Origin of the sequence: Polaribacter glomeratus (genome assembly GCF_002954665.1) — a bacterium.
GTDB classification, from domain to species: domain Bacteria; phylum Bacteroidota; class Bacteroidia; order Flavobacteriales; family Flavobacteriaceae; genus Polaribacter; species Polaribacter glomeratus.
Genome location: NZ_MSCM01000001.1, coordinates 1,119,794 through 1,177,464, shown reverse-complemented (window position 1 = coordinate 1,177,464; position 57,671 = coordinate 1,119,794). Strand labels below are relative to the sequence as shown.

The following is a 57,671-nucleotide window of genomic DNA, read 5'->3' as shown; positions in this document are numbered from 1 at the left end:
CTTATTACGGGAGCTTGAATTCGATATAAATTTTTTGCCATATAGGTATCTAGATAATGTTCTTTTGTTTGAGGAATTTTATTATTCCAGTTGGCATCAGAGTTAAGTATTAATGGTTTGTTTAACACTAATCTTTCACGAACTTCCTGTATACTTAACATATTACCATTCTCATCCATTACATATGCTTCAAAAGTTGGGTCAATCCATAACCATTTTTTTAAGTCTTTTGAGTAAACCATGTTAATAACGTGACAATCTTCAAAAACTTCTTCTCTAGGCATACAAGTAATGTACTTTGATTTTATACCCATTGCCAAATAACATTCATTTAACACAATTGCCAACATTCTACAATTAACGCCTCTATCTTCTCTTTTACAAACAGAAATTATATTTTTTGCATTTTGTATTTCTGGATTCTCACTAGAACCATTGTGTTTTATGATATTGTGAACCCAGTGCATTAGGTTTAATATTTTTGAAATTTCATTACCATTACCAGCAATCGAATCTAAATTATATTCTTTGCGTAATTTTACTAAATTTTGATTATCCATTCGTTGATAAATAAATTTAGGGAGTTCTCTTTTATCTTCAAAATTATATTTTTTACCTTTTTTAAGAATTGATAAATAATATGTTTTTAACGGATTTACTAGTATTTTGAATTCTGCGTAATTACGAATATTATCTAAATCAGTATCATTTTTTAAATGTTCGTAATCTATAAATCCTTCATGTATTGCTTTTTTTAGGTATTTTAATGCGTTTTTTTTATCATTTTTTAAGGAGTACATGCATACTAAATTGTACAAATAATCTCGCTTATAAGTGTTAAATGATAAAAATGCCTTCTTGTATTTTGGTGTTAATTTTTTATATTTTTTAAAAACCTCATCCAAAAGTTTTTTATATGTTTTTACGTCATTATTTTTAGTACTGACCATTAATAAACTGTCATGTTCAATAAAAAATGTGTTTAATTCAGATTGTGTTTCTGCTTGTGCTAACAATGTTGTTACACAAAATAAAAATAGATAGCCGAATAATTTATGTAGTTTCATAATATTAAATTTTTATTCATTCTTTTAAATTGGTGTTGGAAAAAGGAATTACTCTAAAAGTTATATAAATATTTTTAATTAATTCTCCAAATTAATTTTATCGGTTTTATCTAAATAAATTATACCATCAAACGCTTTTCCAAGGTCATTTGTTTCAGTTTTACTATTTCTAACATTAGCACCTGCGCCACTCATAGTTGTAAAATCTGAATTTAAATACTCCATCATTTTATTTCCTTCTCTCGCTTTTCGGATATTTACAAAAACATTTGGTTTTCCAAGGGTTTTTAAACATTCGGTAAATGTGTTTTCTAAAACTTTTTTATAACCAAATGTTTCCATTTTCCCATCTTGTGAAAAAGCCAAAAATTCTCCAGTTCCAAAATCTGTTGCAATGTTAAAATATGAGTTTCTATATGTTTTTCTCAATTGATGCCCGGTAACATCTACAATTCCATTACTAACCCAATCTCCAACGTGAGCATTATGTGCCCAGTAAAGTGCTTTGGAAGTATCTCCGTGAAAATTTAAAATCCATTGAATATTTTCGCCCATATAAATATCTCGGAAATCGGCTTTTCGTTGTTCTACATTTTGATTAATAGCTGTTACGAATTGCCCTAAAACTACAATATGATGATATGCCATATTGAATTCTTTTTCAGATGTTTTACTTTTAAATGTATCATAATTGTCAGTAAAATATTTCTTTAATTTAACATAAGAAATATAATAATCTGTTTTTTCACTTTCTTCAATAGTTTGCCATAAGTGTTTTTCAAATCCAACTATTTTATATTCGGAATTAACTATTTCTAAATAATCTCTAATTCTATTTACGTCAGAAAGTACATACTGCATTTCGCAGCCATAAATATAAATTTTATCAGTATTATTCTTGTTATAGTCTCTTAACCAATTCATTAAACTCTTTAGTTCTGTATCTCCAAGTAGAATTATGCTCATTTAAAATGGTGCTTAAATCATCTCTTTTTCCTTGAATATAGTCGTTTAAGTACTGCCCTTCACCAAAACCAGTTTCAAGTACAAAAATCTTAAATCCATGTTTTTCTGACAGATATTTCATTAATTCACTTGCAAGCAATGTAAATTCAGCAGTTCCGTGTGTGTCTTCTCCGTAACCTACAATTCTGATATTATTTAGCGAACTGTCAAGAAAAGAAAAAGAACTGGCTTTGATTTCATTAAATCCAATTGCATATTGATTTAATTTAGAATTACATTGTGAATAACAAGAGAAACTGAATAACAGAAATAGAAAAAATATTAGTTTAAATTTCATGTGTATCGGTTTTTTAAATCTTTTTAAATGAATTTTTAGTACCTTGATAATTCATAATTTATGAAATCGAAATCTAAATAAAATTAAAAAATCATCGTTTTTATTATTCCATCAATACAGATTCTTCCAAATCTGTAAAAGGAAAAATTGTTTTTAATTTGTGATTTGTAACTGGCCAAGATTGTATAATTGTATCTACCTCAAGATTTAATTCTTTAATGATATTATATAATCCAACTTGTCTATTTCTTGCTTTTGTAATAGGACCTTCTCTAGGTATCCAGCATAAATCATCTTGAAACAACAACTTATCTTTGGGGAAATAATATATTAAATAGTCTTTTGTATGTGCAGATTTTTCTCCCATAAAATAAATTTTCATCTCTTTATTTTTTCCTAAAACCAAACTATCTAATATGATTTGCGTTTTTATTTTTTTAGGATTTAGTTGTAAGTTGTCTGGCGAAATGGTATGAGGCGCATTCGCGATATATTCAACATAATTTTTACTAATATCTGTGCATAAGATGGTAGCATCTTGGTAAACAAAAGCTCTTAATCCGCCCAAGTAATGTGGATGATGATGACCAAATACAAAGTATTTAATTGGTTTTAAAGGTGCTATTTTTTTTACTTCAGCAATAATTAATTCTCCGTTTTTTGAATTTATTGGAGCTTCTGCAACAAGAACAAAATCATCTATTTCAACTATCATTACTCTATCATCTGTATGAATTAAATCAATAAAATGTATGTTTTCGTTATATTTGGTAACTTTTATTTCGGGCTTACTTTCTTCTTTTCGTTCTGTTAATTTATAATCTTCTGGTTTTTCTAATAATTTAAAATCATCAGAAATAATTTCTGTTGCCAAAACAGTTACATTTTCTACAATTTTTCCGTTGATATTTTCTATCTCAATGGAAGTTGGGTATGTCAAAAATTCATCAGTAACATATTCCGAATAAATATAAGATGTGGTAACATCTCCATACAATTCATCATAACTCAAATAGCTAATTTTATCAACTAAATTCGTTTTTTTGTTTATGGAGAGTTTGGTTAAATATTTTCCGATTTTTAATGAATAAATAATATTCTCTTTTAATGTTACAATTTTAGTATCTATTTCTTTTTTTATAAAATAATTTAAAACAAATATTGGAGAGTAACGGGCGGTATTAATTATTTTTTCAAAATATAAATCGGTTGTCAAAGGTAACAGTTCCGCATCGCCATAATCTAGAAATAACAAAATCTCATTATTATAAGCTGTTTTTGAAGTATATTTTTGTCCTCTATTATTTATAAGAGTATCTTGTTTTAGAAACGTATTTTTGTTTATCCAAAATTCACCATTTACAGTAAAATTGGTGGTTTGCCAAGGTTCAAAATTATGACCAAGCATTTTATAATCTTCTTTAAAACTAAATTTCACCATCTTTTCAGCGTCTATTTTTGAAAGAATAGATTTGCTAATTTTCAAATCGTCTATGCTTGCACACGATTGAATTAAAACGATAAAAACTATTATACTGAATAGATGTTTCTTCATAATTACGGTTGATGTTTTAAATACTATTGTTGTGACTAGGCTTTATTGTTCTACTATTATTGACTGTCCTTTTGAATTGTCTGCTGAAGTCCATTTCCAACTTTTATGAAGACGGATTTTTCCATTTTCAAGAATTTCGGGTATTGATTTACAAATTCCCGTCATAATTTCGTTTTTATTATTTATGTATTATACTTATATAAGTTGACCTTTGTTAACGGTTTTGTGTATGATTATTTGCGTGGATATGTACATAATTTAGCAAATAGAAACCAAATAGAAAACTGCGAGGAATTTTGTAAGTCAGTTTGCATTTGCCATTAATTATACACGGTATTTTCTATTACTATATTTATTGTTTACTGCAAAATATTTTTTAAAAAATCCTTTTTTATTTAAGAATACAATTAAAAGTATAAATAAAAACTGAACAAACACATTAGCATAATTAAATATCCAGCTTGGGATAGTAGATAGTTCGGTATTGTAAAGTGCTCCTAATTTCCAGTTTGATGATGTACCCATAAATGTAAATCCTATCCAATTTATTCCACTGTGCATACCAATGACTAACCAAATAGAATCTGAGTAATAATAGACTAATGAAAAAATGTATGAAAACATAAAAAGGCTTAGGAAATAACCTATGTTAAAGTCGTTTAGAAATAAGTGTCCTCCAGCAAAAATAAGTCCCATTATTGTAAAAATAATATGTGGATTCATGTGCTTTTTGAGATTCTGAATAGGATAAGCTCTTGTAGCTAATTCCTCAATTAATGAATTCCAAACAACAAAACCAATGAAAAAATAGATATAATAGCCCACATAGGTAAGCAGTGGTACATCTTCTGGAAAAACATTGATAATCGTTACGCTTTCTGCATTTAGGATTAAAATAATATATGTTATAGATACTAAAACAGCGCCAACTAAAAAACCTATTAATGATGGTAACCCAATTTTGCCGCGGAAACCAAGTTCTGATAATCGTTTTTTATGGATGTATTTTTGAGCTAACCAAATAATTATAATTGAACACGCTCCATACAAGAAGAAAAAGAAGATGTTACCAAATGTTACTTTAAAATTTAGTCCTCCATTTCCTTTAAGGTTTATTCCAAATAATTCTGCAATCTTTACTAAAGGCATCATTATACCTACTGAAAATAGTACAACAAGTATTACCACTACAATTTTAACTGCTAAATATTTCTTATATTTTTTTCGAACTAATTTTATCATTTTATAAAATTTAACTTTAAGTATTACTAAAAAACAAAGGTTATCCGGCAATTGATAACCTTTGTTAAAACTAAACTAACTAATTTTAAAAACCTGCCCATGGAGCCCATGAACTTGATCCTTGAGCTTTTTGTGAACTAAAGTTGCAGGTGTACTTGTAATTGAACTTGTTGCAGTTGTGCTTACTTTTGGTGCCACTACGGCTGTTATAACTGCAACCCAATTGATATTGTTAATACCTAAATTACCAAGATTTGAAGAAGAAATAATAATTTTCTCAACATCATTAAAATTTGAATTTGAAGTGAAAATACTATTGATTCCTGTAACAGAAAATGTTTGTGTTTCTGTCGAAACATTGTTCTTAAAATCTTTAACTGATAAATCAAAGTTAAATACAAAACAAGCGAAAACATTGTCGAATCTCATTGATCCAAGATCAACCTCATTTCCACTTGCTGGCTCTATTGGCCATGTTGTCTGGGCAATACGTCTTGAATAAATATGGCTCAATCCTCCACCACCACAACTTCCTTCGGCAGTCCTATAAAAATGATTCGTTGTAGCTCCTCCAAAAAGAGTAAACCAAAATGTTTCACTGTTATTTACAATTCTACAGGGATTTGCAAGTGACTGACCATTAGTATGACCTTGAACATCAGATGTGATCGTTTGTCCTAAACCAGAAAAGACCAATAAAAATATTAAATGAAGGGTCAATAATATTTTTTTTACAATAAAGTAATTAGTTTTTACTTGTTTCATTGGTTTTGTTTTTAAACAAGAAGTAATTTCTTATATTTTTAACCTTTAGGCACTATTAAATATTAATTAACGTACATTTTTTTAATATAAGTCCCTTTATCAAAGTCCAATTTTAAAATATAAATACCCTGTGTTAAAGAAGCTATCGCTATTTTACCTTCTTTCCCTTTTGCAACTTTAACACCAGAAATGTTGTAAAGTGTGTAGTTTTGTAGTTTTACAGCATCAGAAAAAATTACATTGATGGCATTTTTTGTTGTGATTACTTTTATGCTATTGTCTAACTCAAAATTTGAAGTGCTTAAAGTTGATACTGAATTAAAACCTGTCCATAACGCACCAGTATTTGTAACATAAACTCCTTCTGTATTTGGTGGTATATTCAAATCTATACTACTTCGATTAATATTAAAACTATCATTATTACTACCAGTAGTGATACTAGCAGGAGTTATTCCTAATGCGGTAACACTAGTTAAAGGATTATTTTGAAAAGTTCTAACACCAATATTTGTTACGCTACTAGGTATGATAATGTCTGTTAATTGATTATTTTGAAAAGCATAAGAACCAATGTTGGTAAGATTGTCAGATAGTATAACACTTGTTAAATTATTATTTATAAAAGCTTGCGAACCAATATTTGTTACACTGTTTGGTAGAATTACGCTAATTAAATTATTACTTAAAAAAGCAGAATTACCAATACTAGTTACACCATCTGGAATGGTAATCGTTTCTAAATTATTGTCTCGAAAGGCATCATCACTAATTGTAGTAATATTATTGGAAAGAGCAACCGTTTCTAATAAGTTACTACTAAAAACCTGATTTCCAATACTTGTAACACTATTCGGTATTACTACCGTAGTTAATAGATTTCCTCTAAAAGCACTTTGCCCAAGTGTTGCAAGACTATTTGGGAAAGAAATTGATGCTATTTGATTATTCATAAATGCTTGTGAACCAATATCAGTAAGACTAGTACCAAGAGTAAGATTTGTAATTGCATTACCAAAAAAGGCATTAAAACTAATATCAATTACTCCATTTCCAATAACAACATCTGTTAATTGGTTACCACTAAAAGTACCAGCTTGAATACTAGTTACATTATCAGGAATAATAATACTGGTTAAGTTATTATTGGAAAAAATACCTTGTTTGATAATTGTTACATTATCAGGAATAATAACACTTGTTAAACTATTATTAGAAAAGGCATAATTTCCGATACTTGTTACATCTGCAGGAATAATAACACTTGTTAAATTATTATCTGAAAAAGCTAAATTACCAATGTTGGTTACACTAATTGGAATTGTAACATTTGTTAAATTTTTACTTAAAAAAGCACTACTTTGAATTTCTGTAACACTGTAAGTTGTAGCATTTGCATTTTTTGATTTTGATGACGATTTTCCTGAAGCTGCCACAGTTACTGATGTAGGTATTGTAACAACTGCTCCTCCTGCCATATTATAATCTGAAACTCGTACTTTATTTGGAGATGTAGAAGCAACAGTATAGGTTATGTTGTTTTGAACAAATGTTTGTGAATACCCAATTACAGATATGAATAATGCAGTTAAAATAAGTAGTTTTCTTTTCATGATTTTGAATTGATTTGTTTAATTATTTAAATCCAAAAATATTTAAAAACTGCCTTCAATAGGTTATTAAATAGGTTGTTTGTGACAAACACCCCATGAAATAGTGATGAATATTTTATTCAATAAAACAAAAAAATAAGGATAATAAAAAGTTGACTGCTATAATTAATTTAATGGAAAAAGAAGACCACATTCAATAACTGTGATTGTAAAAGAGGAATTATTAAAGGTATCATAATAAAGGAAAGTAAACTGATATAATAAGTTTGGTTAAAATTGAATATGATCTAATTGCTTTAAATAGGTTTCTCCTACAGGAATAATATGTTCTTTAATAGTTACCGTGTTTTTAGATTTACTTGTAACTTTATCAATACGAATAATATAAAAACGATGCACTCTTAAGTATTCAAAAGCATCTGGAGTAGTCGTAATAAAATCGCCAATTTTACAACGTATTGTGTAGCTTTTATCTAAAGTTATAATATCTAAATAATTACCAGAAGATTTTATATAACAAATCTCTTTAGTAAGGATTTTTACATCTTCGCCATTCATTCTAATTTCTATATAGGTTTCTCCATTTTTTAGTTTTTGTATTATCAAACGAATAAATTCTCTAATAATATCTTTATTGTAAGTTAACACACGTATTTTAAAAAAGAGATATATAAACCCACTAAAAACTAAAAAGCATAACGTATAAAACCACCAAGAAACCCAAAAAGGAGGTTTTATAATAAATGGATATTCTAATTGTTCTTCCGAATAGCATTTACTACCCAAACATGCTCTAATTTGAAAAGTATAATTACCATGCTTTAAATTTGGAAAACTAATCGTTCTATTTTTGGTAACACTCCATTTGTTGTCAATTTCTTTTAGTCGATAATGATATTCTAAATTAGAATTATTTCCAAATGAAATTCCTTCCACAAAAAAGGTTATTTTATTTTCAGTATAATTTAATTTTGGATACTCGCTATACGTATAAATTACATCATTAATTTTTACTTCTTTTATTTTTAAATAAATACTGTCAGACTTTTTAGCATCTAAAATACTTTTTGGCATATAACACAAACCATCTTTGGTAGCAACAAATAGTGTATCATTAATAACTTCTACATCTTCTACTTCATTGCTTAATAAACCACTGTTTTTATCAATATAAGTTATTGAAAACCCTTTATTATTAAAAACAATTCTATTTAAACCTTTATTGGTGCATGCTAAAATGGTGTTGTCATTTTCTATATATATTTCATTAACAATATCACTTGTTAATCCTTCTTTTGTAGTAATGTTATATATTTTTTCTCCATAAACGACAACGCCAGCGCCTTGTGTAGCAATAAACAATACATTACCGTCTGAAGTAACATCTATATCATCTGATCTAAAACCTAATAATTTTGATTCAGCTGATAATGCAACTAAACGACCTTTCATTTTTTTAAAAATGCCAGAATGTGTAGCTAATAAAGTATCTTTTTTCCATAAGCTTACATCTAGTATTCGTTTATCAAGAAAAAAATCTTTCTGTTTACTTATCTCGTAAAAACCAGATGAATAACTTTCAAAAACAGTTCCATTTAAAGTAGGTTCAGAGATTTTAAGGGCATAAAATTCTACGGAAAGTTTTTTATTTATTAAAAGTTGATTGTTAAAAATAGTATATGTTTTATCAAAAATAGAATCATATTCAACAATTGCAGGTGGAAATATAAGCTTTGCTTTTTTAAAATTAAATGATTTGTTTACTTGTAATTCGGCAAAATCGCCATTATAATATCCTATTAATAATTGGTTGTTTTTTTTAACTAAAGAGTTAATATGAAGAGAAACGTTAGTATTTTGTGGCTGTAGAAAAATTATTGAAGGTTTTTTTACATAATAAACTCCAGAGTTTAAGGTTGTAAACCAATAGCCACCCTCATTATCTATTAGAAAATTTGTAACCGATTTGTCTTTTAAATATTCTTGTTTAACATCACCTTTATTGTTTATTATTTTAGCTCCACCATAATGATATCCTACAAAGAAACGAGTACTATCTATTACTTTTAATCTTAAAGGTTCGCCGCTATTTTTAATAGCGATAACTGTTTTATCACTATTTATAATTTTAACGGAAACTCCATCCATAAAAACAGCTTTTTTATTTGGTATTAGATAAACAGCTTGGTGGTGATTTTTTTTTTGTTGAATAGTTGAGAAATTTTTCTCTATTGTATTTTTTCCTAAAGTTAAAAAATAAGAATCTCCATTTTTAAAGTTTTTATTTAAAACAATGTGTTTGTGCGGTGTTATTGAGTCATAAAAATTTTTATTGGTGTATTTTCGTTCAATGGTGCCATTATTTTTTATTAATAATTCACCATTTATGTTATCACCTCCAAGATAAATGGTTTTAAATTTATCAATACTTACACTTTTTACAATGGCTTTTATTTTTAACTCTTTAGCCATAATGTTGTTATGCTTATAAAGTTTAAAACCACTAAATTTTTCATTAAAATAAAAAAGTGCTCTACTATTGTTGCAATATCCCCAAATTTCTCCATTTTCTAGGGGATAAAAACGCAATACTACATTGCCTGGTAATCCGTCAGAAGTATCAAAATTTTCAAACTCATAGCCATTATATCGAGAGATACCTTTATCTGTAGCAAACCAGATATGTCCATTTTTAGTTTGACAAATATCATAAATTTGTGAACTTGGCAAGCCTTCATCTACACCAAAATGTTGGTAAATTGGTTCTTGTGAATAGCTTGTTTGATTTATAATCAATAAAATAAAATAAAAAGAAAATAGGGAAACTTCAATTTTGTTTTTTAACAAAAGTAGCATTATTTAAATTTTAATTGGTTTTAGTCCATATATATTCGTCACTATTATACATGCTTTCGTCACTAAATGTTTATTTATGTTGATTTTTATCTAATAAATTAATCAAAATTCTTAAAAAATATACAAAACGTTTTAAAAGTATTACAGCCGTAATTAGTACAATTTTAATAAATTATTACCTACTTTTTAAACACTTAAATTGTAAATTTAATTTTTTAGAGTCAATTTAAGTAATTGCTCGCTATAAAACTTAATAAAAGTATCTTTGCACAAAATTAAGAAACAATGTCAACATTTTCTGCATTAGGAATACGTAAAGAATATATACAGTCAATTAAGGAGTTAGGGATTTCTACACCTTCAGAAATTCAAGAAAAAACCATACCAATTTTATTGCAATCGGAAACCGATTTTATTGGTTTGGCGCAAACAGGAACAGGAAAAACAGCTGCTTTTGGTTTGCCAGTTTTACATCACATTGACACAAACGAAGCAAATATTCAAGCATTAATTTTATCGCCAACTAGAGAATTGGTGCAACAAATTAAGAAACAACTTTTTAAGTTTACGAAATATAATGAGGAGAAAATTTTTATTGAAGCTGTTTTTGGTGGAGAAAAAATTGATCGTCAAATAGGTAATTTAAAGAGAACAACCCATATCGTTGTTGCAACTCCAGGAAGATTAATTGATTTAATAGAGCGCGGTAGTATCGATATTAGCCATGTAAAAACAGTAATTTTAGATGAGGCTGACGAAATGCTTAGTATGGGATTCAAGCAAGATTTGAACAGAATTTTAAAATTCACTACAGAATCTAATAGAAAAACTTGGTTATTTTCGGCTACGATGCCAGAAGAAATTAAGAAAATTATTAAAACATACATGGATGCTAACGCACCAAGAGTTGAAATTAATAGAAATTCTTTGGTAAATGCAAACATCAGACATCAATTTGTAAAAACAACTATAAAGGAAAAAGCTGCCGATATTATTACGTATTTAGTAAAAAGAGAAGCAAGTAGGGGCATTATTTTTTGTAGAACAAAAGCAGGTGCGCAAAATTTAGCAGCGCACTTAATTGAAGAAGGCTTTTCTGCAGCGGCTTTAGAAGGCGATATGCAACAAAAAGAGCGCGATAAAGTAATGCGTGCCTTTAAAAATGAAAGTTTACAATATTTAATTTCTACGGATGTTTCTGCACGTGGAATTGATGTGAGCGGATTAGAATTTGTAATTCATCATCAATTACCAGAACAATTAGAATATTACACACACAGAAGTGGTAGAACTGCAAGAGCAGGTAAAACAGGAACTTCTTTAGCTTTTATTTTACCTTATGAATTAGAACGCATACAAGAAATTCAATCAGAATTAAATATTAAATTTACAGAAGTTACCGTTTAAAATGGATGTTATTTATGTTATTGATATTTTAGGAACCTTTGCGTTTGCCGTAAGTGGCGCTTTAGTTGCCTTAGATAAAAAATTTGATATGTTTGGTGTACTTATCATTGCCTTTGTTACAGCTGTTGGTGGCGGAATGTTGCGGGATGTTTTAATTGATGCACACCCTATAAACTGGATTGGAAATTTAAATTATTTGTACACAATTTTTACTGCGGTTGTTTTTACTTTTCTTTTTAAAAGCAAAATTGCTCATTTAAGTAAAACAATGTTTTTGTTTGATACCATTGGTATTAGTGTATTTACGTTATTAGGTTTAGAAAAAGGATTAGCTTTTGATTTACATCCTATTATTGCATTAATAATGGGGATGATATCTGCAGTTTTTGGTGGTGTTTTGCGCGACGTATTAACGAATAATGTTCCGTTAATTTTTGAAAAAGAAATTTATGCTTCTGCTTGTTTAGCGGGCGGAATTATATATTTAATTTTAAATTATTTTAAGGTAGACCAAAATATAAACTTTATTATCTCTGCATCGGTGGTTGTATCTATCAGAGTCGTTGTTGTTAGGTTTAAGTTAGAATTACCAAAAATTAAAGATGACATTTTTGGTAAAACATAAAAAAAGTGAAGCTAAGCTTCACTTTTTTTATGTTTATAATTAAAAAACTTAATTTACATCTTTCAATAATTCCTTTATAGACCTTAATAATTGTTGATCGATTCCTTTGTCTACTTGGCCTGGCATGTTTTTTACTCTAATCATTGGTTCTGTTTGATTGTTTTCCATCCATTCTCCTGCTTTATTTTTTGCGCTTATAGGCACAACTCCCCAATAAGAACCGTTAGGCAAACCTTCCCAACCAGCAAAACTACAAGTTCCAGGAACAGGCATTCCTACCGTTTTACCAATTTTTAAATCGGTATAACCAGAAGCATAACAATGTCCATCCGAATACATGCTTTCATTAAAAATAGAAAGTGTTGGTTTCGTATAACGAGAAGTAGGTTCGCCACCCACAACTTTTGCTTCTGTTGCATAGGTTATAAAAGGAATTCCGGTAAAAAACATCGCTAAATCAGCGACTAAATCACCACCGCCATTAAAACGCGTATCTACAATTACTCCTTTTTTTTCTGAATATTTGCCCATCATATCTTGATAGATACTTCTGTAAGGAGCATCACTCATTCCAGGAACATGCACATAACCTAATTGACCGTTACTTAAACTATCAACTTCTTTTTCGTTAATTTTTATCCATCTTGTATACAAAAGACGATTTTCTTCGCCTAAAGAAATCGGTTTAATTGTAATTGTTTGCTCTTTTTTAGTTTTTGGATTTACAATTTCTAGTAACATAAACGCATCCGTTTTTCTATTTAAGTAAGTAGCAACATCTTTATTTTTAGCTACAAGAACGCCATCAATTTTAGTGATGATACTTCCTGGTTTAATATCAAACTTTGCTTTATCTAAAGGTCCACCAGCAATAACTTCTTCAATTAAAATTCCGTCATCTTTAAAATTATAATCCATAAAAATAGCAAGGGAAGAAGTTTCATCTCCGTTTAAGACGTTTGTTCCTCTAAAGCCAGCACCAGCATGAGAAACATTTAATTCTCCTAACATTTCTGATAAAAGTTCAGAAAACTCATGACCATTTCCAATGTGTGGTATGTATTTTTGATATTCATTTTTCATGTTCTCCCAATTGATTCCATGAAAATCTGGATGATAAAAAATTGCATTTGTACGCAACCAAACGTGGTCGAACATTGCTTGAATTTCTGCATTTTCATCAAATTCAATCTCACTTTTAATTTCTACAGGCTTACTTTCGCTTTTATCAAGATTTAATTTTGTTATTTTTCCACTACTTAAAAGATACAGGTTTTCCATTTTTTGATCCCATTCTAAACTTCCTGAAGATGCATTTAACTTCATGACCATTTTAGTTTCTTTTGTTCTTAAATCGGTGCTCCATAAGTTTGATTTTTCTTCAAAACTTGCTAAATAATATAATAAATCACCTTTTTTAGAAAGTACTGCATCGCCTAAATCAGAAGAATGAATCGTTAACCTTTTTGTTCGGTCTTTCATATGCTCCCAATCAAATTCTAAAGGTTTCACTTTCTTTTCTTCGTCTTCTTTGTCTTTTTCATCCTCTTTTTTATCTTTTTTCTTTGAACTTTTGTTATCCTTTTTTTCTTTCTCTTTTTTCTTTTTTTCGTCTTCTTTAATGGCTTCCATTAATTTAAAATCTTCATCACTCAAATCAAATTCATCCCAAGCATCTTGTGTAAAAAACATAGCATATACATCATTTTGAGATTCTCCACTAGTTGCATAAGATTTTAAACCGTTTCTGTTACTAAACCAGATCATTTGTTTACCGTCATTTACCCATTTTGGTTGCCCGTCATAATAACCACTTTCATTTAAATTTACTCGTTTAGAACCATCTGCGGCCATTAATAAAACTTCGCTATTACTTAACGTTTTTCCCCAATCTACTAATAACCACTTACTATCTGGGCTCCATGTAAAGTATTTGTCTCCATCGCTCATGTGAAATAAATCATCAGGAGTTAACAGAATGGTTTCTTTTTTTGATGCTAAATCGATCACTTTTAGCGTTCTTCTACCTTCAATAAATGCTATTTTTTTTCCGTCAGGTGAATATTGCGCTAAATAATTATCAACCTTATTTTCTAGTATTGGTTCCTCTTTTAATAGGGTTGCTGCATAGAAGAAAGGTTCTTCTGCTCTAGCTTTTTCGGTTTTGTATACACTCCATTTTCCATTACGCTCACTGCTATACACCACAGATTTTCCTTCTGGACCCCAAGAAACAAAACGTTCGTTTTCTGGCGTGTTAGTAAGTCTTTTTGTAAATGATTTATCCACAGAAGTTACAAAAACTTCACCTCTTGCTATAAACGCAATTTCATTTCCGTTTGGTGAAACAGCCATTTCATTAATTCCGCCGTTTACAGAAATAAATTTCTCTGAATTTTCTTTATCCTGAGTAATTATATTCACAGTAACTTTTTTAGGTTCAGTACTTTTTGTCATTGTGTACAATTCACCGTCATATCCAAAAGAAATAATTCCTTTACCCACACTTAGAAAACGAATAGGATGTAATTTAAAATTTGTTAATTGTTGGTCTTGCTTCGGATTCTCTAATGAAAGTTCATGAACATTAAAAGTGCCATTTTTTTCACTTAAATAGTACATACTTTTTTCGTCTTCACTAAAAACCGGTTGTCTATCTTCTGCGTTATGAGAAGTAATCATTGTATGGTTTTTTGATTCTGTGTCATACAGCCAAATATCTCTAGTAATCGAAGATGTATGATGTTTTCTCCATTCATTTTCGCCTCCTTTTTTATCCTGATATAACATTTTTGTACCGTCTTTTGAAAACTGAACATATTCAGCAGGAATTGTTAAAAGTTGATGGACTCTGCCAGATGTAACAGGAACACTGTATAGTTCAGTTTGAGAGCCATGAGGATATTGCCTATGGTTTGCAGTATCTTGTCTTAATGCACCAAAAACAACTTCTGTATCATTTTTAGTAAATGAATACGGATGTTCGTCGTTTGAATGGAAGGTTACTCTAGTTGCATTGCCACCATTTGAATTCATTACAAAAACATCAAAATTACCATATCTATTGGATGAAAAAGCCAGTTTAGAACCATCTTTACTCCAAACAGCTTCATAATCGTGCGCACTATGAAATGTTAGTTGTTGGGCGTTACCGCCAGAAGTATTTACTTTATATATGTCTCCTTTATACGTAAAAGCAATTTCTTTTCCATCGGGAGATATCGAAGAATGTCTCATCCATTTTGGAGAATTTTGTCCAAAAAGTGTAAACGAAATGAGTGTAAATAAATAAAAGATTGGTTTCATAAGTACATAATTTTTACTAAATTAATCAATTGAATTGAAATACTAATTTGTAAATTAAAAATAAAAAAATGAAGGCATTAGTTTTTGAAAATTTCTCTAATTTTAAGTTGATGATTGGCAAAGAATTACCAACAGGAAATTGGTATACAATTACCCAACAAATGATAAATGATTTTGCAAACGCTACTTTAGATAAACAATGGATTCATGTCGATGAAGTTAGAGCAGAGAAGGAGAGCCCTTTTAAAACAACCGTGGCGCACGGGTTTATGTCCGTTTCTATGATTTCTAAATTATTAGAAGAATCGTTTTCTATTAAAAGTGTAAAAATGGGCTTGAATTACGGATTAAACAAAGTGCGTTTCCCAAATCCTGTTCCTGTAAACAGTGAGTTAAGAATGCATACAGTTGTTAAAGAAATTGAAGATTTAGCGAACAACGGAATTAAAGTAACTTTTTCTTGTATTATAGAAATTAAGGGGCAAGAAAAACCTGCCTGTGTTGCAGAGTTTTTAGCTGCTTTATTTGAATAAAGGAAAGCTGTAAATTGCAGCTTTCTATTATTTTGGTATTAACTTAGTATTCCGTCATCGGCACATTTCTTTGTAAACCAATACAGAAACATTGCGAATAAAGGAATTATGATGAGCATAGAATACTCAATAGAACTATACAACTCTCTTCCTGGGTTTAGAAATATATTATAAGTAGTTTGAACTATAACCGCAATTAAACCTATCAAAAAGAATGTTTTTGCTAATTTTTTTCTCAATAAAAACAAAATAGAAGCGATTACAGAAGAAAAAACGGCAATTGCAAAAGCAGCTGTAACCCAAGACGGTAAATTGAAAATAATTTCTAATTGTTTTTGAGTGTACATCGTTTTAAAGCGTTCTGTTTGATATGCTTGATTTAAATAACCATCTATTCCCATAGAATTCCAGATGAACGCAATAACTCCTATTATCCAGAATAAAGTACTTGGTTTGTTTGTATTTGTAGTCATAATAAAATAGTTAAAAATTTATTTGATCAATTAAAAGTAATCAAAAAAACTTGTGTAATTACAAAATGTAAAGTATATTTGTCATTATATAAAATAAACTTGTCTAATTGTAAAATAAATCAAGATGTTAAAAGAATCAATTTGTGAAAGAGAAAGAAGTCAATTAGAAAAAATGAATAAATTTCAGTTGACATATCAGTTTAAAAAAGTGGGATATAGTATTGCTATTGGTACATTTATAGCAATGATTGCCCGCAAGTATTTAGAAGATTCAGAATGGCTACGACCAATTTTACATGGTATTTTATTAATTGGGTTGCTTTTAATATCTGTATCCAAAGAAAAACTAGAAGATGAATTTATAGTTAGTTTGCGATCGCAATCGTATCGATTGGCTTTTATTATGGCTATTGTGTATTCTTTAGCACAACCTTTAGTTAATTTTGGTGTGGCCTTTTTATTCAACCAAAATGAAGAAGCAAAGTCTTTTGATTATTTTCAAGTACTATTTTTTATGCTAATAGTGCAACTATTATTTTTTTGGAAGCTAAAAAGAATGAATAAATAAGATGAAAAATACTCTAAAAGTACAGCGAGCAATTTTAGATATTACGCAAGATGATTTGGCAAAAAAAATTGGTGTTTCTAGGCAAACTATTAACTCTATTGAAAAAAACAGGTATGTACCATCAACAGTTTTAGCATTAAAATTATCTGAAACTTTTAAAATTTCTGTAAACGATTTTTTTACGCTAGAAGAGGGTGACTAAGATTTTAAAGAATCGAATACTTCTTTCGAATAAACATAATGTTCGCAAAGAGAACCGAAAGCTATTTTTATCTAGCATAAATAAAAAGCAAGTTTACAGTTATAACCTAGCTACTATTACATTTTTTTTTCTTCTTTAAAATTGCTATTTTATTCAGAAATAGAAATTACAGCTGCTTTAAATAAATCTGCCTTTGAATTAAAGAACGAGTTTTCTAAAACAATAGCCTTTAACTTTGTTTCTATCAATTTAGATTCACGATAATTTACCAAAAATAAAGAGCTTTCTCCTAGAAAAAATTTACGTTCTTCTGCGCGCAACAATGTGCTGTAATCTCTAACTATATTTGTTAAAAAATCGCTCTGTACAACAAACGAAGACAGTTCTTGTTGTAAAGCATCTACCTTATTTTTGATGTTTACTTTTGTTGCTTCATTTTCATAAGTGGCATCTTGTAATTTAATTTTGGCTAGTTTAAAATCGCCTCTTTCCTTTCTTAAAAATAAAGGTAATTTAAAATTGATTCCGGCTTTGTAATTATCAACATTTAACGAATTTGATACTCTTGGAGTTTGCGTTAAAAAATTATATTGAACATCTAATTGTGGCAATAAGTTGTTCATTTTTAGTTTTCTATCTATATTTAAACTTTGAATTTTATATTCTAAAGATTTTATCTTCGGATGATTATTGATGTCAAAATCAGCATTATTAAACAACGCAATATTAAAAGTTACATCAATAGAATTTAAGGTCTGCACATTAGGTATAATATGATCTTGTAATTCAACAGGTGTATTATCATTTAGCCATAAAAAATTAGAAATTTCTAAAGAAGCTTTTATTAATTTAATACGTGCTTTTTCTAAGTAAAGTTTTCTTTCGTTTAAAGTTATACCAGCTTCTAAGGTATCAATTGCAGGTTTAGCGCCTTCTGTAAAAGCTCTTTTTGTTCCGTTAAAACGGATTTCTGCATTGCCTAAAAAGTCTTGATATACTACTTTTTCGTTATAGGTTTGTAGCCAATTAAAATAAGTTAAAGAAGCGTTGTATAAAATTTCATTTACCAATATTTGCTGATCTTCTTTTGCCTGATTTAAAAAGAATTTTGCTTGTTTTAAAGAAGCCATTCTTTGGTTTATTAAAAAGCCTTTTAATAAAGAAGCAGATACACCAGCCGCATATAAACCATCTGTTGGTACAGTTGCCTCAGGATTTAAAAAAGCACCCTCATTATTTTCAAAGTTTGCTTTAAACTCTACACCATAATAGGTTGGTATTTTAAAAGCGCCATTTAATTGATTGTAATATTCTTTTTCCTTGAATTCTTTTTTATCAAAATCTACCTCAATTTTTGGGTCAAAAGCGCCTCTTGCTTTAAGTAATTTAGCTTCGCTAGTATTAATGACCAAATTTGCTTGTTTTACAATAGGATGGTAGGCTTTGACATAGCCTAAATACTCAGACAAAGTCATTACAGATTCAACTTTTTCTTGTGATGTAAGCTTTGCAAACAGTAATAAAAAAAGAATTAAAATATACTTTTTCATTTTTTAATAATCTAAATATGGATTCTTTTTTATTTCTTTTTTGAATCTGATTTACCCGACTTTGCTTTTTCTGGCTGATAATAGTTAGGAGGGAAGCTGTTTAGTTGTCTCCATAATTCATACCAAATTGGCACATCTTCTAGTAATGCTATAGTTCTTGCACCAGAGCCAACTCTAACTTCTGGCCATGTATGATCATCGTTATCTGGAGATAATAATATTCTATATTTACCATTATCACTAATAAATCTTTCTATGGCAATTACTTTTGCACCATACGTTCCGTAAGAAACATTTGGCCATCCAGAAAACACAATCGCGGGCCAACCATCAAATTGTACACGTACTTTTTCGTTAATATGTAAAAGCGGTAAATCGATAGGTCTAACAAAAGTTTCTACAGCCAGATCATATTTAGAAGGCATAATACCAACTAAATCTTCACCTTCTTTAAAAGTACCACCAATTCCGCCTTTTATTGCTTTATTAATATATCCATTTTGCGGAGCAGTAATGTATAAAAGACTATTTCTAATTATGTAATTACTATTGCTATTTTCTAATTTAGAAACCTGAGCTTTTGCATCAAATCCGCTAGATTGGGCTGTAAATTTATCACTTTGTGCTTTAGAAATTTTATCAGCATACGTAGCACTTACGGTAGAAATTTCAACTTTTGCATTGATAATCTCATTTTTAGCAGCTAATAACTTGTTTTCTTGTGATATTAATTTTGCTTGAGTTTCTTGCAATTTTAAGCGTTTTTCTTCCACATCTTTAACGGCCATTAACCCTTCATTTTGCAAAGTCTGTGTACGGTTAAATTGGCTTTCTGCAATTTTGATATTTGTTTTAGCAGCTTCAAAATCAATACTATCACTTTTTGCTTTTAATTTAGATTGCAAAAGTTTATTCTTAGCTTGCTCTAACTTTAATTTCATTTCTTCATTTAAAGCTGCTATTTGCCTATTTAAAGCATCTTCTTTATATTGATATGAATCTACAGAAGAAGTTTTGGCGTTAATTTGCTCGTTTGTTCTTTCTATCAACTTATTATCAAAATATTCACTTTTAATTTCAGAAATTCTTAAAATAGTATCTCCTTTTCTAACATGGTCACCTTCTCTAACAAACCATTGCTCAATTCTACCCGGAATTTGAGATTGTATTGTTTGTGGTCTTTGTTCTGGTGTTAAGGTGGTAACTAAACCATTTCCTGTTATATTTTGTGTCCAAGGTAAAAAGAGTACAACTAAAACGAGCACTGCAAACACCAATAAAAACTTGTTAAAGGACTTGTAATAATGTTTGCTAAAAATTAATTTACCAGATTTATAGGCTTTTAAATCTACTGTTTTGTTTAACTGATTGTTAGAAATATTTAACATCGCTTATTTAGTTTATAGATTTAATTTTACCTTTTTCTAACGTAATTATTTGAGTACATTTTGTTTTCCAACTTTTTTTACTACTCGTAACAATTAACGACCAAGGTCTTTCTGGAGCTGTTAAATAGCCAATTATTTCGACAGTTTCTGCTAAATTAAATTGATCTAAAGGATCTTCTAAAATCATTATTTTTGGTTGCTTAATAATTGCTCTTGCTAAAATTAATTTTTTAGAAATAGTATAGGACATTTGTTTCCCTTCTGGATTTAAAATGGTTTCTAAACCATTTACCTGTTCTTTTAAGAAAGCACTTAAGCCAACAATTTTTAATGCTTCGAAAATTATATCATCTTGTACCGCTTTGTTTCCAAAAACTAAATTCTCTCTAATGCTTCCTTCAAAAGGTGTTTCTTCAGACATTGATAAACCTAGTTGAGACCTGTAATGGTTAAGATGTAGACTTTTTAAAGATAAATTATTTACATAAATATTACCAGCTGTTGGCTCTATAACGCCAGATATTAATCGCATTAAACTAGATTTACCAGCGCCACTTTCTCCTCTAATTAATATTCTACTTTTTGCATTAATCTTTAAAGAAACATTTTTTATAATAGCTTTTTCTCTATTTTCTACTTTATAAGAAACATTATCTAACTCAACAATTAAATCTTCTTTAAAAAGTGGTCTTTCTCCTTCTTGTGATTCTATTTCTTTATCTACAACTTGACCTAATTTTTCTATGGATGTTAAAACATCATAAAAAGATTCTAAACCAATAATCAGTTTTTCTACAGATCCTATTACCAATAAAATAATAATCTCAGCAGCAACAAATTGACCAATATTCATTTCTTGGTTCAATACCAAAGCACCACCTATTAGCAGTAAACTTGCAGTTACAATTACCTTAAAACCAATCATTTGCATGAATTGCAAAATTAATATTTTAAAATGATTTTCTCTAGCCTGTAAATATTTACTAACTAAATTATCGTTTTTAGACATTGCTAAATTGGTGTTTCCAGAAAGTTTAAAACTAACCACAGTTCTAGCAACTTCTTGAATCCAGTGTGCAACTTTGTATTTTAACTTAGATTCTATTAAACTAGTTTCTAGTCCTTTTTGTGCTGTAAATTTAAAAACGATGTAGATTAACATCAGTAAAAGAATACCAAAAATGATAAAAAAGGGATGATAAAATGATAATAAAATTAACGCAAAAATAATTTGCAATAAAGCGGTTGGTACATCTATTAAAATTTTTGACAATCCTTTTTGAATTGTTAGTGTATCAAAAAAACGATTTGCCAATTCTGGAGGATAATAATTGCGTAATTCGTTCATTTTTATTTTTGGAAAACGGTAACTTAATTCAAAAGAAGCTCTTGTAAAAATTCTTTGCTGAATGGTTTCTATTATTCTTAGCTGCATTAATTGTAATGCGCCAGAAAAGATAACCCCAATCGTTACTAAAACGACTAAAACAACCCAAGACGTAGATATTTGTGCGCCTTGAATTAAGTTTATAATTGCCTGTATACCAAGCGGTAGGGATAAAGATACAAGTCCGCCAAAAACGGCATAATAAAATATCTGAAAAATGTCTTTCTTTTCTAATCTTAATAACCCAACTAAACGCTGCCAAGGAGTTATTTGTTTTCTTTCCATAATTAATTTAATGTGTTGTTTACTAAATATATAAAAAATTTAGTTGGTGTTTCTTCATTTTTGCAATTTGTGATTGAAGGAAAATGCTCGCGCAAAAAATGCTGATGCAAACCACCTTCTATAATTGTACTAGCTAAACTTAAACCATATTTAAAGTCTGGTTTAACAGCAAGAATCATTTGGTCTAATCTAGCAATTAAACGTTTATAAATTTCAAAATAACCTTCTTTATTTTCGGTATCTACTTCTTTGGTTAAGAAAGATTTAGAACTTTCGTTTACAATAATTTTATACAATAAAGTTTCATTGATATGAGAAAAACTACTGTCTTCTTCGATGGTTCTAGTAAGGATGGTAATTGCCTTTTCTAGCTTTTCATTGGTATTTGCAATGCTAAATGTTTCAATTACTAATTGATACTCTAACCAAGCCCAATACCAAGAAGATAAATATAAAAGCAATTTATGTTTGCTTTCAAAATATCTGTAAATAGAACTTTCATTCGAGCCAATTTTTATCCCTAATTTTTTAAAAGTAAAATTCTCAAAACCAATTTCAGTAATTAATATGATACCTTGTTCTATTATTCTTTTTCCTAATTCTGATGTTTCTGGATCTTTGATAAAAATTTTATCGGGCACAGAAATCTTTAATGCAGACAATAAGTCTTTCATTTTAAAAATATTTAATCACAAATATAATAGTATTACTATTATTGATTAGCAAAAAAACTATTATTTAAAGTTTATTTAACATAAATTATAATAAATTAATAAAAATATCTTTTTAAAATATTATCTTTGTACGCAATAAGACAGAATACATTTCACATTAAACAAGTTAAAAAAGTTTGATTTTGAATTTCGGTTAAGTATTTTATCTTACCAAAATATTAATTTAAAACAGTAGTATATATTAATGGCAAAATCGCAGCAAACATTTAGTAAAAGTGAAAAAGAAAAAAAACGTTTAAAAAAACGTTTAGATAAGCAAAAGAAAATGGACGCAAGAAAAGCGGACAAAGATGAGCATGGATCAACTGGAATACAATTTGCATATGTAGATCATAATGGAAATTTATCTGATACTCCACCAGATCCAGATTTAAAAGTAGAGTACGAGCTAGAAGATATTCAAATCTCTGTAACTAAAAAAGAAGATTTACCAGAAGAAGACCCAGTTAGAAAAGGAAAAGTTTCTTTCTTTGATTCATCTAAAGGTTTCGGTTTTATTATAGATCTAGAAAATAATGAAAAATATTTTACGCACATCAGTGGTATTATTGATGAAATTATAGAAAACGATAAAGTTTCTTTTGAGTTAGAAAAAGGAATGCGTGGTTTAAATGCTGTAAAAGTAAAAAAAATATAGAGAACTAAACTATCTCTTAAAGTTAAAAAATCCTATCCTTTTAAATAAGTGATAGGATTTTTATTTTTATGATGGTTTAAGAATTGTAATATTCCATGCTTTCAATAATTAATTCTTCGGGCACTTTACAATCCAATTTAAAATCTTCGTAATCGTTTAAAAGCACAAAGTTTACCTGGCCATTAACGTTCTTTTTATCATGTTTTAATAAATCCATAATAGCCGTAAAATCTTCTTTTAACAGTATTGTTTTAGTATAAATAGATACGATTGTTTCTTTAACTTCGGCTACTTTTTCTTTTGGGAAATTTAATAATTTTGAAGACATAAAACACTCGCAAACCATACCAATGGCAATTGCCTCGCCGTGCGTTAAATTATCTTTGTTTTCAGATTCTAGGTAAAAAGATTCTATTGCATGCCCTAAAGTATGTCCAAAATTTAGAATTTTACGTAAGTCTTTTTCTTTTGGATCTTTTAAAACTACTTCATTTTTAATTTCTACAGCTCTAAATATTAAATCATTAATTTTTAAATTTTTGTTATTTTTTATTTCATTAAAGAGTTTAACATCATAGGTAATACCATATTTAATAATTTCGGCTGTTCCAGATTTAATTTCTCTCTCATTAACGGTTTCTAAATAAGAAGTATCAACCAAAACCATTTCTGGGTTTGCAAATAAACCAATTTGGTTTTTTAACACGCCTAAATCAACACCTGTTTTTCCTCCAACAGAAGCATCAACCATAGATAATAAGGTTGTAGGTATGTTTATAAAATCAATTCCGCGTTTAAAACAAGAAGCTACAAAACCTCCTAAATCAGTTATAACTCCGCCACCCAAGGTAATTAAAACACTTTTTCGATCTCCGCCTAACTCTGTAATTGCGTTCCAAACACCAATACAAGTTTCTATATTTTTATTGATTTCTCCAGATTCAATTTCTATAACTTCAATTCTCTTATCCGTAGCTAAGTTGGGTATAAATTTTGGGTAACAGTGTTCAAAAGTATTTTCATCTACTAAAATAAAAATAGTTGAGTAGTTATTTTTAGCAATCAAATTAGAAAGATCTTGATAACTTTGACTATGAAAATGAACTGGATATGTTACTGCTTCAATGGTTTTCATTTGTAAGTTTATTGAGTTTGCAAATTAAAAATAAATATTTGAATTATACAGCCTCAACCATTATCTTTGTAAAGAATAAAAATTTATATTTATGAAACTTTTTGATAACACAGAAGTTGCTTTTGCTTTAAAAACTGATTCACAGCTAGAACGTGCGTATTTTCTATTTAGGATGATACAAAACCAACCAATGGTTAAAATAGGTAGCGCAGTTACAAATTTTGCTTTAAAGGTGCATTTACCTATAGAAGGCTTAGTTCGTTCTACCGTTTTTGATCATTTTTGTGGAGGAGTTAATGAAGACGATTGTATGCCAATTATAGATAATATGTACACGAACGGAAACGTTCATAGTGTTTTAGATTATTCTGTGGAAGGTAAAGACGAAGAAATTAGTTTTGATGGTGCATTAGAAAAGATTTTAAAAATTATTGACTTTTGCGAAGCTAAGAAATCGATACCGTATGCTGTTTTTAAACCAACAGGATTTGGACGTTTTGCCTTATATGAAAAAGTATCTGCAGGAAAATCGCTAACAGATGATGAGAAAGCAGAGTGGAAAAGAATCGTTGCTCGTTATCATAAAGTATGTCAAGTTGCTGTAGAGAAAGACGTTCCTTTATTAATTGATGGAGAAGAAAGCTGGATGCAACATTCTGCAGATATCTTAATTGAAGAATTAATGGAAACGTATAATAAAGAAAAAGCCATTGTTTTTAATACGCTTCAAATGTATAGACATGACAGAATGGAGTATCTAAAAGCATTGCATGAAAAAGCAATAGCTAGAGGATTTCATATTGGTATGAAAGTAGTACGTGGTGCATACATGGAAAAAGAAAGAGCTAGAGCTGAAGAAAAAGGATATCCGTCTCCAATTTGTGCAAACAAAGAAGCGACAGATAAAAATTACGATGCTGCCACTAAATATATGATAGAAAATCCTAACATGGCATTATTTGTTGGTACACACAACGAAGAAAGTTCTTATTTAGTAATGGAATTAGCAAAAAAACATAATATCGCAAAAGATAACAGTAATCTTTGGTTTGGTCAGTTATTTGGTATGAGTGATCATATTAGCTACAATTTGGCAAACGAAGGTTATAACGTTGCTAAATATTTGCCATTTGGCCCAGTTAGAGATGTTATGCCTTATTTAATTAGAAGAGCAGAAGAAAACACATCTGTAGCCGGACAAACAAGTAGAGAGTTGAACCTCTTAAAAACGGAACGTAAACGCAGAAAACTATAATGCCCAAAGTACCTAAAGTAGAAGACATTAAAATACTATTAAGGAGAAATAAGAAAAGCTTATTGCAAGAATTAAGACAAAGCAAAGAAGCGATGAGTTTAATTAAAAAATCTACACGAACTAGTTTAACAGATTTAGAAAAAGATAAAATTAAAATTCATTTATTAGATATTTGCAAGTCTGTGCCAGCATTAGCTATTTTTTTACTTCCAGGAGGAACTTTATTATTACCTATTTTAATAAAATTAATTCCTGATATATTACCATCGGCATTTAGAGATCAAGAAAATTAATTCAATAGCCTACCAAATTTGGTAGGCTATTTTATATTTTAGAAACTAAATTCTGATTAGCAACTGTTTCAAAAAAAAATTAAAAAATATATTTTCTTGGCTGCTTGTCACTATAAATATACTGCCATTTAAGGCAGCAATTTTAGTACTTCTTTCCATGTAAATAGCCAGTATTAAAGAATGTAAATCAGAGAATCGCTTAATTTTCTTTGTGCTTTAAGAACATTAATTTAAACAACCTTCGCCTTTTATCTTTTTTTGAAAAAAATTAAGAATCAATGTTTTAACTAAAGTAGGTTAAAATAGTTGGGCATAATTAGTGTAATTCACTTCTAAACAATTACTTTTGCACGAAATTTAAGAATACGCAAATGCAACCAATTAGAAATATCGCTATTATAGCCCATGTCGATCACGGTAAGACAACCTTAGTAGATAAAATTATAGATCAAGCTAAAATCTTAGACGATCGTAAAGAACGTACAGATTTATTGTTAGATAATAACGATTTAGAGCGTGAAAGAGGAATTACGATTCTTTCTAAAAACGTTTCTATTCAATACAAAGGAACAAAAATCAATGTAATTGATACTCCTGGTCACGCCGATTTTGGTGGTGAAGTAGAGCGTGTATTAAAAATGGCTGATGGTGTTTTATTATTGGTTGATGCATTCGAAGGCCCAATGCCACAAACTCGTTTTGTATTAGGTAAGGCTTTAGACTTAGGTTTAACGCCTATTGTTGTTGTAAATAAAGTAGACAAAGAAAACTGTACTCCAGACATCGTTCACGAAAAAGTTTTCGATTTAATGTTTGCATTAGAAGCAACTGAAGAGCAATTAGATTTTGCAACTGTTTACGGTTCTGCAAAAAACAATTGGATGAGTACAGACTGGAGAAACCAAACAGACAATATTATTCCTTTATTAGACGCAGTATTAGAATCTATACCTGCAACTAAATACAACGAAGGAACACCACAAATGCAAATAACTTCTTTAGATTTTTCTGCTTTTACAGGTAGAATTGCTATCGGACGTGTATTTCGTGGAGATTTAGAAGTTGGTAAAGAATACATGTTATGTAAGTCTGATGGTTCTACTAAAAAAGTAAGAATTAAAGAATTACACGTTTTCGAAGGAATGGGTAAAGTGCAAGTAGAAAAAGTACCTTGTGGAGATATTTGTGCAATTACTGGTTTAGACGGATTTGAAATTGGTGATACAATTGCAGATTTAGAAAACCCAGAAGCATTGCCAAGAACAGAAATAGATCAACCTACAATGAGTATGTTGTTTACTATTAACAATTCTCCTTTCTTTGGTAAAGAAGGTAAATTTGTTACTTCGCGTCACATTCGTGACCGTCTGTTTAAAGAATTAGAAAAAAACTTAGCATTAAAAGTTGAAACTACTGATAGTGAAGATAAATTTAACGTTTTCGGACGTGGAGTTTTACACTTATCTGTTTTAATCGAAACAATGCGTAGAGAAGGATATGAATTACAAGTAGGTAGACCACAAGTAATTTTAAAGGAAGTTGATGGTAAGAAACATGAGCCAATGGAAACATTGTCTATTGATGTGCCAGAAGAAATGGCTTCTAAAGCAATTAACTTAGTATCTCTTAGAAAAGGAGATATGTTAATTATGGAACCTAAAGGAGATTTACAACACTTAGAATTTTCAATCCCTTCTAGAGGATTGATTGGTTTAAGAAACAGAATTTTAACAGCTACAGCTGGTACTGCAATTATTAACCACAGATTTAGTGAATATGGTCCTTATAAAGGAGACTTTACTGAAGAAGTAAAAGGAGCAATCGTTTCTTCTGCAGCGGGTAAAGCAACAGCATATGCATTAAACCGTTTACAAGATAGAGGACGTTTCTTTATTGATGTAAACCAAGAGATTTATATTGGCCAAGTAATTGGAGAAAATAGTAAATCTGATGAGATGGCGGTAAACTTAATTAAAGGAAAGCAATTAACAAACATGCGTAAATCTGGTACAGATGAAGCGATGAAAATTGCACCTAAAGTAGATTTCTCTTTAGAGGAAAATATGGAATATATTAAAGCAGATGAGTATCTAGAAGTTACTCCATTAAGCTTACGTATGCGTAAGATTGTTTTTAAAGGGTAATTCTTATTCTTAAGAGAAGTATTTTCTCTAAATACTATAGCGTACAAAAAAGCTCAAGTTTTAACTTGAGCTTTTTTTATGTCTTTTAATGAATACTATTCTTCTTATTTTGATGCATCAATTTCTTCAATCATTTTTATAGCCGCTGCTCTTGGAGGATATTTTTTTGATACGATAAACCCAACAAGCATTGCTACGGTAAAAGAAGGCGCAAGTACATCTAATGCTACAAAATACGGCCCAATATCCGTCATCTCTTTAAATATAAAATTAAATACGATCACAGACATAAATCCAGAAATCATAGAGGCAATAGCTCCTTTTTCTGAATATCCTTTCCAGAAAAGAGAGAGAATAATTACAGGACAAAAAGTGGCTGCAATACCAGACCACCCAAAAAGGATTACCCAAAATATTTGTCGATCTGGAGATACGTAGTTTATAATCATAGCAATTATCAATGCAACAAAAGCCATAATCACCGTAGAAATTCTCGATATTTTAGTTAAACTTTCGTCTTTTATGTTAGGTCTAAATATTTTCTGATAAAAATCTCTTGTAATGGCACTCGAAGCTAATATTAATAAAGAATCTATTGTAGACATGATAGCCGATAAAACAATCGCTACAAAAATGGCAACTAATATTGTGGGTAAAAATTCTTCGGTAATCATGCTTAAAACATTTTCACCACTATTTCCTAAAATGGCTTCAGGATCTTGTCCTTCTGATGTAAAGTAGATACGGGCAAAAATTCCGATGGTTACAGCCGCCGCATCCGTAAGTAATGTAAAAGCCATTGCCACCCATTTTCCTTTATCAATTTCTTTTTCATTTTTAATAGACATAAACCTAACATATACTTGAGGAGAACCAAGAAAACCTAAACCAATCATAGAAAATCCTAGAATTGTAAAAAGATTCATCCAACCGTCGGTACTTCTGCCCATTATTTGGGTTAGCGTAGGGTCAATAGCATTTAACCCTGCTGTAATTCCTGCGCCATGATCCATAGAAAACCAAACAACGATAGGCAGCAAAACCAACCCTAAAAACATCAATAATCCTTGAAATAAATCAGACCAAACCGCTGCAACAAAACCGCCAATAAAAATATAGGTAAGCACAATAAAAAAACCTATCAATGCGCCTATTTTATAATCTATTCCTAGCATCGACTTAAAAGCAACACCAGTAACGTCGATTTGAGAAGCAACATAAATAACAATAAATAGTACAAGAACCGAGGCAGCAATAATTCGAAGCGTATGCGTTGTAGATTTAAAATGACTATTTAAGTAATCGGGAATCGTAATTGCGCCATAGGCATCAGATCTTTTCTTAAAACGTTTTGCCATAAATTGCCACGAAACAAACACACCAAGTAATTCTCCTGCAACAACCCAATAACCAGAATATCCAGCTATTGCGCCCATTCCTGTTAATCCTATTAGTAACCAGCCAGATTCTCCTGTAGCTCTTGCCGAAAAAGCAACCGCCCAAAAGCCCATTTTTTTTCCGCCAACATAATAGTCACTCATACTTTTTATACGTCGAGAAGCCAATATGCCGATCAGAAATAAAATACCAACATACACAGCTAATACAGCTATTTTAATTATAAAATTTGGGTCTTGCATACTATTTAATTGTTTGTAGTTAGTTTATGAAATGTTTTACGTCTAAAAATTTAAATAGGATAGGGAGTTATGTTTTTAGATGATGAAAAATAGTTAAAAAAATAGGAATTAGTCTTGTTTCTAAACTAAATCATTTAAGAAATTGCAGAAAATGCAATTAAAAGAGTGAAATTCATTACATTTGAAAAACTTGAAGTGGTTCCCTATATCAGTTCGATTATTTAGTTAGATTTAAGGAATCACCTTGGATTTGTACATTAAATGAACAAAAAAAAGAGAAACATTATTTTGAATACTAGCGAAAATAGTACCACTACACTTACAACCTTAGACGATTTAATAACAGCACTTTCAGAAGGTGATAGGGCAACTTACAATCATCTTATACATTCTGTAAAACTTTCTTCAGAAAATTTTGAAAAATACATTTCATGGTCTGATGAATGTTATACCCGAAATTGTATCGTTGACAACGAAAAATTTGAACTAATCTTAATTTGCTGGTGTAAAGGCCATAGCACGCCAATTCACGATCACGATGGGGAAGAGTGTTGGGTAAAAGTGATTACAGGCGAATTTAAAGAATCCATCTACAAAGAAAATGAAAGTGGAGGCTTAGATATTGTAAAAACAGCCATATCAAAACCAAATCAGGTTACGTATATGAAAGATTTTATGGGATTTCATTCTTTAGAAAACCTATCAGATAAAAAAAGCATATCCCTGCACTTATATGCAAAACCTATTCGTAAATGCAGAATATTTGATGCAGAATCAAACACTTTTGTGCTTAAAGAATTAGAGTACGATACCATTGCATCTTAATAAATTAAAAGAAAAAGTATGTCTACTATAAAAAACGATTTAGCATTATTTAATGAACTCGTTGAAGTTTTAATTAATGAAGAAGATAAAAACCCCGTAGCAGAAAGAATAGAAGCTAGCAAATTATATGACGCTATCGATCTTTCGCTAAATGACGGGGCAATGATTGACACTAATTTTAAGTCTTTATTGAAAGAAGTGCTTATATCAACCCCAAAAACAGCAACTAATTTATTTTTTAATCAGCTTTTTGGAGGTAGACAAAGCAAAGCAATTTTAGGCGATTTATTAGCGGTGATGCTTAATAATAGCATGTATACCTATAAAGTAGCTGGCCCACAAGTAGGTATTGAGCAAGAAATTATTAGACAATCGTGTGCTTTAATTGGGTATGGACCCAGTAGTAATGGCACATTTCCTACAGGTGGTTCTATGAGTAATTATATGGCTTTGGTAATGGGGCGAGACGCTAAAGATCCTTTGTGCAGGCTAAACGGCATGTCTAAACCCATGATTATTTATACGTCTAAAGAATCTCACTATTCGAATGCTAAGAATGCTAGTTTTGCAGGAATTGGGAGAAACAATATTAGGTATATTAAAGCGGATTCTAAAGGTAGAATGCTTCCCAATAAATTGGAGGAACAAATTTTAGAAGACATCGAAAATGGCGGAATTCCTACGTACGTAAACGCAACTGCGGGCACAACCGTTTTAGGCGCTTTTGATCCAATTGATAAAATTGCTAACATTACAGAAAAGTATAACATTTGGCTTCATGTAGACGGTGCATATTGCGGAAGTGTAATTTTTAGTGACAAGTATAAACATTTGGTAAAAGGAGTGGAGAGATCGAACTCTTTTAGTTACAATGCACATAAAATGTTAGGAACCCCTTTAACGTGTTCTATTATTTTAGTGAATGATAAAAAACATTTGCACGATTCGTTTAGCAATGATGCCGATTATTTATATCAAACAGATGGCGACGATTTTAACTTAGGTAAAACTTCTTTTCAATGCGGCAGAAGAAACGATGCCTTAAAGTTTTGGACACTCTGGAAATCTAAGGGTACACAAGGTTTAAAGCAAATAGTAGAGCACCAATTTGATTTGGCAGATGTCGCTTTGGCTTATATAAGAAGCAATCCTGAGTATACCTTGTATAGTTTTGACGATTCCATTTCGGTGTGTTTCAATTATAAAAATGTAGATCCGATGGTACTTTGTACTGCTTTGTACGAGCATCAAATTACCGTGGTTGGTTTTGGTTCTTTTGAAGAAGACACCTTTATTAGATTGGTAACCATAAATGCAAATAACGAACAACAAGACATCTTAAATTTCTTTAAAGTTTTAGAGAATTTTGTTGAAAAAACACCAAGTTTATTAAAAACAGCAGCGATGAGTGTTTAAATTGATTTTAAATATCATTTTACCCTTGCATAAATCTAAATAATAGCATTTATGCACTACTTGAAACGACTGTATTAGAAAGAACTAATTTTAAGGATACAAAAAGCCTCTGAATACTCATGGGCTTTATTTTTGCTTTTTAGTTACAAAGTTCAATTAACAATAGTTAAATTTTGATTATCAATTGGTTGTAACATCATTTAGTTAAGCTTCTTTTTAGTTTATTATATTTAAATGAAAAGTAGTACCTCTTAAATTAGCACTCATAACTTGTGCTATTTTATTTAAAAAGTAGGAGTAATGCCCTTAAAAATTCTACCTAAAAGAACATTAATGATGTTCCTAAAAGGTATCTTTGCGGCAAAATTGGTAAACTACAATTAGTTAGCAATAAACAAGAAATACAAAAATATGAATGCAATATTCACAGATGCTAGTTTTCAGAATATAATGAACGTAGCAAATCGCTACGGAATAAGTGTAAATGCGATTACAGATTTAACGCAAAGACTTATGAGTAGCAACGGGTCAATGGCACAATTCAATATTCCTGAATTAGGTGGTGGTGGCCAATGGATGCAAGGCGGAATGACCATGGTTGGCGATATGTTTAACTATCAGTTAAAAGCTACTGTAGACGGCCTTTGTGTTGAGTTGTCAAACTTAATTCATCAAGGAGCAATACAATACAAACCATTGCCTAAAGTACAAAATCAAGACGGTTCTATGTCTCCTGCAGGTCATTGGTGGGGTAATTTAGGTTTTCCAAATTCTACAGGAAGCCAAAACAATACCAGCTATGCTATATTTTCTAATATTAATCGTTTAGCAATTCAGCAAAACGGAAAAGTAACTATTTTTGATACGTTGGATAATCAAATTGGTGGCGTTGGTCAGCAACAAAGTGGTACGTATTCTGTAACTTTTACGAGCCAATATGGTACGGTAAATTTAAACTCTTTACCAATTATTTCTGGTGGTGATAACAAACCAAAAGAACAGCCAGTGCAACAAAATAATGTAGTTCAAAATCAACAAGCACCAATTATAGAACAAATTCAAGAGCCTTTGCCAATGCAAGTTGTTAGCAATATGAATACAAATACTTTTGAAGAAGATATTTTTAGTAAAATAGAAAAGTTAGCAGGTTTAAAAGACAAAGGGTTTCTTTCGGTTGAAGAATTTAACGCTAAGAAAACAGATTTATTAAATAGATTGTAAAAACAGCATTCTATTTATTTTAAAGCGGAACAAACTAAGTTAAGACTAAGTTCGTTCCGCTTTTTTTTGCTTAGCCACTAAACCTCTTTGGGAAAAACCTAGAATTGCAATTTAGAGTTTAAAAAGTAAGCATTAAATATTACGATTGTTGTCAGTTCGAGTGATTTCGATTTTTCATCGAAATTGTATCGGCATCTCGATACAATCCCGTCCAAAAACCGGATTACTCGATGTGACAGCGTTATTATTGCATCTCGATACAATCCTTACCAAAAACGGTTGGTTTTGTACTTATTAACAAGTAAAAGCGACTTTTTTATGGCATTACAAATTCGGTGTTAAAATGCAATTTTGCAATTATCCAAAAAAGCAACTGTGCTTATCTTCTTTAATAATTGCTATAATTTTACTTAAATGTGTAGATTCTGGGAAGGGTGCATAGAGTTCCCATTTACCACTGGCACGCATCCAATATAGTTTCCAAATTTTTGTAGATTTAACATGTTTAATTCTTGCAAACTCCATGTTTAGCGTCTCTGATGGGTTGTCCCATTGAGGTCTTATTTCAAATAAGTTAACAACATTTGTGTTATATGTATACCCAATATCTATTTGTTTTCTAATTTCTAGATCTTCTGGTCGCAAAGATTCGACATAATTTTTGATTGTAACTTCGTTAATGTCTATGATTTTTGTTGTCATTTTAATTTTGTTATAATTTATACCTACATTTTTTAGCTAAAATACTTATTAGATATTTAAAACCTAGCAAAATATTTAAGCTGTTTATTCAATTTCAATCGCATCAATTTCTTGCATTAAACGATGCGTTTCAGTAAGCGAAACAATAATTTTTGAATAATGAAAAATATCATCAAATTCTAATACGCGGTCTTTACGGTCTTTTAACCATTTTTGTGCAGGTTGATATCCGCCAATATAAAACTCCCAAGCAATTAAGGGCACATTATCAAAATATTGAGTGTCGTTTATCCAAACTTTGCCTAAAACGTCATTTGCAGTAACAGATTGCTTCACGCTGTTCGCAATGACGTTTGGCTCAAAACCAATATCTGTTTTGGTTATTTTTCTGCGGATAACATTATCGCCTTCACCTGTATAATTGGTAATAAAGTCGTTTACTTTCTCGCTTTCTAATAAGTGTAACTGTCTTATTTCGCCGCCTAATTGTACCAATTTCCAAAAGGTTTTTGTGTCTTTCGGATACGGAACTCTTGGAAAATCTATCTTTAAAAACTCTTTGTATTTTTCTCTGTAGGTTGGACTGTGTAAAACCGCATAGATATAATCTAAAATATCAATAGGCGCAAAAGTTGTTAAATTAGAAACGTCATTGCCATTTTCTCTGTCATTGCTAAAACTTCCGTCATTGCGAGGAACGAAGCAATCTGTAACTTTACCATCCGTTTCTTTTTCATTTACAAACACCAACCCTAACTTTTTAGCAATTTCGTTTACTATTTTTAAATTTAGGTTTGGAGTTCTTTCTACGGATGAATTTTCTATAGATATTTGATTGTTTTCCTCTGGATATAAATATAATGGAAAGTTATAAGTTTGATAACTATAAAAGTTCTTATCAATTATACAGTTTGTAACCATAATCTGGTTGAATTTATCATTAGGAATTATACTTCGCATTAAAGACAATCCAAGATTTTGATTATTAAATTGTCTAACTAATTCTTGTCTTGGATATTGAACAATTCCTTTTGTTTTACCAGTATATAATACGTAACGTTTATCAAAAGCCTTGTACATTGTTGGTAGAACTCTGATTTCAGTTGACGAGTTTAAATCTTTAATAGCATTTTTTATTGACCAATCTCTGCTATCTTTTAAGCCATATTTACTTTGAATATCCTCTACTGTTTTGTTTTGAAAATCATCAATTAAACTATTAAAATCATCTTTTAAATTAACAACAATTGAATCTCTGCCGCCAACCATTCCACTAGCTTTGAAGTTAATTAATTTGTCTATTTTTATTCCAGACTCATATTCTTTAATACCATCATAGTTTTTTTGTATAAATAGATAGTTTGGTTGTTTATTTTTAATGTGATTCCAATTGATAGGATTAATTGAGTTTTCTTTCAGAAAATCGTATTTAAACTCTCTTTTACCAAACAAGTCATAATGCAAAACCTGTCCTAATTCATTTGTTTTCTTTTTGCCTGTTTTCACAAAGATATTAATGGAAACGCCTTGCATAATATCAAATACATTTTGGTCTGGACTTCCGTCTGGTGCTGTTTCTTTTTTCTTAGCATTACCATGCAAATCTAAAATATAGACTTTATCAAAAGTCTCTAAAATGTTTTTACGCATTTGTCTAAAAACAATTCCATCAATAAAACTATTATTAGAAATATAAGCTAGGATACCTTCTCCATTTTTTTCAATATAATATTGTCCGTATCGAATAAACTTAACATAATCATCAGAAAGAGAATTATAACTTCTTTCATTTAAATCTTTTTTATAATCAATTAAAAGATTTTCAATCCATGCTCCTTTATTAGTACTACTTACTGCATACGGCGGATTTCCAATAATACACATCACAGGCGTATCGCGTTTAATATGGTTGGCTTCGTTGGCTTCGCTACTTAACCAATTGGCAAATAAGGTACCCGTATCTGGGTGATATTCTTCTAAAGAATTGGTTAAATACACTTTGGTTCGTTGGTTTTTGGTGGCTTTGAATCCCGTTTCTTTTAACAATAAGTCTATTTGTAAGTGAGCCATTGCATAAGAAGCCATCAGCAATTCAAATCCATTTAAACGAGGCAATAAATTGTTTTCTGCGTAGCTGCTCCAAATGCCTTCTTGCCCTTTAAACTTTTTATGAACGTGTTTTATAACTTCCGCCAAAAAGGTTCCTGTTCCCGTTGCTGGGTCTAAAATTTGCACTTTATGTACTTCTTTTTCTACTTCTGTATAACCACTTTTAAAGTTTTTATTGGCAATATCCGTTTGTACTTTTACGGTAGTTTTAGAGCTGTCTGCCAAACCTTGCGGTAGGTTAAACTCGGTTTTTAAAATATCATCAACCGCACGCACAATAAAGTTTACAATAGGCGCAGGCGTGTACCAAACACCTCTTGCTTTACGCAGTTTTGGGTCGTATTCTGCTAAAAAGGTTTCATAAAAATGGATAATTGGGTCTTCCATTTTGGTAGATTTCCCATAATTCTTTAAAATATCTTCTACGTTACACGCTAAAAAGATTTCTGATAAGTTTTCTACAATCCATTTAATACGGTCATCAATATCGGGTCCGGCAATGTACCCAAACAATTTTCTTAAAAACGGGTTCGATTTAGGAATGAGTTCTGCTGCTTCTTGACGGCTAAACGTATCTAAAGTAGGGTCGTGCAAACGAGCAGCAAACATGCCATACGCAATTGTTTGTGCATATACATCTGCAAAACCTTTGGGTGTAATATCATGAATTAAAATATCTTTAAAAGCCAACATTTGCTCTTTAAGAGTACTATCTTCTTGATGGTTTTCGTCACTCGTTAGTGCTTTTTCAATAACATCAGACAATAAGCGCGCTTTACCCGCCATCATTTCTGCCAACTTTTTAGAACTTTTTATAGTTTGGCCAACATGCGTTGCAAAATCTTTAAGAAGATTGGTAAAAGTTTCAAAGTTTTCTTTAATGGGTTTTATTTGATTATTTACTACTTCTGCAATGGCAATTTTGGTAATAAACGCACCATCTTGGTAGATATGAAAATCTAAATAATCGGTAAAAATAAGGTTGGTTAAAGAAGCCTTGTATCTATCAAACTGTTCTTTATTACCCGTTTTCTTTTTACCCTCTAAATCTTTATCGCCAATATCTTTCGCCTCTATAAACCCAACTGGAATGTCTTTTTTAGTTAAAATATAATCTGGTGCACCACAAGATTGCCTTTTAGGCTCGTTGGTTGCTCTAATATCTGGTAAAATGGTTTCTAATAGTTGTTGTAAATCGCCTCTAAAAGTATGTTCTGTTGCGTTACCAAGTGTATACCTTTGGTTTAGGTTGTCTATATAGCTCTCTAAAGTCATGTGTCAATTATATTTTCTAGCAATTAAAGTTTAAAAATAGTCTTTTTTATGATTTAATAGCAATATAAAATGAGCTTACTAACAATGCTTTTAATTGTGTATAAACTTTTACTTAGTTGCTTATAAGGTTTTAGTACAAAGCTTATAAGGTTTTACTTGTTTGCAGCTAAGGTTTTGTATAATTATTGTACAATAAATGTATAAAAGTTGTACAATAAATTTGTAAAACTTGTACAATAAAATTAATAAAAGTATATTGTTAAATTGTAACTTGTAGAAACCAAGTGTCTAAATAGGTAGAGCAAGATACAGAAATTAAATTTAAAATATGGCATTACGATACAGAATTACCAAAAGGAGCAATAATATTGGCGATAAAAAAAATCAATATATTTTACAGGCAGTAAATACAGGTACTATAGATTTAGATAGCCTAAGCGAATACATTAGCCAGGAGTGCACATTGCATAGTGTAGATGTAAAAGCGGTGCTAATTGCGTTGGGAACAAAATTAGATTTTTTTTTAAGGGATGGCAAAATTGTAGATTTAGGCGATGTTGGCAAGTTTAAAATGGGTTTTAAAGGCACCGCAGCAGAAACGCCAGAACTATTAAGTGTTAAAAGAAACATCAAGAAATTTCATGTTAATTATCAGCCGTCTTTAAAATTAAAAAGAAAATTACAAGCGGGTATCGATGTTTACAAAGAAGGTAGGTTGTTGTAGGTTAATTTATAACTGCATCTCGATACAATCCCGCTCAAAAACGGGATTACTCGATGTGACAATGTTGTTAGTAATTACGTTTGTTGCCAGTTCGAGTGATTTCTATTTTTCATCGAAATTGTATCGGCATCTCGATACAATCCCGCTCAAAAACGGCATCACTCGATGTGACAGCGTTTTTTATAGTTACGATTGTTGTCAGTTCGAGTGATTTCGATTTTTCATCGAAATTGTATCGAGAACCGTTATGTAGAAATAATTTATAATTGCATATCGATAAAATCCCGCACAAAAACGGGATTACTCGATGTGTCATTCCAATAAGTTTTTTAACTCAAATCGCAGAACGGGTTAATAATTGTTTAAATATTTTTAAAACAAATCGATTTTTGATCAATTATAATTTTTTCAATTTAAAAGAGCGCTTAATTTAAAATTAAGTACAAAAATATTCTTTTTGGGACATTAATTAGTAAATACAGTTAGTTACTATTCACTTTACATATACAGATCAAGTACAAATCACCTAATTTTGATGTATAGAAGTTTGGTTTTATTGTAAAGGGCAGATCTCCGCAAATACGTATGTTAACGGGGGTTTACATATTATTTGCACTGCCCTTTTTATCACTATAAACTTAGTACTAAAGACTTGGTTTTTTATAAATTAATTTTTTTAATTTTTAATCATTGTTGCGCTATAAAAGACTCAAGACCGCATCACTTTTAGACCCAAGAAACTACTACTTTATTCTAACTACCTGACAAACAAATACAACTTAAAATAAAACGCTCTGTGTTATCTTGTTAAAATTATTTAACAAAGTGAGAGGTATCCATGAACAACCTCGAAGTAGAGCTATCGAGGTATCAAGCGGAAAGAAGCGTATTTTTAGTTTAATGAAAACCAAGGTTTTTAAACTTTACTCTTGACTATCGACGCAAAGCATCGGGGAATTCTATCGATTAAAAAAAACGCAGAACCACTTATTCTAAGAAGTTTTATCAAACTAAAATATTTTTTAATTGTACACTAATGGGTATAAAAGCAAAAATCATTTTATCTCATTTTTAATTCGTTTTTTTTAATAGATCATTTGGTTTAATACCAAATCTTTTTAAAAACACTTTGTTAAAGTACGTTCTACTGTTTAAGCCCACTGCATAAATAACTTCATTTAAAGTTTGATAGGTTTGGTTTAAAATATACTCGTACGCCTTTAATAAACGAATTTCTAATATAAGTTTTCCAGGCGTTAAGCCAGTATTCTTTTTTAATATTAGTGATAAATGTTGCTGTGAAAAAGCACACTCTTTGGCTAAATTTTTAACACTAAACGCTTCATTTGCAATATTTAAAATAATAATACGATTAATTTTTTCCATTAACACTGAAAAAGACCCACTAAAATCGACAATATCTTTATCTATATTCTTAACTTTATTTTTATAAATGGTATTTTCAAGTAAATTATGAACTCTTGCTAAAAGCTCTTCATTCTTAAAAGGTTTTGTAATACAATCGTCTATGCCAATACTTAATTCGATAGTTTCATAAATGATTAATGGCGTTGCCGTTATCATTATAAACGGAATATTCTTGTAGTTCTCTAGTTTATTTAGTGCTGCTTTAAACTCAAAACCGTTCATTTGAGGCATTTTATAATCAGAGATTACAATATCAAACTGTTGCTGTTTAGCTATTTCTAAGCCCTTTACTCCATTAAATGCAAATGTGCAGTTTAACTTAGTATCTAGCAAGTCTTTATAATAAGAAATCATTTCAATATTATCATCTACAATTAATGCTTTTGGTAAATTATTCTTAACAGACACTTTGGGGTGCATTCTAACGGCATGCACACATTGGTACTCTTGGGCTACCGTGCACACATAAAGAGATTGGTGGGGTATTTCTAAAGGGATCTGTACGGTAAAAATACTACCAATATCTGGTTCACTTTTTACGCTAACAATTCCATTTAATACTGTTACTAGTTCATGCACCAAAGAAAGCCCAATACCAAAACCACCATTCTCAGAGTTTTTTTCTGTTTGTTGAAAACGATTAAAAATAGTATCTAATTCATTTATTGAAATACCTACGCCCTCATCTATAACCGTAAGGATATAATATTTTTCTTCGATATTAGAGGTCACATAAATAGTCTTTTCGGTATTCGTATACTTAATAGCATTCATTATTAGGTTGCATATTATTTTATTAAGATATTCATACTCAAAATCAATAGAAACTTCTGTTTTTATATTCGATTTGTAATACAGACCTTGATTTTTTAAGTTCGCACAGGCTTCAAAAGAAAAAACAAGTTCCTCTACGAAGTTTCGAAATGGCTTCAGCGTTTTTTTAGCTTTTAATTCAACAACGTTTAATTTAGAGAGGGTCAAAAAATTATTCAAAGAATCAATCATGTGTTCACTGGTATCAATCGTTTTTTCTGAATACGAAACAATTTTGTCAGTATTCATACTATTATTCTTGATTAAGTTTAAATACCCAATTATAATAGAAATGGGTGTTCTTATTTCATGAGATAAGTTTTCTAAGAACTTCTTTCTTTCTTTGGCTGTTTTTTTAACAAATTCGAGTTCAAGTTTTAATTTACGGCGCTTTTCTTTTTTATGTATAGAAATTATAGTAAAAGCACTTAATATAACTACCACAATTAATACCATAACTAGAAGAAGAATGTCTGTATTTTTTTTAAAAAGCGTTTCTCTAATTTTAGTACTTTCTTTAAAGTGCACTAACTCTTTTCTAATACTATAATTAATAAGAATCCCTTTTCTTTCTAATTCTAAAGAGTTTATAGAATCTTCTATAACTTTATATTGTGTATAATATTGAAATGCTTTTTTGTAATTCCCCTTATTTTCCTCAATTTTAGACATTATATCATAAATATATGAATGCGAAGACATGTTAGATCCTTTTAACACTTTTAAAGTTGTATCAATATATTTTTCAGCAGTTTTATACTCTTTCTTGGCTATGTATATCTGGGAGAATAATTTATTTTTGCTAAAAAGGTATTCCAAAGGAAGTTCTGCCACATTGCTATTTTTTTTTGCAAATATCAATGCAGAATCTATTTTATGATTACCTAAATAAGTATAGCTAATTGCATTATTATATGCGAATAGATAAGGGCTGTTTAATTTATATAATTTTTTGTTTATATTTTTTAATACTTCTAAAGATTGTTTATATTTTTTGTCTTCATAAAGAATCTTTCCATGAACTAAAAGAATGTGATTACCTAATAAGGGGTCTAATTCTATCAAAGGGTTTAATTGATACTCATTAAAAATTTCATTTAATGTGTCAAAAGTACTGTATGCTAAACTTATATTTTTAGTAACTAAATGTAAATTGATAAGTTCTATAAGGCATGTTAATGTTTTTTGCTTGTCTTTAGTTCTTTTAAATAAATTAAAAGCAGTGTAGTATGCCTCTAATGCTGCGGAATAATTTAATTTTTTCTCTTCTATTCCTGCATAATAAAATTCAGAAAATGCTAATATTTTGTTATAATCAAAATTTAATTTTAAAGAATCTTTAAATATGTTTTTTATGATGCTGTTTCTGTAATATTTAACAGAATCCAATTTATCTTTGGTAGCATATAAAGCCATAACATTTAATGATGCTTTTAACCTTGCATGTTGAATAGATGAAATAGTATCTATTTTATTATTATTATTAATAAGTGATAGTAAATAAAGACTTCTTTTTTGAATAGTGTCTATTGGTAACGTCTTAATTTCTTTTATTAATTTTGATGAAAATTCTAAAACAGTGGCTACTTGATTCGCATTCTTTGAACTTTGTGAATGTGCAGAAAAATGTAAGGAAAAAAGGAGGAGGAGTAAATATTTCATAGTTTTATTTAATTTTAAATTTTAAGACACATAAAGAGGTTTTAACTGTTTTAATTCTGTGTTTAATCAGATAATATTTGAAGTATTTAATAACAATAAATTATTAATTTTACTAGTATTTCTAAATAACGAAGCTATTTTTTAATAAAAACGGTTTAAGTAGTTAAATTGCTATAGTTATATTGTATTCAATTATATGGGCTTTAATTTTTGGTGAAATTATTTTTGTTATGTAGCTCTTAATCTAGTACTTATATTTATTTTCAACATTTTTAAAAAATATAAATGATACACGATAACACCTACACTTAAATTATTTTTAATTCATAAAAATAATTTATTACGATGTTTTTAATTTAAAGCTATACTAAAAAAAATAATGATTTACTGTATAACACTAAGAGATAAGTGTTGTTTTTTTAAGGAGAAATTGTAATATATTTTGCTAATTAAGTTTCGTATAACTTCAAAATATTGTCGTTTTTCTTAGGAGCGACTTTTTTCTTTTTAGAGAGTGGTATTGATTTTTTTATATAAAAAATAAAAATTATTATAGACGATAACGTTCTGTATTCTGATTTTTTGAATACTTTTAAATTTAGATGTAATTTAAACATTGATAGTTTGTTTAAATAACAAGAAGTTATGAAAAATTCAGTGTTCATTTATTTTTTATAGATTGTTTAAAAGTGTCTTTAAAATAAAAACACAATATAAAATATATGAGTGGGGGACATTTAAAATAACTACCTTTAAATTAAAGAAATAGATAAATTTTAATGGTACTTGTTATAAAATAATTGTTTATTTAAAACTTTTTTTTATGACCAGTAAAAATTGCTTTATGCAATTATAACTTGCTGCAAAATACATTATTTTATTTTATTTAACTATCAAAAATATGAAAATAAAAAATAGGAATGCGAAAACTCTTTTCTTTCAAGTATTTAAACCTATTTAAATAACATACAGCTGCGTTTTAATAATTACAATTAAGCACTATTAGGATACATTAGATAAAGAAAATGACACAATAGAACACGCTAGAGACAACTCTTTAAAATATTTATATGAACTACTACCAAATGGCGATATGCTAAAATAATTATTAGCTAGAAGTAGACATTCACTTTCATTAGTGACCTATTAAAAATATTTTTAGTTTAATTAACACTCTTTAAGTAACTGTTTTTAATGGACACTTCGCTTTTTTAAAATAATTTCATAAAAATAAAGTAGCTAATTTCATTTTAAGTTATCCCTGTTTGTTAAATAGGTAATATTAAATCTTGGTTCATTGATTACCAGTAGGTTGGTGCTAAAAGCAAAGCAAGTTTGAACCTTTTAGCTGCAACAATCATATATGAGATAAACCCTATCATTATTGTTCTATTAAAACTATTTTAATTTCAGGAATAGCAGTAAATAGTAAAAGTTTAACGTCTTTTTTAAATATTAGCTTGAATTTAGAGTTCATTTTAATAGGATAAATAAATGCAATTTCTATTTTAAAATATAGCTGTTTTTTAGATAGTTAGTATCAAGTCTTGTTTCTTGATTCTAAAAGTGAAACGATCCTGATTCTTTTGTCGGACAATAGTGAAACCCAATGGTATATGGACAACAAGTAAACACAACAGCGCTAAAATACTATTTAAAAAACAACCAGTTATAGAAAAAGTTTAAAAACAATGCAAAAATTTATTTGGTACATATAATAAACAAAGGATAAAAACAAAGCACTAATACGGTTTGCTAAATGGCATAAAAAGGTAAGGCAGGCTCAGTTTAAAGGATTCATTAATAATAATGTTTATACACTATCATAATATCCCAAACTATTTTGATAACAAAAGCATCTGCGGAATCTTTCAATGCAAAAATTAAAGCATTTAGAGCATATTTAAAGGTGTTAGAAATATAGAATTCCTCAGTATAGATGTTCAAATATACATGACTTTTGGCATTGGTGCTATTGATGCTTAAGTTCAATATACTTTACATCATTTATTATTTAATTAATTGTGTAACTATTTTTGAATAATAATTAAAGTACCTATCTATTCATTTTGAGTCGTTTTAAAATCCCTTAAAGATCTTTTGTATTCTATTTGAACACCTATTAATTATTGTTAGTTAAGAAATTTGCAGTGTGAGTATAAACAACAATTAATAAGTAAAAATTTATGATAAGAATATGTAATTTATTTTCGTTTGTAATTGCCTTAACGGTAGTTCAGCAAATGAAGTCCCAAGAGCTTCATGTTTATAATGGAGGTTCTCTTTATATCTCTCCTAAAAGTGCTGTATACGTAAACAACAATTTAATTGTTGATGCGGCAGGAGATTTGTCTATAAGCTCAAATGCTACAAATAGTGGCTCTTTACTTGTTTCTGGCATAGCTACTGGAGACATTAGTTATCAAAAATATATACCTGATGCTAATTGGCATTTGGTTTCAGCGCCTGTAACTACACAAAGTATTAATGCTTTCGCAACCAACGCTGCAAACGCTATTCGTTTAAGTGTTAGCAATAAATACGGTGTTTCTAAGTATAATAATACAAAAGCAGCGGGTGAGAGATGGGAGTATTACACTTCAACGGCGGGGCCGTTAGCAGCTGCAGACGCAGGTAATTTTGTAACTGGTAAAGGGTATTCAAACTTAAGAAGTGAGGCTGGTCATTATATTTTTAAAGGTGCAATGGCTTCATCGGATGTGCTGGTCGATATAACAGGGCAAACTGGTCATAAATGGTCTGTTGTAGGTAATCCATATCCTTCATTTCTACCTTTAAACAATGGGGCTAATAATACCAATAATATTCTAAAACAAAATATAAGCAAATTAGGTGCAGAATTTGCTGCTTTGTATTTTTGGGATGGTACAGCATATTTACCTTTTAACCACTCTGCAGACGCTTTTAGTTTAATACCAGGCCAAGCTTTTGTGGTACGCGCTGTTGATAATAGTAATTTGAATTTTACATTTCCAAAAAACCTACAAACAGAACAAGTGGGCATTAAATTAAACTTATTAAAAACAGGTGGTACGCCTCAAATTATAATTAGTTTACATAGCGATAAAGTTACTAAGAAAACAAACCTTAAGTATTTTAGCAATACAACTGCGGGTTTAGATGTTGGCTATGATGCAGGTACGTATGAAGATGCTACGCCAACGCTTGCCATAGATACACATTTAGTTGCTGACAGCAAGGGTATTAACTTTGCAGTACAGTGCTTATCAAATGATGATTACGAAACTGATATTGTGCCTATGTCTATTAAAGCGTCAACTAATAAAGATTTAACTTTTAGTGCTGAAGTAATTAATTTACCAGACGGTGTAAAGGTTTTTTTAGAAGACAAAGAGGCGCAAATATTTACAGATATTACAACGGCTTCATACAAAGTAACTACAAAGGATGCTTTAAATGGTATTGGTCGTTTTTATCTGCATACTTCTAAAAAGAGTGTATTAAGTGCAGAAAATTTAGGTGTAGTTACAACTGTGAACATGTACAAAACAAGTAATACTAATTTAAGAGTTTCAGGGTTACAACAAAATGGCAGTGCCGTTGTAAAAATGCACACAATTCTGGGTAAAGAAGTTTTGTCTTCTAATTTTAAAATGCAAACTGTAAATGATATTGCCTTACCAAAAAATTTAGCAGCTGGTGTTTATGTGATTCAGCTTATAGCAAACGGAGCAATACAAACAAAAAAAATTATTATAGATTAATTTTTTTTATAAAAACAACATATACATTAGATATCAATGTAATTTTAAAATTATTAAATAAATGAGTAAAACAGATAAATTACAAAATACAACAGAAGGTTTGACCAGAAAAGATGCCTTAAAAAAGATAGGGTCTTACAGTAAATATGCTGCATTAACAGCATTAGGTACCTATATGATTTTAAACCCACAAAAAGCACAAGCTGCTAGTGCGGCAGATGCGCCGGGATCTGGAGGAGATTTTTAATCGATAGGATTCTTTGTCGCTCTGCCACGGGGGCAGAGTAAAGTTTAAAAACTTAAGTTTTCATAAAACTAAAAATAAGTTTTCTCGCTTGATATAATGTAATTCATTTAATAACAAATACAATCATAAATATAATGATAAAAAATTTTAGTTTAGTCTTATTTCTTTTTGTGTCTACCTTAGGGTACACACAAAAAGAAAGTAAAGAAGCAGTGCAAGAAAGTATCCAAACAAATGCCGGAACTTGGCAAATAGACCTTGGTTTTGGAACAACTAAACTTTACAATACGCCAAAATTAAGCGTAATAGATAATATAATTGTTGGTTTAAATTTAGGGGTTACAAGACAATTTAGTACAAATTTCTATACCGCAGCGGGCATAACTTTTAGTACTTTAAAAAATGCAGGTGGTCTTTGGGAAAACTATTTAAACTACTTTTCGGCAAACCTTAGCGGAGGGTACGTTTTTAACAATCTAGATGTAGGGGAGCAAGGCTATCAATTTGCTACGCCCTTTTTAGGTATTGGTACAAGTTTTATTAGTGCTCCTAATACTATAAAAAGTTCGAGTACTACAATGTCTGCAAACTTTACAGGGGGGGTAATCTTCTGGTTTAGAGAGTCTAATTTTGGGCTAGTAATGCAAGATACTTACAAAATGCTTCCTGATAATAGTAGCTCTATGGTATCGCACAATCAATTTACAATAGGGTTAAAATATAAGCTATAAACTTATAAAAAAGAGATAGTATGCACGCGAAACACAGAAAGTAGTAAAGGTAAATTTATATGAACTTTAATGGTACATGAAACGTATCTTTTGGTATTGTAGTAATACCGCTATAGCTGGTGTTTCGCAAACCTAGTTAAAGTATACAGTTGTAAACACAAGTAGTTCTATAATTTTGTAAAAAGCGCACGTACTAAGCCAGTTTTATATAAAAACACTAAAAATAATAGTACACCCAAAATGGGCAGCAAATTTAGTTGCTTGGGTACTATAAAATATAATAAATAGATGTGTCCTACGTGTAAAAACCAAAATAAATTGACACTAATAAGATGTCAAAAAAAAATAATATTTAAGTTACTACCAGGTAGTAGGCTTTATAAATGTTTTAGCTGTAGTACTAAATATGTGGCGTTTTTAAACTATAAAATTTATTTAGAAAATAAGATAGTAGTTATAAAAGCAACACTAATTGAGTTGCAAACGGTGGGTTGATTTTTTAAATTTAGAATGCTTAAAAACTATAATTATGAATAAAAAAGATTTTGTATATGCTTTAAGCCTGCAAAATAAAACAGAAAAGACTGATTTCGATAAGGGTTTTTTATACGGAATAGGTACTACTTTTAAAACACTTGAAAACCCTAATTCGTTTAATAAAGAGAAAGTTGTTAAAAGTAAGAAGGTAGTAGATCCCGCTTTCTATTTGCCCTATGTATACTTTGCACTTGCTAGTGTAATAGTGCTTGGTTTTTTTATAATAGGCTTGTTAACGTATTATTTTTTGAATAGTCCTGTATATTAAGTTATTGTTGGCCTACAAAAGAGACACGATTGCTACGCTTTTAGAACCAACTTGCCACAGCAGTATAGAAAACAATACTTTACCCTAACTATTTGGCAGCTAGCGATCACTTAAAATAGAATTGTACCATTTATAAATTCATAGAATCTGGTATTATAAGAGCATTTATCAAATCTATAATAGTTTTAGTTATAAGCTTAAGAGGCTCTTTATAAATTAATAAGAAATAAGTTATTAGCTAATAGTACTTAATAAACAGTAGAAGAAAATAAGAATACGGTCAGTAATGGCATATAATAAATAAAGATCCTTAATTGGGTGTCTTTGAAATGTAAATATAAAATAACATGTGTCCCAATTGTAAAACAGAAGATAAATCATTGTTAAAAAGAGCTCACAGAAATTTTTATTACAAACTATTGCCAGGCAGTAGGTTGTATAAGTGTTTTAAATGTAGATCTAAATTTTTAGTTTTTTTTAAGTATCAAGTACTAATACATAAATTAGATTTATATGATAAGTAGTGCTTTTTAAGTATCCTAAAAGCTAGCTATAAGCGCACTTTTTGGTGTAGTATCAATTTTGTTAACAGATGCTGTTTTTGTATAAAAAATTAGGCTTGTGTATGTAGTTAAGATTTAACACAGCCATAGTGTACTTACTAAAAATAAAATACGGTTTTAAAATAATACTAAATAGTGTAAAAGTATAATATAACAATGTTATACTTAAAAAATATATAAGGGTAAAATGGGATACCACAGGCTTTACAACAAAAGTGAGTCAACAATAAACGATGCTAGAAGCGTAATAAACTAGTTAATAGCCGTTTATAGTACTACTATTCTAATAGCAATAATGCATCAATCAATAGTAGAATAATAGCCGTATTATTTTTAGTATCAGTTTTTTAAGGAATACCTAAACGATATTTAAGATGGAATTTAGCAGAGAAGAAATAAGCTTAATACGCAATATGGCTAGTACATATTGGACAGAAAACAATAGAAAGCATCTTACTAATGCTGATGAATGGAAAACCACTATTAAATTAATTAAAAAAATAACCAATGCGGCTCTTATTGAACCGTTTTATATGGCGGCGGAAAGCCAGTGCGATACGAAGTGCAAAAAGAATGTGTTTGCTGTACGTGGTAAAAAAGATTAAATAACAACCAATAACGAAAGTTGTATAAACTAATAGGGGTTTATTAAAATAAAAAATGGACATGCATACAACACCAAAAGAAAAAGCGATAGAAATATATAACATGTTAGAGTTAATTCTAAACAAACTGTTTAACTACAAAGAGCACCTGTTTGTTTGTATGGATCTGTATATAGCACAAAGGATGCAGGAAAGTTATGATAGTAAAAAAAAAGCTGAGCTAGTATTTTGGACAAACGTAAAGGCAGAAAAAGAAAAACTAATGTGAGTATGCTTTTAAGAAGGCCCTAAGAATTAGTGTTTAATAAAAGAATAAATACGCTAAAACGAAACCCAGTGTGTTATTAAATAAGGAAGTGCATACCAAAGTTTTAAAAAAAAAGATAGCAGGTACTAACAAAATAGTGTTGACAAAAGTATCTAAGAACGCATCATTACAAATGCAACCGAGAATACATACATAAAGTAAAACAAAAAAGAAGTTGTAAAGCAGCATGCATTTAAGTTATTAGTAAAAAAAATGAGCATAAATAGCCAAACACATAAAAAGATACTGTGCACTCTTATTGGGGTGTTCTGGTTGTTTGCTGTTTTTTCTCAAAATAATAAGGTTTCTTTTTTTATACAAGATGGCACTACCATAACAGGCATAGAACAAATATATGTAACTACGCAACCCAAAGCACAAACAACAGGCAGCATCTATGTAAAAGAAAAAACTGTTTTTTATGCAGGTACAAATATCGCTGCAAAAGTAATTTATTTATCAAATAAAAAAGCACTTTCTAAAAACGAGAAACTTATTACGACCCTGCCAAAAGCCAGTATACAAGCTATTAAAAAGGAAACCTCTTTTGTTATGCGTAGTTGGTCTTTAAAAGATATACGCGATCCTAGAAATATATGGTTATATAAGGGCAATGGTTTGGATATTGCAGTAATAATAGCCCAACAACAACCTAAAGTTGCTGCTAAGGTTAAAAAACAAACCAACCAAACGCAACTAATTTTACAACGTTTTTTTAAAGACAACAAGCGTATTGTGTACACCAATTATTATATAAATCTACATCATAAAATACCCGTATTAAGCGGTTATTATTCGCTGCCGCCACCTTTTTAACAAAGTGTTTCTTTTTTTTAAAAAAAGAAGACAGTAAATACAACATACTTGCCGGTTTATAATGCTAAAGCGTTTCACAGCCCAATGTGCAAATACATAAAAAAATGCCATTGTTACAGCAAGGTTGCTTGTGTTTATGGCGCTATAAATAGGTATAAAAAGAAAATGCTTGGCAATAGAAAGCTATATTTTTAATCATTGTTGCGCTATTAAAACTATTTTAATTTTAGGAGTATTAATAAATAGTAAAGTGTAATGTTTTTTTTAAATAGTAGCTTGTATTTATAGCTCATTTTAAAAAGAGTAATAAGTGCCATTTTTATTTTAAAATAGCGCTGTTTTTTAGATAGTTAGCATTAAGTATTGGTTCTTGATTCTAAAAATGAAACGCTCTTGATTATTTGCCGGTCAATAGTGCTTTTTTATACATACACAAGCATTTATAAGCACTACAAATATTTTATATACACAGCAGTGCTATTCTATTTTTGGGGTTCTAGTATACCTCATTAAACACAAAGTACTATAGAATGTATTTAGTACAATTTTTTATTAATTTCATTTAAAAACAAATAAAGATGAAAAAATTATTATTATTATTAGTTGCAGTACTTGCAACAAGTTTTGCAAGTTTTGCCCAAGTTGGTATTGGTACAAGTACCCCAGACGCTTCTGCGGCATTAGATATTACCTCTACCACTGGTGGTCTCCTTATGCCAAGAATGACGCTTACCCAACTCCAAGCTATATCAAATCCAATAAATGGATTACTTGTATTTGTTACAGATTATGATGGAGGAAAATTTTTAGTTCATGACGGTTCTAACTGGGGTGTAGTTGCTCTTGGAAGTTTTGGTATTGTTCCAGATGCCCCAGCAATAGGAACAGTTACTTTTTCTTCTGGGCAAGCAGTAGTTCCTTTTACTGCTCCGGCAAGTAATGGTGGTTCATCGATTACCTCGTATACGGCAACCTCAAGCCCAGCAGGCTTTACGGGTATATTAAGTCAATCTGGTAGTGGTAGTATTACTGTTACGGGTTTAACTAATGGTACCGCTTATACCTTTACGGTTAGTGCTACCAATGGCATTGGAACAAGTTTGGCAAGTACAGTTTCAAATTCAGTAACACCAGTATCGGTTCCAGATGCCCCAGCAATAGGAACAGTTACTTTTTCTTCTGGGCAAGCAGTAGTTCCTTTTACTGCTCCGGCAAGTAATGGTGGTTCATCGATTACCTCGTATACGGCAACCTCAAGCCCAGGAGGCTTTACGGGTATATTAAGTCAATCTGGTAGTGGTAGTATTACTGTTACGGGTTTAACTAATGGTACCGCTTATACCTTTACGGTTACGGCTACCAATGGCATTGGAACAAGTTTGGCAAGTATAGCTTCAAATTCAGTAGGATCAATACCTACGGTTAATGTAAACATGGGTAACAGCACTACTGCAACCTTTTTGGCACACAATTTAGGTGCAGATACCACTTTAGCTGCAGATACGCCTGTGCAGGGTATACATGGTTACTACTACCAATGGGGTAAAAAAGTTCATGTAGCTACTGCTTATACATCTGGCGGTGCTATTGATGGCTGGAATAGTACAGGTGCTGCCAACGGTTCTTGGATTGATGCTACTAAAACAACAAACGATCCTTGCCCTGCTGGCTTTAGAGTACCCACCAAAGCACAATGGGTTGCTGTTTTTGCTAACAACACGACAACCAATATTGGTACATTTATCAATAGCACTACAAACTTTGGTTCTGCAAAGCAGTTTGGTTCTGAGGCAAACAAACTTACTTTGCCGGCTGCCGGCTATCGCAGCGGCAGCAATGGAACGTTGCCCAACCGTGGCGGCAGCGGCTACTATTGGAGTAGTACAGAGGATGGTAGCACTAACGCTAACTACGGCGCCTTTAACAGTAGCAATGCCTACCCGAACAGCAACACCAACCGTACAACCGGGTTCTCTGTGCGTTGCGTCTCAGAATAATTCGTCTTATTTTGTCTATTTGACTATTTAAGCAAAACCGCGAAGCGGTCAATTTTATTTTACTATTTTTAAATACCACTTGTTTTATAGCAAGTGGTATTTTTAAAAAAAAAGACATAACAATGGCTAGTATTAATGAAAAAATAAAACATTCTTCCGTTTTTAGGGTAAATCTATATAAAGAGGGTGTTTTTTGGTTAGCTTATGAGCAAAGTGCTTATTATGTATGGCTACTAAAGGGTTATAAACCCACCAAAAAAAGGTATAAAAAAATGAATAAGGAGGTGGTTCAAATAGGGTTCTCTAAAGTGGATGCTTTGTTAGAAAACCAAAACATAAGTGCAGTTACACGGCAAGATGCTTTTATAAGCTTCAATACTATAATCCCCATAGAAATATCAAAATTTGAAATTTGGAAAAACAATTTAACTAGTGCGGCAGTAGCGGCAAAACCCACTGCTATAAATAAGAATATACAGCAAGAAATTATTGAAAGTATTTCTTTTTTCGATTGTATAAACAAAACGCCTGTAGAAGCAATGCTTTTTATTAATGAATTAAAAATTAGAATTAACTATGGCAACTTATGATAATTTACCAGTTTACAAAGCCTCTTATGATTTGTTATTACTATTGTTTAGATGTAGTAAAAATATGGATAGAGATTACAGGCATACACTAGGTGAAACAATAAAACAGGAGTTAGTGGCGCTAATAACTAATGTTTATAGAGCTAATTGTAGGGTTCAAAAAAAAGTATTACTTAGTAATGCAAGAGAGAATCTTGAAGTAGTACGGCTTTTAATGCGCTTAGCCAACGATTTAAAACAGTTTACATTAAATGATTTTGTACAGGCTAATTTGTATGTAGAAAGCATTAGTAAACAACTAGTAGCGTGGCAAAAATATAGTTTAGAATAAGTAATAATCCAGATTTGAATGAGTGAGAGTTTTATAAGGCAATTGCTTTATAAGAGAGGCTCGTTAAATTCAGCAAGCTACTTACAAGTAAATACGATATTAAAAAAATCGTTTTGTGAGTTACGTCATCAAGTGCTTGCTTTTTTATGGCCGGCTGCCGGCTATCGCAACAACAGTAATGGAACGTTGAACAACCGTGGCAACAACGGCAACTATTGGAGTAGTACAGAGAATGGTAGCACTAACGCTAACAACGGCAACTTTAACAGTAGCAATGCCAACACGAACAACAACAACAACCGTACAAACGGGTTCTCTGTGCGTTGCGTCTCAGCATTTAACACAAATCTATATTATTATTATTATTCATTTTTTGCAGATAAAAGAGGCAAGATTGCGCTGCTTTTAGAACCAAGAATCAAGACTTGGGGCTAACTATTTAACAAACAGCTATCACTTAAAATAAAATTAGCTACGTTGTCTAAATTAAATTATTTTGAAAAAAAGCATGTTGTTATTTAAAAAAAATCTTTTTATCCTTTATTTTAAAAGGGTTTATAAAACTAATACTATTTATAAACGAACACTAATTATTTTATTAAACATAAAAATGTTAGCAGCACCTACTTTATTACTAGATTTATTTAATGCCTATTATAAGGCGCGCAAAAACAAACGAAATACCATTAACCAATTAGAATTTGAAATTAACTATGAGTCTAATCTTATACAATTGCACAATGATATTGTAAATAGAGTTTACAGCATTAGCCCTAGTATTTGCTTTATAGTTAATAAACCCGTTAAAAGAGAAATATTTGCAGCTCATTTTAGAGACAGAGTAGTGCATCATTTGTTATTCAACTACATCAATCCTAGTTTTGAAAATCAATTTATAGAAGACAGTTATAGTTGCAGAAAAGGCAAAGGTACTCACTACGGCATTTCAAGATTATACGATAGTATAAAAGAGTGCAGCCAAAATTATAAAGAAAATTGTTATGTTTTAAAATTAGATATTCAAAGCTATTTTATGAGTATCAATAAAACTATTTTACAGCAGCAACTTACAACTACTATTACTAATGCAAACACTATACAGCCAGCAATAAAAGACTTGTCGTATTATTTAATAGATACCATATTAGCTAGTAATCCTACTAAAAACTGTACCATAAAAGGCAAACGATCAGATTGGAATGGCCTGCCTAAAAGCAAAAGTTTGTTTTTTGCAAAACCAAATTGCGGCCTAGCTATTGGCAATTTAACCTCGCAACTTTTTAGTAATATCTATTTGCATAATTTTGATACTTTTATAAAAAAAGAACATAATATAAAGTATTATGGCAGGTATGTAGATGATTTTTATATACTGGCACCTTCTATTTTATATTTAAAAAAAATAATTACCGTATGTAAAAACTATTTAAAAACCCAATTGGGGTTGCAATTGCATCCTAAAAAAATATTTTTACAACATTTTTCTAAAGGTGTAAATTTTTTAGGAGCTACCCTTAAACCTCATAGAAAGTATGTTTCTAACAGGGCTAAGATTAACTTTAAAAGTTGTGTACATAGCTATATACTGTTTTTACAAAACACGGCTCCAACACATTCTAATTTACTGCAAATAAGAGCAGCTCTTAATTCTTATTTAGGTATCTTGCGGCATTACAGAACCTATAATATTAGGTACAACACACTTCTTAAAGATAGAAACAATCTACTTTTTAAATATGGGTATGTTGTAGCCTTAAACAATGGTGCTATGATTTACAAACTACATTCATTTTTAGTACATAAAACTTTATAATATGCTGAAACATCTTTTTTTAATATCGTTATTTATAACTAGTATTGGGGCAACTGCCCAAACCATTACTTTAGAATTCCCTTATTTTGCAGGTCAAACTTATGAGTTTAAAATTGTGCAAGGCAATAAGCACGTTGTTTTACAAGAAGATACCATACCAAAAGACGGTAAAGTGCAACTTCAAATATTAGAAAAATACAAAGGCTATAAAGGCATGGCCATGTGGTATCTTACCAATAGTAAAACGGGTGGTGGTTTAGAGTTGGTTATTAATAATGAAGATTTTTCTGTAACTTGTTTACAAGCTGTGCCAACAACCCAGGGCATTATTTATAAAAACACCAAAGAAAATATTTTCGAAAAAAGTGCCCAGAAAGAGCAACAAGCCATTTTTGCCAAGCATGACGCCATGTTGGCGGCTACCAGAGCGTATGATAAAAACACGCCGTTGTATGGTAGTTTTAACAAAGAATACAACCGTATTTTAAAAGAATACGCTACCTACGTAAAGAAACTAAAAAACACCAATTTATATGCAGCCCGTTTTATAGAAATTATAAATCTTACAAAAGGTCTGGGTACTATTATTAGTCAAGATGAAGTTTTAAAAGCTAAAAACATCAATGCTATTATTGTAAACAACTTAGAGTATAAGGTGCTATATACTTCTAATTTTTGGGGAGCCGTTATAAATACTTGGGTACAATTACAAACGAATGTGCTTAAAAACGATGCCCAGTTTACTGCGGATGCAAAAACAATTTTAAATAGAATTTCTTCGGATAAGGTGTACACAGAATTTGTGGAGCAACTAACTAAAGAGCTTACAAAAGTAGGTAAAGATAGTATTATTACAGCACTAACCCCAGCAATTAAAAATGCTAAGAAATTAGAAAACTACAACGGGGTTTTAAGCGTATATCAAAAAGATTTAACGGGTAAAGCACCTTCTTTAGTAGTACACTTAGTAGGCGAAGAAGCGGCAACAGTTGCGCAGCAACAACAACCTAAAGTTATCGATTTAGCACAATTAAACAATAAGTATAGTGTTTTGGTTTTTTACCAATCTGGTTGTGGTCCATGTAAAGAACTAATGGCAGGCCTTCAAGACAATTACAAAAACCTTACCACCAAAGGCATCGAAATTATCTCTATGGCTTCAGATACCGATGCGCAAGAATTTAAAACTACCGCAACACAGCACCCATGGGCTAAAAAATATTGCGACTTACAAGGGTTTCATGGCATTAATTTTAAAAATTATGCAGTTATAGGCACCCCAACCTTATTTGTAGTAAATAATGAAGGCATAATTATACATAAAATGAATGGCATGAAAGAGTTATTGGCTTGGAGTGCTGCTCTAAAAGAGTAGGCTAGGTTATACGTTGTATATTCTATTTTCTTTTAAAGGTAAATTTAAAAAACCACCGCTATTATGCGGTGGTTTTTTGCTTTTATATATTGCTTGCAGGTACAGGTAGGCACTTGTACTTTGAGAGTGCTCGTTTTTAACAAGTACTAAACATGTTGTATCAGTCTAAAAAAAGTGTACCTATTTTTAAGAACTTTTAAGAGGTTTACAATTTAGTTTTATGGCCTTTTACACACGCCTTCAGGTTGTTCTGCAAAGCGTGTATTTACAACATTTCGGTTTTAAAAATATTTTAGAAGCTATGGATACAACAGTAAGTAAAAGGCTTTTTTAAAAAACGAATTATAATAATTTGTACCGCTGTTACTTATTAGATACATAAGGCTACTAGGCTAAAAAACTCTAGGTATAACATTCTAAAATCTATAAGATTAATTGCATTAAATTAATGTTCTGCACGTACCAACGAAAAGAATCTATTGGTAAGCGTTGCGCTCCCTTTATCAACGCTCCAACGAACTTCTACAGGAGTATTATCTGTAGCTACCGTTACCATTGTTTGTAAGGATATTAAGCTTTTTTCTAGTTTAACGGTTCTGCGAGAATTTTCAATTTCTATACCATTTACAAAGATGCTATACGTAGTAGTGCTAATATTACTAACTGTACCACCTTGTGTACCTGCCGGATAGGCTGTTCCTGTATGCATACCAGTCATTGATAAAACGCCCGCTGCCGTACCAGCATCTCCATTTGTTGTGGCAGTTGCTACATCAGAAACACCGCCACTAGAACTCCACATTGCAAATGTAGCTAGGGTTCCTAAATTAACAGGATTGTTCTCTATTGGCGAATTAATAAGAACATTAGCTCCTAGGGTTATTGCCCCTAACCTTGTAAAGAGTCTACCTTCAAGCTCAGAATCAGCACCTAATGATACTGCGCCCGCGCCCGCACCACCACCTAACATAGTTCCTTTCATTATAGTATTGGCTGCTGTAGACATGGCAGCACCGCAAACCCAATATATATTTTCTGGTTTGGCATTACCTGTTAATAGTACCTTTGTACCCACCGATGTAGTAAATGCACCAGTAGCTCTTATTATAAAAATAGGATTTGCGGTAGCTGTGCCACCTGCCAATGTGAGTATACCAGCAATTGATGGACCTCCGGCAACATCATAAACACCTGGTGCTAACGTTTCTCCACTACCAAAAGTTAAGCCGTGTGGTTGTCCCCCAGCATAAGCAGTTAATTCATTATATAGGTTTTTAAGATGTGTAACCCCTATACTAGAATCAAATGAACTTGTTGTGTAGGTTGCACCAGACATTTGAGCATTAAATGAAGCAAGGAAAGATCCTTTAGAAGGGGATACAGTTAAGTCTGATGCAGCTAAACTAGCAGCGCCCGATGTAATAAGTTCACTAATGCCACTATCACTATAAATCATAGGAAACGCTGGCTTTTTAGTTCCTATCCAATTGGCTACACTTGGCGTACCTACATTTAGTTCACTATCATTTGTGGTACTATTAAAAATCATTAAACCATTTGCAGGCAATGCAATTGAATCTCTTTGAATTGTTGTTAATCTTGGCATT

General features: G+C 30.4%; 44 protein-coding genes and 1 pseudogene (1 of these 45 cut by a window edge). 25 read left to right on the top strand and 20 right to left on the bottom strand.

The annotated features are described in order from the left end of the window. The 8 genes and pseudogenes from BTO16_RS05000 to BTO16_RS04960 all read right to left on the bottom strand — a co-directional run. Window positions 1-1,067 carry the 5' portion of a TPR end-of-group domain-containing protein gene (locus BTO16_RS05000; protein ID WP_211298198.1) on the bottom strand. The gene continues 181 nt to the left of window position 1, outside the view, so only the first 1,067 of its 1,248 coding nucleotides appear in the window; the start codon lies at window positions 1,065-1,067; the stop codon falls past the left edge of the window. A 78-nt stretch (window positions 1,068-1,145) separates the two neighbouring features. Beyond that, window positions 1,146-2,154, bottom strand: a pseudogene (locus BTO16_RS04995) (erythromycin esterase family protein). Between the two features lie 319 nt (window positions 2,155-2,473). Beyond that, the gene (locus BTO16_RS04985) at window positions 2,474-3,925 is read right to left on the bottom strand and encodes an MBL fold metallo-hydrolase (RefSeq protein ID WP_146105344.1); all 1,452 of its coding nucleotides are present in this window, start codon (window positions 3,923-3,925) and stop codon (window positions 2,474-2,476) included. Between the two features lie 42 nt (window positions 3,926-3,967). Continuing rightward, window positions 3,968-4,090, bottom strand: a complete 123-nt coding sequence (locus BTO16_RS17955) for a hypothetical protein (protein ID WP_262503030.1) — start codon at window positions 4,088-4,090, stop codon at window positions 3,968-3,970. Window positions 4,091-4,249: 159 nt separating this feature from the next. Next, the gene (locus BTO16_RS04975) at window positions 4,250-5,167 is read right to left on the bottom strand and encodes a CPBP family intramembrane glutamic endopeptidase (RefSeq protein WP_105020534.1); all 918 of its coding nucleotides are present in this window, start codon (window positions 5,165-5,167) and stop codon (window positions 4,250-4,252) included. A gap of 75 nt (window positions 5,168-5,242) precedes the next feature. Next, window positions 5,243-5,887, bottom strand: coding sequence for a hypothetical protein (locus BTO16_RS04970; RefSeq protein WP_146105343.1), 645 nt, complete (start codon window positions 5,885-5,887; stop codon window positions 5,243-5,245). Between the two features lie 107 nt (window positions 5,888-5,994). Then, the gene (locus BTO16_RS04965) at window positions 5,995-7,545 is read right to left on the bottom strand and encodes a leucine-rich repeat domain-containing protein (protein WP_105020532.1); all 1,551 of its coding nucleotides are present in this window, start codon (window positions 7,543-7,545) and stop codon (window positions 5,995-5,997) included. Window positions 7,546-7,815: 270 nt separating this feature from the next. Beyond that, complete coding sequence (locus BTO16_RS04960; RefSeq protein ID WP_105020531.1) at window positions 7,816-10,401, bottom strand: ligand-binding sensor domain-containing protein; 2,586 nt, start codon at window positions 10,399-10,401, stop codon at window positions 7,816-7,818. A gap of 285 nt (window positions 10,402-10,686) precedes the next feature. On the opposite strand from BTO16_RS04960, the gene BTO16_RS04955 reads away from it, so the two are divergent. Both BTO16_RS04955 and BTO16_RS04950 read left to right on the top strand, forming a co-directional pair. After that, a complete protein-coding gene (locus BTO16_RS04955; protein WP_105020530.1) occupies window positions 10,687-11,808 on the top strand; it encodes a DEAD/DEAH box helicase in 1,122 nt (373 codons plus the stop codon). A 1-nt stretch (window position 11,809) separates the two neighbouring features. Continuing rightward, window positions 11,810-12,433 (top strand): trimeric intracellular cation channel family protein, encoded by a 624-nt coding sequence (locus tag BTO16_RS04950; protein WP_105020529.1) that lies wholly within the window; start codon window positions 11,810-11,812, stop codon window positions 12,431-12,433. 48 nt (window positions 12,434-12,481) lie between these two features. Here BTO16_RS04950 and BTO16_RS04945 read toward each other — a convergent pair whose 3' ends face one another. Continuing rightward, window positions 12,482-15,739 (bottom strand): S41 family peptidase, encoded by a 3,258-nt coding sequence (locus BTO16_RS04945; protein ID WP_105020528.1) that lies wholly within the window; start codon window positions 15,737-15,739, stop codon window positions 12,482-12,484. A gap of 68 nt (window positions 15,740-15,807) precedes the next feature. Here BTO16_RS04945 and BTO16_RS04940 point away from each other — a divergent pair, with 68 nt between their 5' ends. Continuing rightward, window positions 15,808-16,272, top strand: a complete 465-nt coding sequence (locus tag BTO16_RS04940) for a MaoC family dehydratase (RefSeq protein WP_105020527.1) — start codon at window positions 15,808-15,810, stop codon at window positions 16,270-16,272. Window positions 16,273-16,310: 38 nt separating this feature from the next. On the opposite strand, the gene BTO16_RS04935 is transcribed toward BTO16_RS04940, so the two are convergent. Then, entirely contained in the window at window positions 16,311-16,745 is a 435-nt protein-coding gene (locus tag BTO16_RS04935; RefSeq protein WP_105020526.1) for a hypothetical protein, read from the bottom strand. Window positions 16,746-16,869: 124 nt separating this feature from the next. On the opposite strand from BTO16_RS04935, the gene BTO16_RS04930 reads away from it, so the two are divergent. After that, window positions 16,870-17,313 (top strand): hypothetical protein, encoded by a 444-nt coding sequence (locus BTO16_RS04930; protein ID WP_105020525.1) that lies wholly within the window; start codon window positions 16,870-16,872, stop codon window positions 17,311-17,313. Between the two features lies 1 nt (window position 17,314). Then, the gene (locus BTO16_RS04925) at window positions 17,315-17,515 is read left to right on the top strand and encodes a helix-turn-helix transcriptional regulator (RefSeq protein ID WP_105020524.1); all 201 of its coding nucleotides are present in this window, start codon (window positions 17,315-17,317) and stop codon (window positions 17,513-17,515) included. Window positions 17,516-17,664: 149 nt separating this feature from the next. Here BTO16_RS04925 and BTO16_RS04920 read toward each other — a convergent pair whose 3' ends face one another. The 4 genes from BTO16_RS04920 to BTO16_RS04905 are packed head-to-tail and all read right to left on the bottom strand — an operon-like array spanning window position 17,665 to window position 22,799. Next, window positions 17,665-19,065 carry a TolC family protein gene (locus BTO16_RS04920; protein WP_105020523.1) on the bottom strand — a complete coding sequence of 467 codons (1,401 nt, stop codon included), beginning with the start codon at window positions 19,063-19,065 and terminating at the stop codon, window positions 17,665-17,667. A 29-nt stretch (window positions 19,066-19,094) separates the two neighbouring features. Continuing rightward, window positions 19,095-20,453 (bottom strand): HlyD family secretion protein, encoded by a 1,359-nt coding sequence (locus BTO16_RS04915; RefSeq protein WP_105020522.1) that lies wholly within the window; start codon window positions 20,451-20,453, stop codon window positions 19,095-19,097. 7 nt (window positions 20,454-20,460) lie between these two features. Continuing rightward, complete coding sequence (locus BTO16_RS04910; RefSeq protein ID WP_105020521.1) at window positions 20,461-22,125, bottom strand: peptidase domain-containing ABC transporter; 1,665 nt, start codon at window positions 22,123-22,125, stop codon at window positions 20,461-20,463. Between the two features lie 2 nt (window positions 22,126-22,127). Further along, window positions 22,128-22,799 (bottom strand): TetR/AcrR family transcriptional regulator, encoded by a 672-nt coding sequence (locus BTO16_RS04905; RefSeq protein ID WP_105020520.1) that lies wholly within the window; start codon window positions 22,797-22,799, stop codon window positions 22,128-22,130. A gap of 244 nt (window positions 22,800-23,043) precedes the next feature. Between BTO16_RS04905 and BTO16_RS04900 the strand changes: the two genes are divergently transcribed. After that, a complete protein-coding gene (locus BTO16_RS04900; protein WP_105020519.1) occupies window positions 23,044-23,496 on the top strand; it encodes a cold-shock protein in 453 nt (150 codons plus the stop codon). 76 nt (window positions 23,497-23,572) lie between these two features. Here BTO16_RS04900 and aroB read toward each other — a convergent pair whose 3' ends face one another. After that, entirely contained in the window at window positions 23,573-24,631 is a 1,059-nt protein-coding gene (gene aroB / locus BTO16_RS04895) for a 3-dehydroquinate synthase (RefSeq protein WP_105020518.1), read from the bottom strand. Between the two features lie 91 nt (window positions 24,632-24,722). On the opposite strand from aroB, the gene BTO16_RS04890 reads away from it, so the two are divergent. The 3 genes from BTO16_RS04890 to typA all read left to right on the top strand — a co-directional run bounded on the left by BTO16_RS04890 (window position 24,723) and on the right by typA (window position 28,323). After that, on the top strand, window positions 24,723-25,886 hold the full coding sequence (locus BTO16_RS04890; RefSeq protein WP_105020517.1) for a proline dehydrogenase family protein: 1,164 nt from the start codon (window positions 24,723-24,725) through the stop codon (window positions 25,884-25,886). Continuing rightward, window positions 25,886-26,179 (top strand): LETM1 domain-containing protein, encoded by a 294-nt coding sequence (locus BTO16_RS04885; RefSeq protein ID WP_105020516.1) that lies wholly within the window; start codon window positions 25,886-25,888, stop codon window positions 26,177-26,179. Before BTO16_RS04890 ends, BTO16_RS04885 begins: the two co-directional genes overlap by 1 nt. Window positions 26,180-26,550: 371 nt before the next feature. Beyond that, complete coding sequence (gene typA / locus BTO16_RS04880) at window positions 26,551-28,323, top strand: translational GTPase TypA (RefSeq protein ID WP_105020515.1); 1,773 nt, start codon at window positions 26,551-26,553, stop codon at window positions 28,321-28,323. 104 nt (window positions 28,324-28,427) lie between these two features. On the opposite strand, the gene BTO16_RS04875 is transcribed toward typA, so the two are convergent. Next, window positions 28,428-29,963 carry a sodium/proline symporter gene (locus BTO16_RS04875; protein ID WP_105020514.1) on the bottom strand — a complete coding sequence of 512 codons (1,536 nt, stop codon included), beginning with the start codon at window positions 29,961-29,963 and terminating at the stop codon, window positions 28,428-28,430. Between the two features lie 261 nt (window positions 29,964-30,224). On the opposite strand from BTO16_RS04875, the gene BTO16_RS04870 reads away from it, so the two are divergent. From BTO16_RS04870 to BTO16_RS04860, 3 genes are all read left to right on the top strand, one after another. Further along, window positions 30,225-30,788, top strand: a complete 564-nt coding sequence (locus BTO16_RS04870) for a cysteine dioxygenase (RefSeq protein WP_105020513.1) — start codon at window positions 30,225-30,227, stop codon at window positions 30,786-30,788. Window positions 30,789-30,806: 18 nt separating this feature from the next. Beyond that, window positions 30,807-32,204, top strand: coding sequence for a pyridoxal phosphate-dependent decarboxylase family protein (locus BTO16_RS04865; protein WP_105020512.1), 1,398 nt, complete (start codon window positions 30,807-30,809; stop codon window positions 32,202-32,204). A 411-nt stretch (window positions 32,205-32,615) separates the two neighbouring features. Further along, window positions 32,616-33,425 (top strand): SHOCT domain-containing protein, encoded by an 810-nt coding sequence (locus tag BTO16_RS04860; protein WP_105020511.1) that lies wholly within the window; start codon window positions 32,616-32,618, stop codon window positions 33,423-33,425. Window positions 33,426-33,782: 357 nt separating this feature from the next. Here the strand turns inward: BTO16_RS04860 and BTO16_RS04855 are convergent, their stop codons facing one another. Together BTO16_RS04855 and BTO16_RS04850 are read right to left on the bottom strand one after the other, a co-directional pair. Continuing rightward, the gene (locus tag BTO16_RS04855) at window positions 33,783-34,127 is read right to left on the bottom strand and encodes a DUF3024 domain-containing protein (protein ID WP_105020510.1); all 345 of its coding nucleotides are present in this window, start codon (window positions 34,125-34,127) and stop codon (window positions 33,783-33,785) included. 84 nt (window positions 34,128-34,211) lie between these two features. Beyond that, a complete protein-coding gene (locus BTO16_RS04850) occupies window positions 34,212-37,511 on the bottom strand; it encodes a type ISP restriction/modification enzyme (protein ID WP_105020509.1) in 3,300 nt (1,099 codons plus the stop codon). A 328-nt stretch (window positions 37,512-37,839) separates the two neighbouring features. Between BTO16_RS04850 and BTO16_RS04845 the strand changes: the two genes are divergently transcribed. Beyond that, entirely contained in the window at window positions 37,840-38,235 is a 396-nt protein-coding gene (locus BTO16_RS04845) for an HU family DNA-binding protein (protein ID WP_105020508.1), read from the top strand. Between the two features lie 1,071 nt (window positions 38,236-39,306). Here BTO16_RS04845 and BTO16_RS04840 read toward each other — a convergent pair. Beyond that, the gene (locus tag BTO16_RS04840) at window positions 39,307-42,138 is read right to left on the bottom strand and encodes a hybrid sensor histidine kinase/response regulator transcription factor (protein WP_105020507.1); all 2,832 of its coding nucleotides are present in this window, start codon (window positions 42,136-42,138) and stop codon (window positions 39,307-39,309) included. A 2,186-nt stretch (window positions 42,139-44,324) separates the two neighbouring features. On the opposite strand from BTO16_RS04840, the gene BTO16_RS04835 reads away from it, so the two are divergent. The 12 genes from BTO16_RS04835 to BTO16_RS04775 all read left to right on the top strand — a co-directional run bounded on the left by BTO16_RS04835 (window position 44,325) and on the right by BTO16_RS04775 (window position 56,064). Further along, window positions 44,325-45,884 carry a T9SS type A sorting domain-containing protein gene (locus tag BTO16_RS04835; RefSeq protein ID WP_105020506.1) on the top strand — a complete coding sequence of 520 codons (1,560 nt, stop codon included), beginning with the start codon at window positions 44,325-44,327 and terminating at the stop codon, window positions 45,882-45,884. A gap of 61 nt (window positions 45,885-45,945) precedes the next feature. Beyond that, window positions 45,946-46,131, top strand: coding sequence for a hypothetical protein (locus tag BTO16_RS04830; protein WP_105020505.1), 186 nt, complete (start codon window positions 45,946-45,948; stop codon window positions 46,129-46,131). Between the two features lie 134 nt (window positions 46,132-46,265). Next, entirely contained in the window at window positions 46,266-46,862 is a 597-nt protein-coding gene (locus BTO16_RS04825; protein WP_105020504.1) for a hypothetical protein, read from the top strand. Between the two features lie 529 nt (window positions 46,863-47,391). Then, window positions 47,392-47,667 (top strand): hypothetical protein, encoded by a 276-nt coding sequence (locus BTO16_RS04820; RefSeq protein ID WP_105020503.1) that lies wholly within the window; start codon window positions 47,392-47,394, stop codon window positions 47,665-47,667. Between the two features lie 937 nt (window positions 47,668-48,604). After that, window positions 48,605-48,835: a hypothetical protein gene (locus BTO16_RS04815; protein ID WP_105020502.1), complete on the top strand. Its 231-nt coding sequence runs from the start codon at window positions 48,605-48,607 to the stop codon at window positions 48,833-48,835. 520 nt (window positions 48,836-49,355) lie between these two features. Further along, window positions 49,356-49,958: a hypothetical protein gene (locus tag BTO16_RS04805; protein ID WP_146105342.1), complete on the top strand. Its 603-nt coding sequence runs from the start codon at window positions 49,356-49,358 to the stop codon at window positions 49,956-49,958. A gap of 578 nt (window positions 49,959-50,536) precedes the next feature. After that, window positions 50,537-51,955, top strand: coding sequence for a fibronectin type III domain-containing protein (locus BTO16_RS04800; RefSeq protein WP_105020499.1), 1,419 nt, complete (start codon window positions 50,537-50,539; stop codon window positions 51,953-51,955). Window positions 51,956-52,077: 122 nt separating this feature from the next. Continuing rightward, the gene (locus BTO16_RS04795; protein WP_105020498.1) at window positions 52,078-52,545 is read left to right on the top strand and encodes a hypothetical protein; all 468 of its coding nucleotides are present in this window, start codon (window positions 52,078-52,080) and stop codon (window positions 52,543-52,545) included. Next, window positions 52,532-52,876, top strand: a complete 345-nt coding sequence (locus BTO16_RS04790) for a four helix bundle protein (RefSeq protein WP_105020497.1) — start codon at window positions 52,532-52,534, stop codon at window positions 52,874-52,876. Before BTO16_RS04795 ends, BTO16_RS04790 begins: the two co-directional genes overlap by 14 nt. 18 nt (window positions 52,877-52,894) lie before the next feature. After that, window positions 52,895-53,311 carry a fibrobacter succinogenes major paralogous domain-containing protein gene (locus BTO16_RS04785; RefSeq protein WP_105020496.1) on the top strand — a complete coding sequence of 139 codons (417 nt, stop codon included), beginning with the start codon at window positions 52,895-52,897 and terminating at the stop codon, window positions 53,309-53,311. Window positions 53,312-53,486: 175 nt separating this feature from the next. Continuing rightward, window positions 53,487-54,689 (top strand): RNA-directed DNA polymerase, encoded by a 1,203-nt coding sequence (locus BTO16_RS04780; protein ID WP_170064409.1) that lies wholly within the window; start codon window positions 53,487-53,489, stop codon window positions 54,687-54,689. 1 nt (window position 54,690) lies between these two features. Continuing rightward, on the top strand, window positions 54,691-56,064 hold the full coding sequence (locus BTO16_RS04775) for a peroxiredoxin family protein (protein WP_105020494.1): 1,374 nt from the start codon (window positions 54,691-54,693) through the stop codon (window positions 56,062-56,064). Window positions 56,065-56,509: 445 nt separating this feature from the next. Here BTO16_RS04775 and BTO16_RS04770 read toward each other — a convergent pair. Next, window positions 56,510-57,671, bottom strand: a 1,162-nt coding sequence (locus BTO16_RS04770) for an ice-binding family protein (protein ID WP_105020493.1), incomplete at its 5' end; no start/stop codon positions are given.

What these genes read in the sequence shown, in the direction of transcription:
- BTO16_RS04965 (WP_105020532.1), bottom strand. Translation starts at nt 7,545, where the DNA reads ATGAAAAGAAAACTACTTATTTTAACTGCATTATTCATATCTGTAATT.
- BTO16_RS04905 (WP_105020520.1), bottom strand. Translation starts at nt 22,799, where the DNA reads ATGAAAGACTTATTGTCTGCATTAAAGATTTCTGTGCCCGATAAAATT.
- BTO16_RS04820 (WP_105020503.1), top strand. Translation starts at nt 47,392, where the DNA reads ATGAATAAAAAAGATTTTGTATATGCTTTAAGCCTGCAAAATAAAACA.
- BTO16_RS04920 (WP_105020523.1), bottom strand. Translation starts at nt 19,065, where the DNA reads ATGAAAAAGTATATTTTAATTCTTTTTTTATTACTGTTTGCAAAGCTT.
- BTO16_RS04910 (WP_105020521.1), bottom strand. Translation starts at nt 22,125, where the DNA reads ATGGAAAGAAAACAAATAACTCCTTGGCAGCGTTTAGTTGGGTTATTA.
- BTO16_RS04830 (WP_105020505.1), top strand. Translation starts at nt 45,946, where the DNA reads ATGAGTAAAACAGATAAATTACAAAATACAACAGAAGGTTTGACCAGA.
- BTO16_RS17955 (WP_262503030.1), bottom strand. Translation starts at nt 4,090, where the DNA reads ATGACGGGAATTTGTAAATCAATACCCGAAATTCTTGAAAATGGAAAA.
- BTO16_RS04825 (WP_105020504.1), top strand. Translation starts at nt 46,266, where the DNA reads ATGATAAAAAATTTTAGTTTAGTCTTATTTCTTTTTGTGTCTACCTTA.
- BTO16_RS04835 (WP_105020506.1), top strand. Translation starts at nt 44,325, where the DNA reads ATGATAAGAATATGTAATTTATTTTCGTTTGTAATTGCCTTAACGGTA.
- BTO16_RS04915 (WP_105020522.1), bottom strand. Translation starts at nt 20,453, where the DNA reads ATGTTAAATATTTCTAACAATCAGTTAAACAAAACAGTAGATTTAAAA.
- BTO16_RS04850 (WP_105020509.1), bottom strand. Translation starts at nt 37,511, where the DNA reads ATGACTTTAGAGAGCTATATAGACAACCTAAACCAAAGGTATACACTT.
- BTO16_RS04870 (WP_105020513.1), top strand. Translation starts at nt 30,225, where the DNA reads ATGAACAAAAAAAAGAGAAACATTATTTTGAATACTAGCGAAAATAGT.
- BTO16_RS04800 (WP_105020499.1), top strand. Translation starts at nt 50,537, where the DNA reads ATGAAAAAATTATTATTATTATTAGTTGCAGTACTTGCAACAAGTTTT.
- BTO16_RS04930 (WP_105020525.1), top strand. Translation starts at nt 16,870, where the DNA reads ATGTTAAAAGAATCAATTTGTGAAAGAGAAAGAAGTCAATTAGAAAAA.
- BTO16_RS04890 (WP_105020517.1), top strand. Translation starts at nt 24,723, where the DNA reads ATGAAACTTTTTGATAACACAGAAGTTGCTTTTGCTTTAAAAACTGAT.
- BTO16_RS04975 (WP_105020534.1), bottom strand. Translation starts at nt 5,167, where the DNA reads ATGATAAAATTAGTTCGAAAAAAATATAAGAAATATTTAGCAGTTAAA.
- BTO16_RS04935 (WP_105020526.1), bottom strand. Translation starts at nt 16,745, where the DNA reads ATGACTACAAATACAAACAAACCAAGTACTTTATTCTGGATAATAGGA.
- BTO16_RS04845 (WP_105020508.1), top strand. Translation starts at nt 37,840, where the DNA reads ATGGCATTACGATACAGAATTACCAAAAGGAGCAATAATATTGGCGAT.
- BTO16_RS04985 (WP_146105344.1), bottom strand. Translation starts at nt 3,925, where the DNA reads ATGAAGAAACATCTATTCAGTATAATAGTTTTTATCGTTTTAATTCAA.
- BTO16_RS04795 (WP_105020498.1), top strand. Translation starts at nt 52,078, where the DNA reads ATGGCTAGTATTAATGAAAAAATAAAACATTCTTCCGTTTTTAGGGTA.
- BTO16_RS04840 (WP_105020507.1), bottom strand. Translation starts at nt 42,138, where the DNA reads ATGAAATATTTACTCCTCCTCCTTTTTTCCTTACATTTTTCTGCACAT.
- BTO16_RS04815 (WP_105020502.1), top strand. Translation starts at nt 48,605, where the DNA reads ATGGAATTTAGCAGAGAAGAAATAAGCTTAATACGCAATATGGCTAGT.
- BTO16_RS04785 (WP_105020496.1), top strand. Translation starts at nt 52,895, where the DNA reads ATGAGTGAGAGTTTTATAAGGCAATTGCTTTATAAGAGAGGCTCGTTA.
- BTO16_RS04855 (WP_105020510.1), bottom strand. Translation starts at nt 34,127, where the DNA reads ATGACAACAAAAATCATAGACATTAACGAAGTTACAATCAAAAATTAT.
- BTO16_RS04775 (WP_105020494.1), top strand. Translation starts at nt 54,691, where the DNA reads ATGCTGAAACATCTTTTTTTAATATCGTTATTTATAACTAGTATTGGG.
- BTO16_RS04875 (WP_105020514.1), bottom strand. Translation starts at nt 29,963, where the DNA reads ATGCAAGACCCAAATTTTATAATTAAAATAGCTGTATTAGCTGTGTAT.
- BTO16_RS04790 (WP_105020497.1), top strand. Translation starts at nt 52,532, where the DNA reads ATGGCAACTTATGATAATTTACCAGTTTACAAAGCCTCTTATGATTTG.
- BTO16_RS04865 (WP_105020512.1), top strand. Translation starts at nt 30,807, where the DNA reads ATGTCTACTATAAAAAACGATTTAGCATTATTTAATGAACTCGTTGAA.
- BTO16_RS04960 (WP_105020531.1), bottom strand. Translation starts at nt 10,401, where the DNA reads ATGCTACTTTTGTTAAAAAACAAAATTGAAGTTTCCCTATTTTCTTTT.
- BTO16_RS04885 (WP_105020516.1), top strand. Translation starts at nt 25,886, where the DNA reads ATGCCCAAAGTACCTAAAGTAGAAGACATTAAAATACTATTAAGGAGA.
- BTO16_RS04860 (WP_105020511.1), top strand. Translation starts at nt 32,616, where the DNA reads ATGAATGCAATATTCACAGATGCTAGTTTTCAGAATATAATGAACGTA.
- BTO16_RS04780 (WP_170064409.1), top strand. Translation starts at nt 53,487, where the DNA reads ATGTTAGCAGCACCTACTTTATTACTAGATTTATTTAATGCCTATTAT.
- typA (WP_105020515.1), top strand. Translation starts at nt 26,551, where the DNA reads ATGCAACCAATTAGAAATATCGCTATTATAGCCCATGTCGATCACGGT.
- aroB (WP_105020518.1), bottom strand. Translation starts at nt 24,631, where the DNA reads ATGAAAACCATTGAAGCAGTAACATATCCAGTTCATTTTCATAGTCAA.
- BTO16_RS04940 (WP_105020527.1), top strand. Translation starts at nt 15,808, where the DNA reads ATGAAGGCATTAGTTTTTGAAAATTTCTCTAATTTTAAGTTGATGATT.
- BTO16_RS04900 (WP_105020519.1), top strand. Translation starts at nt 23,044, where the DNA reads ATGGCAAAATCGCAGCAAACATTTAGTAAAAGTGAAAAAGAAAAAAAA.
- BTO16_RS04950 (WP_105020529.1), top strand. Translation starts at nt 11,810, where the DNA reads ATGGATGTTATTTATGTTATTGATATTTTAGGAACCTTTGCGTTTGCC.
- BTO16_RS04955 (WP_105020530.1), top strand. Translation starts at nt 10,687, where the DNA reads ATGTCAACATTTTCTGCATTAGGAATACGTAAAGAATATATACAGTCA.
- BTO16_RS04945 (WP_105020528.1), bottom strand. Translation starts at nt 15,739, where the DNA reads ATGAAACCAATCTTTTATTTATTTACACTCATTTCGTTTACACTTTTT.
- BTO16_RS04805 (WP_146105342.1), top strand. Translation starts at nt 49,356, where the DNA reads ATGAGCATAAATAGCCAAACACATAAAAAGATACTGTGCACTCTTATT.
- BTO16_RS04925 (WP_105020524.1), top strand. Translation starts at nt 17,315, where the DNA reads ATGAAAAATACTCTAAAAGTACAGCGAGCAATTTTAGATATTACGCAA.